We start from the raw sequence: 56612 nt of genomic DNA, 5'->3' as shown, positions 1-56612 counted from the left end.
TCGATCGGCAACTACCTCGCCGACATGGCGACCAAGCTGACCGCGGCGCGGCAGTTGACCTGGCATGCGGCCGAGCAGTACGACAGCGGTGATCGGTGCGACATGGAGGCCGGGATGGCGAAGCTGTATGCGTCGGAGGTGGCGATGGACATCGCCCTGAACGCGGTGCGCATCCACGGCGGTTACGGCTATTCCACCGAGTACGACGTCGAGCGGTACTTCCGGGACGCGCCGTTGATGATCGTCGGTGAGGGCACCAACGAGATCCAGCGCAACGTCATCGTCTCGCAACTCGTGTCGCGGGGCGGTCTGTAGTCCGGCAACCTGCACGTAGGATCGGTGCGCGATGAACGGTAGGGAACGGGAACGAGAGACGGAGCCGGCGTACCAGCTGGTGTCGAAGCAGCTCCGTGAGCACATAGCCGCGGGCAAGTACCGCGGCGGCCTCAAGCTCCCTACCGAATTCGAGCTCGCGGAACAGCACGGCGTGAGCCGGCAGACCGTGCGACGCGCATTCCAGGACCTGGTAGCCGAGGGCATCGTCTACCGGGTCCCGGGACGCGGGACGTTCGCAGCGGAGTCCGACGGCCGATACCTGCGTCAGCTGGGGTCGATCGAGGATCTGATGAATCTGTCCACGGACACCACCATGGAGGTGGTCTCTCCGCTGCGCCGCCGGGTCGACATCGAGGCCGCGAGCAGGCTCCGCCTCGACACGGACCTCGTCCACACGGTCGTGTTCCGGCGGCGCCACGACGACACCCCGTTCGTGCTGACCACCGTGTACCTTCCCGACGAGATCGCCCGGCTCGTCGTCGACGCGCCCGAGATGTCCGAGGGCGCCGTCAGCGCGTACACGATCATCGGTCTGCTGGAGCCGCACCTGCGCAGCCCCATCGTCGAGGCGGCGCAATCGATCACGGTCGCGCCCGCCCCCGCGGACGTGGCCCGCGAACTCGGCTGCCCCGAGGGCCATTCGATGCTGCGGGTGGACCGCCTCTATTCCGATTCGGAGGGGCGGACCGTCGAGTTGGCGGTCAGCTACTTCCTGCCCGAGCACTACACGTATCGCGTGACCCTGCGACGCGGCGGACGCTGACCGTCCGCGTCCTCGTCGTCTGCATCCGGCTATGCCGGCAGATTCTCGCGCGCCCAGGCCGTCAGGGCGTTCAGGGACGGCAGGAGTGCCCGGCCGGCCGGCGTGAGTTCGTACGCGACCGAGACCGGTGGGCCCTCCTCCACTGAGCGCAGGACGAGTCCGGCCGCGGCCAGTTCGGCGAGCCGGTCGGACAGCACCGAATCGCTGATACCGCCCACTCCGCGGCGTAGCTCGGAGAACGTGGACGGTCCCTCCATCAGCACGCCGAGGATCACACCGTTCCAGCGCTTGCCGAGGAACGTGAAGGCGCGGGCGAGTGCCGCGTCGCAGGCACGGGGTTCGTGCGTCACTTCGCCGTCGTCAGCCACGCCTCCACCCTATCAATGGTGCTAGCATCGGCCCTGCAACTAGTATTTTAGAAGTAACAAGCAGAAAGGGAGTCGATGAGACACGCAATCTCTACAGGTAGAGGACTCGACGAGGCGGCACGTGCGCTGCTCTACACGGAAGCGCGAACCGCGAACAGCTTCGCTCCGACGCCGGTGAGCGACGAGGAACTCGCGCAGATCTGGGAACTCGCGCGCTGGGCGCCCACGGCGGCCAACACGCAGCCGCTCCGGGTCCTGTTCGTGCGCACCGACGAGGGCCGCGCTCGACTGGTCGAGCACATGAACGAGGGAAACAAGGCGAAGACCGCCTCGGCGCCCGCCGTCGCCGTCCTCGCGGTCGACCCACGTTTCCACGACCACATCCCGGCACTGCTGCCGTTCCGTCCCGAACTCCGCGACGTGTTCGAGGCGAACGAACCGATGCGCAAGCAGACCGGGGACTTCAACGCCGCCCTCCAGGCCGGCTACTTCATCCTCGCCGTGCGCTCGCTGGGTCTGGTGGCCGGCCCGATGGCCGGATTCGACGCCGAGGGAATCGACAAGGAGTTCTTCCCCGACGGCCAGTGGCATTCGACCCTCGTGGTCAACATCGGTCACCCGAGCGAGAACCCCTGGTTCGACCGGCTGCCCAGGCTCGACCCCGAAGAATCCGTCTCCTGGGCCTGACGATCCACGACTACGTGTCGTCGGGGGCGGTGCCGGATCCCCAGCTCCCGAACTGGCCCACCACGTCCCTTGTCGGCGGGCGGAGACCATAGGTGCAGTCGGCGGGCCGGGGGTCGGGCACGAACGTCCACAGGAGCGGTTTGCCCAGTGCCGCAGCCTGTTCGAGGTGCCGGGCGAGGCCGTTCCACTGATCGGCGGGCAGCGGAACGCCGTCGGCGCCGTCGAAGAAATCACGCAGCACCTGTGCCGCGCCGGGCTCGCACGAGCGCGTCCAGTCCTGGAAGCTCGTCAGCGTGCGGGGAGCGCCGGGTGTCATCGTCGTCCAGCCGTCCACGTACCGCTGCCTGTCCTTGAACACTCCGTCCCCGCCGTGACCCGGGCCCCGGCGCCGGGGCTGCAGCCGACACGGAGCCACCTCCCAGCGTCGTCGGTGCGACGGTCGCGATCACCGCGGCGAGCGTCGTGATCCGCGGGACCGTGATGGACGAACAGTAGCGACCGGTCGGTACGAATGGAGGCCCGATCTGCACCCCGAGCGACCGTCCAGTCCCTCTGCCAGGGGATGACGCCTCGAACTTCACCCCCTCGACCCGATAGTGTGCACGGCGGGGGCAAGCGCACGTCATCACCGAGAATTCGCAGAGGTTTACATTGTCGAGTCCCGAAAACGACGCCGAGCTCGCAGGCCGCGTCCAGCGCCTGCTGCAGTTCCTGCGCGAGATCGTCAGGGCTCGCACGAAGCCGGTTCTCCGCGTCGACCAGCACGAACAGGTTGAATGGCTGCATCAGGACGGCCGGACGATCCAACTCGATTCCGACGCCGCGCAGGGCGACATCGTCCTGCGCGTGCCCCTCATCGGCGTCGAGGATCCGCCGGAACTGCCCACGGTCCTGGCCGGCTGGGTGGACGCTGCGGCCCGCTCCGACAGCTCGCGTTCCGATCTCGAACTGAACGCGTCCGACGCCTACGCCGAGGACTCCGACGAGGAATACGACGTGCGCCGCGCGTACGACGTCCGGCAGGCGTTCGACGCTTACGTGCCGCGCTGGCAGGCGTGGGCGAAGGCAGACCGTGAGCGTCGTCCGCACGCCGATCTGTACCAGTCGCTGCAGCGGATGCTGCAGGAGCTGAACGCCCGACCCGAGTCGATCGAACTCGTCGTCGCGTCCGGTCTGCTGACCCTGGCGGGCGCAGGCCCGGACGGCGTCCAGACCCACCTGGTCACCCAGTCGGCGAGCATCCACCGCGATCCCCGGACCGGCGACCTGCTGGTGCGGCTGATCGCGGGCTCCCAGCCCCGGCTCGAAGACTCCCAGCTGTTCACCGGACTCGACGTCTACGACAGCGCGCACGCGATGCCGCTGCAGAAGCAACTGCAGGACACCGCCGTGTCGCCGCTGAGCGACGGCGTTCGCGCCCTGCTCGCGGAGTGGGCGCCGAAGTCGCTGATGACGACTGTCACGATGCGGGACGGCCTCCGGCCACCCGACACCGACGCCGACGGCACCCTCACGCTGTCGCCCGCCCTGGTCCTGCGCAAGCGCAGTGCCTTCGCGCTGGTCGAGTACTACGAGCAGATGATCTCCCACCTCGAACGCGACGGCGCGACCGTTCCGCTCGGGCTCGCGCAGCTGGTCGAGGCGATCGAACCGGCAGACCGGCTGTCGTGGCTCGAGCGCACCGGCGCTGCCACCTCGTCGACGCTCGCCGAAGACCCGCTCTTCCCGCTCCCGGCCAACGCCGAGCAGTCGCAGATCATCGAGCGGCTCGGCGGGGACAGCGGAGTGGTGGTCGAAGGGCCGCCCGGCACGGGCAAGACCCACACCATCGCCAACCTGGTGTCGGCGCTGCTCGCGCGCGGCCAGCGGGTGCTCGTCACGAGCGAGAAGGCGCAGGCGCTCCGGGTGCTGAGGGACAAGCTCCCGCCCGAGATGCAGGAACTGTGCGTCTCCATCACCGATCTGTCCCGCGGCGGCTCCGACGAGCTCACCCGCAGCGTCGCGACGATCGCCGAACGGAAGTCGTCGTTCAACCCGCACAGCGAGGGCCAGAAGATCGCCGATCTCCGCGCCCAGCGGGACGAGGCCGTGCAGAAGCGGGCCGTCGTACTCGAGCAGGTGAAGGCGCTGCGCGAGTCCGAGACCTACCTCCACGACGCTGTCGCGGACGGCTACGAGGGCACCGCCGCCACCATCGTCCGCAAGGTCATGGGTCTGCAGGACGCCTTCGAGTGGCTTCCCGGTCCGCTGCTGAGCGAGCAGCCGCCCCTCACCGGCACCGAGGTCGAGACGCTGCGCCGGCTGTCGGTGACGGCGTCCCCCGAACGGGCGCAGCGGTCCCGTCAGACGCTTCCCGCGCTCGACTCGCTGCTGCCCAACCGGGCCGAACTCGAACGGCTCTGCTCGCGGGCCTCGACCAGCGTCCCCATCGACACCCCGCAGTCGGCGCATCTGCTCGAGGTCCTCGGGGGTGTCGACCCCGAGACGGCGTACACGGTTCGCCGGCACTGCAAGGAATTGCAGGCGCGGGCACACGACGTCCTCGACCTCGACGGCCAGTTCCAGGGCCTCGCCGACACCGTCCTCTCCGGCCGGGCGACGCACCTGTGGGGTCGTCTGGACGCCCTGCCCGCGATCGTCGAGGCGGCCGCGGCCGCCGACCGCTACATCGGTGCGCACGACGTCCAGTGCGCCGTCATGACCCGACCGGCGCTGCAGGCGATCGGTGCGCTCGCCGTCGCGATGGAATCCGGCGCCGTCGAGTGGAAGACGCGCTTCCGTCGCAGCGACGAGCAGAAGGCCGTCGAAGAACTCGGCCTCGACGCCACCGTCGACGGTGTACCCGCCACGACCGCCGCCACCGTGCGGCTCGTGACCGAGCACTTACGCGCCCACGACGCCGCGCAGACCGCCGCCACCCTGCTGGCGGACCTTCGGATTCCGGTGGACATGAACGGTTCCCGTGCCGTCCAGGTCGACAGCCTCAACATGATCGTCGGCCGGGTGGCCCGGGTGCGCGCCCTCCTCGTCGCGCGCGACGCGCTGGCCCGCGAACTGTTCGCGCTGTCCCCGAACGCGCCGCGGATCCGCACTCTTGCGGACGCCGTCGCGGTGGCCGGGGCCGCAGAAGCGATCACCACGCGCGCCGACGTGGACAGTGCCCGTGCGGAACTCGACGCCATCGTCTCGGCAGTCTCCACCGAGGTCGACGCGGGACCGTCGCCGGAAGGCACCGCCCTGGTGGCGGCACTCGATCAGGCCGACAACGAGGCCCTGTCGGATGCCCTCTCCCGGTACGCGATCGCCCGCGTCGAGCAGCAGGATCAGCGGCTGTTCGACGAACTGTCCGACAAACTCTCACCCGTCGCCCCGGCGCTGTACGAACTGGTGCGCAGGACGGCGGCGCTCACCGAGTGGGACGAGATGAGCTGGCAGATGTCGGAGGCCTGGGCGTGGCGCCGTGCCCGCCAATGGGTCACCGAGCAGCACCGTGCCGGTCGTGAGCAGGAGCTGGAAGCCGAACTCAACGCCGTCGACGCGGATCTCGCGCACCTGACGGCGCGGCTCGCGGCGGCCACCGCCTGGCGCGACTGCCTCGAACACCTGACGGCAGATCAGGTGCGGGCACTGCAGACGTACCGCGAGCACATCTCCAGCATCGGTGCCGGCGCCGGGAAGTACGCCGAGAAGTACCGCAGCGCAGCACGATCCGCGATGGGCGAGGCGCAGGGCGCGGTGCCCGCGTGGGTGATGCCGCTGCAGCAGGTGCTCGCGTCGATCCCGCCCGTGCCGGGCAGCTTCGACGTCGTCATCGTCGACGAGGCGAGCCAGGCCGACATCACCAACCTGTTCCTGCTGTGGCTGGCGCCGCGGGTGATCGTTGTCGGCGACGACAAGCAGTGCGCACCCGCCGACATCCCCACCACCGGCACCCTCGACGACGTGTTCACGCGGCTCGACGCCTACCTGCCGGACCTTCCGGAGTACGTCCAGGCCACGCTCACGCCGCGGTCGAGCCTGTTCTCGATCCTGCGCACCAGCTTCGGTCAGGTGGTCCGGCTCCGCGAGCACTTCCGCTCGATGCCCGAGATCATCAACTGGTCGAGCACCCAATTCTACGGCGAACTGCCGCTGGTCCCGGTGCGGCAGTTCGGCGCGGACCGGCTTCCGCCGCTGAAACATACGTACGTATCCGAGGCCACCGTGTCAGGCAAGGACGCGACACTCACCAACCACGTCGAGGCCGCCGCCCTCGTCGACCAGCTCATCGAATGCCTCGTCGACCCTCGCTACGACGGCAAGACGTTCGGAATCGTCGTGTTGCAGGGGCAGTCCCAGGTCGACGCCATCCGGACCGAACTCGTCAAACGCATCGGCATCGAACAGTGGGAACAGCGGCGACTCCGGGTCGGGACGCCGCCCGACTTCCAGGGCGACGAACGAAGCGTCGTCTTCCTGTCGATGGTCGTGGGACCCGAGCAGAACTTCGCACCGCTGACGGCGAACCAGTACAAGCGGCGGTTCAACGTCGCGGCGTCACGGGCGCAGGACCAGCTGTGGCTGTTCCACTCCGTGACCGTCGACGAACTGAAGCGGGCCGACCTGCGCAACTCCCTGCTCAGCTACATGATGTCGACGTCGCCGGCGCCGGCCGACCCCATGCCGCAGGACGTCGACCGCGACACCCGGATCCCGCCGTTCGACAATCTGCTCGAGCAGCGGGTGTTCAACGACATCGCCGAACGCGGCTACCACGTCAATTCGCAAGTCGAGGTGAACAATCGGCGCATCGACCTCGTCGTCACCGGCGGCACCATGAGACTCGCCGTCGAATGCGACGGCGACGCGTTCTCGACCACCCCGGAACAGCGGATCGCGGACCTCGAACGCGAGCAGGAACTCAAACGGTGCGGCTGGACGTTCTGGCGCGTCCGGGAGTCGGAGTACTACCTCGACCCGAAGGCTGCCCTGTCGAGTCTGTGGGAGACTCTGGACAACCTCGGCATCGCGCCGCACGCGGTGGATCACGCGATCGCCATCGAGGCGGCCGCCGCCGAGCGGGCAGCGCGCGACGCCGCCGCGTCCGAGCGCGGAAAGCACGCGGCCCCCATAGGCGCTTCGCGCCCGTGAGTACTTATTAACGTCCCGGGGGCTGTTTCAAATTTCCGGGTCGGGGTCTCCGCGTGCCGCGGCGCCCCGACCTGATGTTTCTTGGATAATGTGTTGGTGGCCAAGGGGTATCGACCGGTGAATCGTGATCAGCAGTTTTTGTTGCCACCGGACATGCGGGAGTGGGTGCCGCCCACGCATCCGGTGTGGACGGTGATCGAGATCGTCGACACCCATCTCGACACCAGCGCTTTTCACGGCTCTCGCCGCACCGGGGGTGCCGGGCGCGCCGGGTACGACCCGGACATGCTGGTGACCCTGCTGATCTGGGCGTGGTCGCGGGGGGTGCGGTCGTCGCGGCAGATCGAGCGGGCCTGCTCGGAGGTGGTGTCCTACCGGGTGATCTGCGCCGGCGACACCCCCGATCACGTGACGATCTCACGGTTCCGCAAGGACAACCACACCGCCTGCGAGGCCCTGTTCACGCAGGTCCTGATCCTGGCCGCACGGTTGGGTCTGGGCCGACTCGAGACGATCGCGTTGGACGGGGTGAAGATCGCCTCGAACGCATCGAAGGACGCCAACCGCACCGAGGACGGGCTGCGCCGGGCAGCCGAGGCCGAGGCCGCGCGGATCGCCGCCGCCGCGGTGGCCGCGCACGCCGCCACCGATGACGCCGATGACGACCTCTACGGCGAGGACGATCCGGGCCCGGGACAGGTGCCGGCGGAGTTGGCCGATCCCAGCACCCGCTCGGCCCGGATCGCCGAGGCATTGGCCCAGCTCGACGCGGAGAAGGACGCCGAACGGTGCGAGCGGGACCAGAAGGCGCAGGACTATCTGGCCCGGCTCGACGCGGGCCAGACGGTGATGGGCCGGGTGCCGGTCGGGGCCGAGGTCGCCGCCGCCGAGCGGCGTCTGGCCGAGGCGGTCGCCGCCCAGCACGCGGTGATCGAGCGGTTCCAGGGTGGCACCGAGGCCGGGGGCGGGGGCACCCGGTTCGCACCGAAACCGGTCGAGAAGCACCACCTGGTCCGGCGCCGGCGCACCGAACTCGACACCGCCCTCCGCAAACAGGGTGAGCGCACCGCCGCCGCCGGGCAGCGGCGCCGCAACACCACCGATCCCGATTCGCGGTTGCAGCCGCTGCGCGGCGGCGGCTGGGTGCAGGGCTACAACTGTCAGGCCTTCACCAGCGAGGACGGGTTGATCCTGGCCACCGGGGTCGGGACCGGCCCGGCGGACTACGACTATTTCCCCGAGATGGTCGACAAGGCCGGGGCGGCCGCGCACCTGATCGACACCACCCGACGTGGGAAGGAACCGACCGGCACGAGCCCGGAGGAGCTGATCGGGGTGATGCTCTTCGACGCCGGCTACTGCTCCCGCGAGAACCTCACCGCGCCGGGCCCGGACCGGTTGATCGCCACCGGCAAATCCCGTCACCTCGAGGCCGCCGCCACCGCTGATCCGGTCACCGGACCGCCACCGCCGCAAGCGGATCCGATCCAGGCCATGACCCACCGGCTGCGCACCGAGGCCGGTATCGCCACCTACCGCAAACGCTCACCCATCGCCGAAACCGTGTTCGGGCACGCCAAACACAACCTCGGATTCCGCCGCTTCACCAGCCGCGGCCTCGACCGCGCCCGCAGCGAATGGGCGTTCCACGCCGCCGTGCACAACCTCGGCAAGATCCTCACCCACCTGACCGGCGGCACCCCGCTCCCGGCCACCCCCTGACCCGGCGGGGGCCACCCCCGCACCGGCACCCACCTCGGCACGAGACACCCGCACCCGGACCGCCCTCACTCAATTCCGCAACAGCCCCCCCGCGGTTAACAAGTACTCACAGGTGCGGAGCGCATGAGAATCCAGGAGTTCGCCGTCTCCGACGAGAAGTCGGGGCCGTACGCGATCACGGCCGGGCCCGACCAGGCCTTGTGGGTGACGCTCGTCCACGCCGGTCGGATCGCGCGCCTCACCGTCGACGGTGAAGTCGCGACGTTTCCGCTCGACACCGCGGAGTGTGGGCCCACCATCATCACGCCGGGCCCGGACGAGGCCTTGTGGTTCACACGATTCCGCGACCACCGGATCGGGCGGATGACGTCGAACGGAGCGATCGATTCCTTCCCGATCCCGACCCCGGACAGCGGTCCGTTCGGGATCGTCGCCGGCCCGGACGGTGCCCTGTGGTTCACCGAGACGAATGCCGACCGGATCGGGCGGATCACCACTGACGGGCAGATCACCGAGTTTCCTCTGCCCACGGACGGCGGGTTCCCTTCGGCGATCACGCTGGGTCCGGACGACGCACTGTGGTTCACCCTCAACCAGGCGAACGCGATCGGCCGTATCGATCTCGACGGCAACGTCGCGGTGCATTCTCTGCCCACGCCCGCCGCCGGGCCGGTGGGGATCACCCGCGGGACCGACGACGCGCTGTGGTTCGTCGAGATCGGCGCCGGGCAGATCGGCCGGATCTCCGTCCACGGCCGGATCGACGAGTTCGCACTCCTGGACCGCTCGGCCCGACCTCACGCCGTCGTCGCCGACCCCGACGGCGGTTGCTGGTTCACCGAATGGGGCGCAAACCGCATCGGACACATCGGGCCGGACGGCGACATCACCGAATACGACCTGCCGACACCGTCTTCGGAGCCGCACGGGATCGCCGTGGGACCGGACGGTGCAGTCTGGGTCGCGCTGGAGATCGGACTTGTCGCGTGCCTGCGGCCCGTGAGTACTTATTAACGTCCCGTGGTTAACAAGTACTCACAGGTGCGGAGCGCACATGCTCACGGGCGCGGCTGCGCACGACTGTCGCCGCGGAACTCGGCGATGACGTCGTCGCCGCGCCGGACGGTGACGTCGTAGATGCCGTTGCGCCCGAATCGGGCCCGCTCCACGGCCTCGGCGACGAGGGTGTCGCCGAGGCGGGTGGCGGTCAGGAATCGGATGTCGGCGCGGGCGGCGACGGCGGGCGTGTCGTATCCGTTGCACGCCATCGCGAATGTGGTGTCGGCGAGGGTGAACACGAACCCGCCGTGGGTGATGCCGTGGCCGTTGACCATGGTCTCACCCACGACCATCGACGCGACTGCGTGACCGGGGCTGAGCTCGAGGATCTCGATGCCGAGCGCCTGGGACGCGTTGTCGGCTTCGAACATCTTCCGCGCGATGCGGCATTCCGCGGACGCGTCGACAGTCATGGTTCTCCTACTGGTTGTAGACGGATTCTTCTTCTTGGACGTACATGGTGACGCCGCCGGTGGCGAAGTTGCGGACGTCCTTGCCCGCCTGCTTCATCTCCTCGGACTGCAATCCGGACTTCATGGTGTCGGCGTCGGGGAAGACGAGGCTTGCGACCGCGTAGTACGGCGGCTTCCCGCCGTCGAGGGCGCTGCACTTGCCCCACGTGAAGTCGGTCAGGCCGGGGATCTTGCGGGCCAGCGGCATGTGGGTGTCGCGGTAGTAGGCGTCGAACGCCTCGGGATCATCGGGGTGGCCGTAACAGACGGCGACCTTGAAGCTCATGCGTTTTCTCCTTTGGCGACGAGGGTGAGTACGTCGTACGTTGCGACGGGATCGCCGTCCTGGTTGACGACGACTGCATCCCAACGGACTTCACCGTAGTCGGCGCTGCTGCGCGGGGTGATGAGCTTCGCGGTGAGCGTGACGGTGAGGCTGTCGTCGGCCTTGACGGGGGTGAGGAACCGGAGGTTGTCGACGCCGAAGTTGGCGAGGACGGGACCGGGATTCGGTTCGACGAACAGGCCGGCGGCGAGGGAGACGACGAGGTATCCGTGGGCGACGATGCCGCCGAACAGCGGGTTCGCGGCCGCGGCCTCGGGGTCGGTGTGGGCGTAGAAGGTGTCGCCGGTGAACTCGGCGAAGTGGTCGATGTCGGCGAGGGTGACCTGGCGGGGGCCGCCGACGATGGTGTCGCCGATCCGCAACTGAGCGAGGTTCTTCCGGAACGGGTGGATGCCGTCGTCGTTGCGCTGCGAACCGGTGACCCACTTGTTTCCGACCGCGGTCAGGATGTCGGGGGTGGCCTGGACCGCGGTGCGCTGCATGTGGTGCAGGATGCCGCGGATGCCGCCGAGTTCCTCACCGCCGCCTGCGCGTCCGGGGCCGCCGTGCACGAGGACGGGCAGGGGTGAGCCGTGGCCGGTGGATTCCTTGGCGTCGTCGCGGTTGAGGACGAGGACGCGGCCGTGGAACGGGGCGAGGCCCAGCACGATGTCGCGGGCGAGTGCGGAATCGCGGGTGACGAGGGAGGCGACGAGGCTGCCCTTGCCGCGGGCGGCGAGTTCGATGACCTCGTCGGTGCTGTCGTATCCGATGACGGTGCTGACCGGGCCGAAGGCCTCGATGTCGTGGGGTTCGGTGGCGTCCTTGTCGTCGGAGCGCAGGAGGATCGGCGGCAGGAACGCGCCCGTCGCCTTGTCGGCGCCGACGACGTCGAAGTTCTCCGGGTCGCCGACCACGATCTGCGCCGACTTGGTCAGTCCGCGGAGCGATTTCAGGACCTCGTCGCGCTGTTCCAGGCTGGCGAGCGCACCCATCGTGACGCCTTCGGCGTCGGGGGCGCCGACCACGACGCGCGACAGCCGGGCCTCGGCGGCGGCGATGACGTCGTCCATCAGTGCGGTCGGCACGAAGGCGCGCCGGATGGCGGTGCACTTCTGGCCGGCCTTCACTGTCATCTCGGTGACGAGTTGCTTGACGTAGAGGTCGAATTCCTCGCTGCCCGGTTCGACGTCGGAGCCGAGGATCGACGCGTTGAGCGAATCGGCCTCGGCGTTGAAGTGGACGCCGTCACCGACGACGTTCGGGTGCGCCCGCAGGGTGGCCGCGGTGTCGGCGGATCCGGTGAACGCCACGGAGTCCTGCCCGCCGAGGTGGTCGAGCAGCCCGCGGGCGCTCCCCGACAGCAACTGGACCGAACCCTCGGGCAGCAGCCCGGACTCGATGATGCGACGGAACACGAGCTCGGTGAGATAGGCCGACTGGCTCGCGGGCTTGACGATGGACGGGACGCCGGCGATGAACGCGGGGGCGAGCTTCTCGAGGAAGCCCCACACCGGGAAGTTGAACGCGTTGATCTGGACGGCCACGCCGCGGCGCGAGGTGTAGACGTGCTGGCCGAGGAAGGTGCCCTTCTTGCCCAGCTGCTCGAACGCGCCGTCGAGGTAGACGGTGTCGTTGGGCAGTTCCCGCCTGGCCTTGCTGGCGTAGCTGAGGAGGGTGCCGAAGCCGCCGTCGATGTCGACGCCGGAGTCGCGCTTGGTGGCGCCGGTCGAGGTGGAGAGGGCGTAGAACTCGTCCTTGCCCGCCATGAGGGTGAGGGCGAGCGCCTTGAGGGCGGCGGCGCGCTCGTGGAAGGTCAGTTTCGCGAGCGCCGGTCCGCCCACCTCGCGGGCGTAGGTCACCATCTCGCCGAGGTCGAGTCCGGTCGCGGAGATGCGCGCCACCTCGGAGCCGTCGACCGCGCTCAGCAGCGGGGTTCCCTCGTCCAGCGCGGTGTACCAGCGTCCGGCGGCGTAGCTTTCCAGTAACTTGCTCACGACAACTCCATTTCACCGTACGTTCGGTCGGTTAACAGAATCGTCGCTTCCGCCGCTGGTTGTCAAGGGAGCATCGCAACTTTTTGTGCGCTACCTCCCCTTGCGTACCGACCGAAGATTCGGTTATTAATAGACGGCACCCCCGTGAAGGAGAAGACTGTGGCCGAAGTGTTTCTGGTGGACGGAGCCCGTACCCCGCAGGGTCGATACGGCGGAGCGCTCGCAGGAGTGCGCCCCGACGACCTTGCCGGTCTCGTCGTGGCAGAGGCCGCCCGCCGGGCCGGAATCCCGGGCGACGCCGTCGACGAGGTGATCCTCGGTGCCGCCAACCAGGCCGGTGAGGACAACCGGGACGTCGCCCGCATGGCCGTGCTGCTCGCGGGCCTGCCCGACAGCGTTCCCGGCTACACGGTGAACCGCCTGTGCGCGAGCGGTCTGACCGCCGTCGCGTCCGCCGCGCACACCATCCGCAGCGGCGAGGCCGACATCGTGATCGCCGGCGGCGTCGAATCGATGACCCGCGCACCCTGGGTGATGGCCAAGCCCGGCACCCCGTGGGCGCGTCCGGGGGAGGTGGCCGACACCTCGCTCGGCTGGCGCTTCACGAACCCGCGGTTCACCGCGGCAGACCGTGACGTTCCGGCCGGGGCCGGACCGGACGTCCGCAAGGTGACGTTGTCGATGGGCGAGACGGCCGAGGAGGTCGCCGCGCTCGAGGGCATCACCCGCGCCGAGAGCGACGCCTTCGCGCTGCGCAGCCAGGAGCGGGCGATCGCGGCGGTGGACGCCGGCCGGTTCGCCCGTGAGATCGTGCCCGTGCCGGTGCGCGATGGTGAACTGACCGCCGACGAAACCCCCAGGCGGGGAACCACGCTGGAGAAGCTGGGTTCGCTGAAACCGGTGTTCCGCACCGGCGGCATCGTGACAGCCGGCTCGTCGTCGTCCCTCTCGGACGGCGCCGCGGCCCTGGTCGTCGCGAGCGAGGCTGCGGTGGAGAAGTACGGTCTGACCGTCCGCGGCCGCATCGCCACCAGCGCCAGCGCGGGCATCGCCCCCAACGTCATGGGTCTGGGCCCGGTCCCGGCCACCCGCAAGGCCCTCGCCCGCGCCAACTGGTCGATCTCCGACCTCGGCGCCGCCGAACTCAACGAGGCCTTCGCGGCGCAGTCGCTCGGGGTGATCCGGCAGCTGAAGCTGGACGAGTCGATCGTCAACGCGGACGGCGGCGCCATCGCACTCGGCCACCCGCTGGGCTGCTCGGGTGCGCGGATCCTGCTGACGCTGCTCGGCCGGATGGAACGCGAAGGCGCCCGCCGCGGGCTGGCCACGCTGTGCGTGGGCGTCGGCCAGGGCGTCGCGATGCTGATCGAGGCGCCGTGAACACACTGAAGATCGAGGACCGCGACGACCGCATGGTGGTCACGCTGTACCGTCCCGCGCAGCGCAACGCGATCAACGCGGAGATGATCGGCGAACTGCACCAGGTGTGCGCCGCGCTGGAGGCGACGCCGAAGCCGATGTTGCTGACCGGCGAGGGCGACCACTTCGCCGGTGGCGCCGACATCGCCGAACTGCGTGAACGTGGCCGCGACGAGGCGTTCGCCGGCATCAACCGCAATCTGTTCGACCGCATCGCGAAGCTGCCGCTGCCCACCGTCGCGGCGGTGAGCGGGTACGCGCTCGGCGGCGGCGCCGAACTGTCCTACGCGTGCGACATCCGCATCGCCACCGAGACCGCGGTCTTCGGGAACCCGGAGCCGGGGCTGGGGATCATGGCCGCGGCCGGGGCCAGTTACCGGTTGCCCGAGTTGGTCGGCACGTCCGTCGCCAAGCAGGTTCTGCTCGGCGGCCGGAACCTCGACGCGCGGGACGCGCTGCGCAGCGGACTCGTCATGAGTGTCGTCGCCCCCGGCGAGCACATCGATGCAGCGCACAAGGTCATCGACCGCATCACGCGGTCGGCGCCGCTGGCGCTCAAGCTCACGAAGATGATCGTCGACGCACCGGGCTCGCACCCGTTCGCCGACGACATCGCCCAGGCGGTGCTGTTCGAGAGCCGCGACAAACACGACCGCATGACTGCGTTTCTGGAGAAGAGAAAATGACGAGCACGGCACCGAAGAACGTCGGAGTGGTCGGCGGCGGCCGGATGGGCGCGGGTATCGCGCAGGTCTTCGCGACCCTCGGCTCCACCGTCACCATCGCCGAGAGCGGCGACCGGCAGGCGGCGCTGAGGCGGGTGTCCGACGGACTGGACCGCGCGCACGAACGCGGCAAGCTCGGCGACGTCGATCCCGCGACGATCCTCGGACGGGTGTCCACGGTGGCCGCCCCCGATGCGCTCCCGCCGGCCCTGGATCTGGTGGTCGAGGCGGTGCCGGAGTTGGTGGACCTCAAGCTGTCCGTGCTCTCGCTCGTCGAGAAGACGGTCGACCCGTCGACGGTGATCGCCAGCAACACCAGTTCGATCTCCATCGCCGGCCTCGGGGCGGCGCTGAATGACCCGGCGCGGCTGATCGGCATGCATTTCTTCAATCCGGTTCCGGCGTCGACGCTCGTCGAGATCGTCCGCGCGCCCGCCACCGACTCCGGTGTCGTCGAGAAGGTCCGGGAGTGGGTGGCCCAGCTCGGCAAGACCGAGGTGCTGGTGAACGATTCCCCGGGCTTCGCGACCAGCCGTCTGGGCGTGTGCCTCGGGCTCGAGGCGATCCGGATGCTCGAGGAAGGCGTCGCCGACGCCGAGTCCATCGACCGGGCCATGGAACTGGGCTACCGCCACCCGATGGGACCGCTGCGGTCCACCGATCTGGTCGGACTCGACGTCCGGCTCGCGATCGCCGAGCACCTCGCAAAGACGCTCGGCGACCGGTTCGCGCCGCCCGCGCTGCTGCGCGAGAAGGTCGCCAACGGCGAACTCGGCCGCAAGACCGGCCAGGGGTTCTTCACCTGGTCCTGACGGGCCACCCACACCACAACCAGCAGGAGGCACATTCTCATGAGCACTGACGACGTGGTCGGACTTTCCGTGGACGCGGGACTGGCCACCATCACCCTGCGCCGTGCGGGCGCGTCCAACGCCCTGGACCGCGCGGTGAAGGAACAGTTGCTGGCGGCGGTGGAGAAGGTCGCCGCCGACGACGGCGTGCGCGCCCTGCTGCTGCAGGCGGAGGGCAAGAACTTCTGCGTCGGCCAGGACCTGGCCGAGCACGTCGCCGGGCTGGAGGCGGACGCCGCGCACGCGATGGACACCGTCGCCGAGCACTACAACCCGCTGCTCCGGGCGCTGGCCGCGGTCCGCGTCCCGGTCGTCGTCGCGGTCGGCGGCGCCTGCGTGGGGGCGGGGCTGGGCATCGCCCTGGCCGCCGACATCCGGATTGCGGGGGAGGGCGCCAAGTTCGCCACGGCGTTCACGGGGATCGCGCTGGCCGGTGACTCCGGGCTGAGTCACACCCTGGTGCAGGCGCTCGGGCCGAGCCGGGCGACCGGGCTGATGATGCTCGGCGACCGGTTCACGGCGGCGCAGGCGCTGGACTGGGGGCTGGTGCACCGGGTGGTGCCCGACGCCGAACTCGGGGACGCGGCCGCCGCGCTGGCGCGGAAGCTGGCCGACGGTCCGACGGCGGCGTATGCGCAGGTCAAGACGCTGGTCTCGGCGGCGTCCACCGGGCTGGCGGAGGCGCTCGAACGGGAGCGTGAGGCCGCGGAGCAGCTCGGCCGGTCGAAGGACCACCGCAGCGCGGTCGACGCGTTCCTCGCGAAGCGTACGCCCGCCTTCGAAGGCCACTGACGTAATTCGGCTCCCGCCCTTGTGTGGGCGGGGGCTGACATGCATACTTGATACCAACCGATCATTCGGTAATAGAGGTAGGACATATGACCACGTCACACGGTTCCGATGAGCTGCAAGAGCTCTTCGATGACACCATCGCAGCCGACCAGAGGGTCGAGCCGAGGGACTGGATGCCCGACGGCTACCGCAAGACTCTGATCCGGCAGATCGCGCAGCACGCGCATTCGGAGATCATCGGCATGCAACCGGAGGGCAACTGGCTCACTCGCGCGCCGTCGCTGCGCCGCAAGGCGATCCTCATGGCGAAGGTTCAGGACGAGGCCGGGCACGGCCTGTACCTGTACTCGGCCGCCGAGACGCTCGGAGCCGATCGCGCCGACCTCACCGAGAAGCTGATCGAGGGCAAGCAGAAGTACTCCTCGATCTTCAACTACCCGACGCTGACCTACGCCGACGTCGGCGTCATCGGCTGGCTCGTCGACGGCGCCGCGATCTGCAACCAGGTTCCGTTGTGCCGCAGCTCCTTCGGGCCGTACGCGCGGGCGATGATCCGGGTGTGTAAGGAGGAGTCGTTCCACCAGCGGCAGGGCTTCGAATTGCTGATGACGATGATGCGCGGCACCGACGCCCAGCGCGAGATGGTGCAGGAGTCGGTGAACCGCTGGTGGTGGCCGGCGCTGATGATGTTCGGACCGCCGGACGACCAGTCGCCCAACTCCGAGCAGTCCATGAAGTGGCGCATCAAGCGGCACACCAACGACGAACTCCGTCAGCGGTTCGTCGACATGTCCATCCCGCAGGCCGAGGTGCTCGGCGTGACGTTCCCGGATCCGGACCTGAAGTGGAACGCCGAGCGCGGCGCTCACGACTTCGGTGAGCCCGACTGGAGCGAGTTCATGCAGGTGATCAAGGGCAACGGCGCATCGAGCGTCGAGCGCGTCGCCAACCGGCGGGCAGCACACGAGAACGGGGCGTGGGTGCGGGAGGCCGCGACGGCCTTCGCCCGCCGCGAGAGCAGCAAGGAGAACGCATGATCCCCGAGGACTACACGGCAGAGGGCGGCCACGGTGCCATCCCCACCGCTGACGTACCCACCGAACCGTCGTCGTCGAATGTCCGCGCCGACTGGCCGCTGTACGAGGTGTTCCTGCGCGGCAAGCGCGGACTCAACCACGTCCACGTCGGATCCCTGCACGCCGCCGACGACGAGATGGCCGTCCGGCACGCCCGGGACGTCTACACCCGCCGAAACGAGGGCGTGAGCATCTGGGTGGTGCGGTCCAATTCGATCGTGGCGTCCAGCCCGTCGGAGAAGGATCCCTACTTCGCGCCCAGCGGCGACAAGGTGTACCGGCACCCCACGTTCTACGAGATCCCCGACAACGTTCCCCACATGTGAGGCTGACGATGACCGACCACGACAATGCTTACGAAGGCCTCGTCGACGAAGACAGCCACGGTCAGTGGGCGTTCGGCACCAGCTTCGACGACCCCCTCGCGGGTGTCGACACCACGGTTCCGGAGGACGTCGACCTCTCCGCGCTGGCCGGCTACTGCCTGATGCTCGGTGACGATGCGCTGATCAGCTCACAGCGTCTCGCCGAGTGGAGCACGCGCGCACCGGAACTCGAGGAGGAGGTCGCGCTCGCGAACGTCGGGCTCGACCTGCTCGGTCAGGCGCGACTGCTGCTCGCCCGGGCGGCCGCGGCGGACGCGTCGGTGGTGCCGTATATCTCGGAGACGAGCCCGATTCCCGCGGAGGACGCGCTCGCGTTCTTCCGGGACGAGAATCGGTTCCGCAACACCCGGCTGGCCGAACTCGACAACGGCGACTTCGCTCAGTCGATCACGCGACTGCTGGTGTTCTCGACGTGGCGTCTCGCGCTGTTCGATCGTCTCCGCACGTCCCGGGACCCGGTCCTCGCGGCGGTCGCGGTGAAGGGCGTCAAGGAACTCACCTACCACCGCGACTACGCGGCCCGCTGGGTTGTGACGCTCGGCTGCGGCACGGAGGAGTCGAAGTCCAGGATGGAAGCGGCGCTAACCCACGTGTGGCCGTATGTCGAGGAACTGTTCGTCCCGACCACCGAGGAGCTCGCGCTCGCGGCGGTGGGGGTGGGCGTCGACCCGCGGGACGTGCGTGAGGAATTCGATTCCGTCCTCGAGCAGGTGCTGCATGCCGCCGAGCTCACCGCACCGACAGGCCGGACCGTCGGCACCGTCGGCGGCCGGGCAGGCCGGCAGGGATTGCACACCGAGTCGCTCGGACTGCTGCTCGCCGAGATGCAGAGCGTGGCCCGGGCGCACCCCGAAGGAGTGTGGTGACATGACCACCGCCGTGCGCAGCGACGCCCGTCGCCTCGCCGAATCCGTGCTCGACCCCGAGATGCCGATGCTCACGCTCGCCGATCTCGGTGTGCTGCGCGACGTCGAGGAATACGCCGACGGGTCGGTGGTCGTGACCATCACCCCCACCTATTCCGGTTGCCCCGCGATGGCCACCATGCGGGACGACATCGAGCACACCCTGCAGGACGCCGGGTTCGGCAGCGTCGAGGTCAGGACCGTCCTGTCGCCGCCGTGGAGCACGGACTGGATCAGCGAGAACGGGCTGCGCACGCTCCGCGAGAACGGCTACTCGACACCCGGTCCCGCGCCGCGGCGCACTTCGGGTCCGGTGCCGTTGACGCTCACCGTCAAGCCGCGACCCGTGGCATGCCCCAAGTGCCACTCGGCGAACACCCGGCTCGACTCGGAATTCGGGGCGACGCTGTGCAAGGCGCTCTACCGGTGCCTGGACTGCCTCGAGCCCTTCGATCACGTGAAGGAAATCTGACCATGACCACAGCGGTCTCCCCGACACCCGGCGCGGCGTTGCGCAACAGGGCGTTTCACACCCTCACCGTCGCCGACGTCGAATCCCTGTGCGACGACGCGGTCGCGGTCACGTTCGACGTGCCGGCCGAGCTCGCCGACGAGTTCGTGTTCGGTCCCGGACAGTCGCTCACGCTGCGGCGGACGATCGACGGCGTCGAACACCGCCGCTCGTACTCCATCTGCGCGCCTTCCGGTTCCGCGCCGCGGGTCGGTGTGCGCGAGGTGTCCGACGGTCTGTTCTCGACGTGGCTCGTGCACGACGTCCGCCCCGGCGACCGGATCGAGGTGCAGGGCCCGAGCGGAACGTTCGTCGCCGACCCCGCGGCCGGCGGTCGCCACGTGCTGATCGCCGCCGGATCGGGCATCACGCCGATGCTGTCGATCGCCGCATCGATGCTGGCGAACCCCGAGGCCGAAGTCGTTCTCCTGTACGGCAACCGGCGCACCCGCTCGGTGATGTTCGCCGAGGAGATCGCCGACCTCAAGGACACGTACGGGTCGCGCTTCGACATCATCCATGTTCTGTCCCGCGAGCCCCGCGAGGTCGAACTGTTCACCGGCCGTCTCGACGCCGACCGGCTCCGGGCCATCTTCGACGCCGTGGTCCCGGTGGCCGATATCGATCACTTCTGGCTGTGCGGCCCGTACGGCATGGTCACCGACGCCGAGACCGTTCTCGGCGACTTGCAGATCGACAAGAGCCGCGTGCATCACGAACTGTTCTTCGTCGACGACGTGCCCCCGCCGATGGAAACCCACCGCGAGCCCGGCGTCACCGGGCCGAGCAGTGAGGTGACGGTTGTCCTGGACGGTCGCTCGACCACCGCGACGCTGCCGCGGGACGAGTCGATCCTCGATGCCGCCGAGAAGTACCGCTCGGACCTTCCGTTCGCCTGCAAGGGCGGCGTCTGCGGAACGTGCCGCGCCAAGATCACGTGCGGTGACGTGGACATGCGCCGCAACTACGCGCTCGAGGACTACGAGGTCGACTCCGGCTTCGTGCTGACGTGCCAGACCTTCCCGGTCAGCGACAGCGTGACCGTCGATTTCGACGCCTGACCATACCCAGCCCGCACACCCCGGAGACTAGAATGACCAGTATCGCCGCCCCCTCGCAGGACATCGAGTTCGCCACGCGCGACCGGATCTCATCGCTGCAACTCGAACGCCTGCAGTGGTCACTTCTCCACGCGTACAGCAACGTTCCGCATTACCGGAAGGCGTTCGACGACGCCGGTGTGCACCCGAGTGACCTGAAGGACCTGTCCGATCTGGCGAAGTTCCCGTTCACGGCGAAGGCGGACCTGCGGGCGAACTATCCGTTCGGGATGTTCGCGGTGCCGCAGGAGAAGGTTTCGCGCATCCACGCGTCGTCCGGGACCACCGGGCGCCCGACGGTCGTCGGGTACACCACGGGCGACCTGAACAACTGGGCCGATCTGGTCGCGCGGAGCCTGCGGGCGGGTGGGGTGAAGCCGTCGGACAAGGTGCACGTCGCGTACGGGTACGGCCTGTTCACCGGTGGCCTCGGCGCGCACTACGGTGCCGAGCGGCTGGGCTGCACGGTGATCCCGATGTCCGGTGGCATGACGGACCGACAGATTCAGCTGATCGAGGACTTCGAACCCGACGCGATCATGGTGACCCCGTCGTACATGCTCACGATCGTCGACGCAATGATCAAGAAGGGCATCGATCCGGCGAAGACGTCGCTGCGGACCGGTGTGTTCGGGGCGGAGCCGTGGACCGAGGAGATGCGCACCGAACTCGAGAAGCAACTGAACATGGACGCCGTCGACATCTACGGACTGTCCGAGGTGATGGGCCCGGGTGTCGCGATGGAATGCGTCGACACCAAGGACGGCCTGCACATCTGGGAAGACCACTTCTACCCGGAGATCATCGACCCGGTCACCGGGGAGGTGCTGCCCGACGGTGAGGAGGGCGAACTCGTCTTCACGTCGCTGACCAAGGAGGCCATGCCGATCATCCGGTACCGCACCCGCGACCTCACCCGGCTGCTGCCGGGAACGGCGCGGTCGGTGCGGCGGATGCAGAAGGTCACCGGACGCACCGACGACATGATCATCCTGCGCGGGGTGAACCTCTTCCCCACCCAGATCGAGGAACTGATCCTTGCCGTGCCGGCGCTGGCACCCCAGTTCCAGTGCATCCTCGACCGCCCGGGCCGCATGGACGAGCTGACCGTGCGGGTGGAATCGCGTCCGGATGCCGTGACCGACGACCACGCGTGGGCCGCGGGTGAACTGCAGAAGCTGGTGAAGAATAGGATCGGCGTGAGCGTGAAGGTCGACGTCGTCGCTCCCGGCGACCTCGAACGCTCACTCGGTAAGGCACGTCGACTGATCGACAACCGCTCCGCTCAGTGAGGTGATCGAAGGTGCGTCTCGGTGGTGGGCCCGCGCGTGACGACGGGCAGTTCGAGCACTGGCGTCAGGCCGTCTCCACGGCATTCGTCCCGCTCGCCGTGGTGTCCACGGCGGAGGACGGACCGGGGCGCTTCACCGGGACCCTGCGCACCACCGCGCTCGGCGGGTTGCAGCTCAGCGAGGTCGGGGGACACGCGGTCGACGTCCGCCGGACCCGCACGTCGATCAAGCGGTCCGACCCCGGCCTGGTGAAGGTGGGCCTGCAACTGTCGGGCAGCGGCGTCATCGTCCAGGACGACCGCGAGGCCGTGCTCGGGCCCGGCGACTTCGCCGTCTACGACACCAGCAAGCCGTACGACCTGCACTTCGCGGGCGACTTCAGCATGTTCGTGCTGATGTTTCCCCGCGAACTACTGCGCATCGCCTCGCGGGAACTGGGCACCGTGTCGGCGCGCCGCATCCAGGGCAGCACCGGCATGGGCGCGCTCGTCTCTCCGTTCCTGACGAACCTCCACCACTCCGTCGTCACCGGCACCATGCCGACGACGCCCCTCGTCGAGGACGCGGTGCTCGACCTGCTCAGTGCCGCGGTGCAATCGGAGGCGCCCGCCGACGCCACCGCTCCCGGCGCGTCGTTGCTACTACGCGTGAGGTCATTCATCGACGCGCACCTGCACGACCCCACGCTCGACACCGCCACGGTAGCGTCCCACCACCACGTGTCGACCCGGCACCTGCAGAAGATGTTCGAGGCGGACGGACACACGGTGGCCGGGTGGATCCGTCACCGCAGGCTCGAGAAGTGCCGCCGCGATCTCAAGGACGTCCGATTCCGCGGCGACAGCATCGGAACCATCTGTGCCCGATACGGTCTCGTCAACTCGTCGCACTTCTCGCGGCTGTTCAAGGAGACGTACGGGGTCTCGCCGAGAGTCTTCCGCGAACAGGAACTGCTGTCGACCACCGCGTGACGGCGGCAGAAATTCGGTCGCGCCGCACGGCCCTCCGGGTCACACTGAATCGGTCGTCGCGACCTGAGGAGTGGGACCGCTGGAACTGCACGAGTACACCGGGCTCGACGCCGTCGGTCTGAGTGAGCTGATCCGGGCCGGTGAGGTGACGGCGACGGAGGTCGAAGCCGTTGCGCGCGTCGCGATCGCGCAGGCCGATGTGGACCTCGGCGCACTGACGGTGCCGATGTTCGATCCGGCCCTCGATCACCGCTCCGACGGTCCACTGGCGGGGGTGCCGTTCGTCATCAAGGACAGCGGCCCGTTCGCGAAGGGGGTGCCGTTCACGCTCGGTAGCCGCAGCATCCGCGGCGCGGTCGCCGGTGTGGATCACGAACTGATGTCCCGGTTCCGGTCGGCCGGACTGGTGGCGCTGGGGCAGACGACGGCGCCGGAGTTCGGACTGAACTTCGCGACGGAGCCGGTGCGGTACGGGCCGACGCGCAATCCGTGGGCGCTCGATCGGGGAACCGGCGGGTCGAGTGGCGGATCCGCCGCGCTCGTCGCCGCCGGGGCGGTTCCGCTGGCGCACGGCAACGACGGCGCCGGTTCGCTACGGGTGCCGGCGTCGTGCTGCGGGCTCGTCGGCCTGAAACCGAGCCGCGGCCGAATCCCCTGCGGCCCACTGGTCGGCGAGGCCGGGTTCGGGCACATCTACGAGTTCGCCCTCACCCGGACCATCCGCGACACGGCCCATCTGCTGGACGCCGTCGCCGCCCCGCCGGTCGGTGAAAAGTGCACCGCCCCGGCGCCGTCCGGTCGCTACGCCGACGCGATGCGCGCCGATCCCGGCCGTCTGCGGGTGGCCCTGACAACCGAACCGTGGGGCGGGAGTTCGGTCGAGACGCAGGTATCGGCGGCCACGGTCGCCGCCGGCACGATCCTCGAATGGATCGGCCACACCGTGACCGAGACGCGCCCGCACTTCGACGCGGAGGACGTCGTCGAGGCATCGACCCTCACTGCGATCGCCACGGGCGCGGCGATCCTGCGCGCTCCACGCAGGCCCGATCCCGCTCTGCTCGAAGCGGTCTCGCGGACAGTGCTGCAGGAGACCCAGGTGTTCACCGCGCTCGACGTCGCGGCAGCACTCGACGCGCAACACCGGGGCACCCGGTCGATCGGGCTGTTCTTCACCCGATTCGATCTGCTGGTGACCCCGACCGTCGCCTGGCTGCCGGTGCCGCACGGCACCCTCGACTACGACGACCCCCGGCACAGCGTGCGCTCGTGGCTACGCCGCATCTTCGAGTTCGGACCGTTCACGGCACCGTTCAACGTGTCCGGGAATCCCGCGATCAGCCTGCCGCTCGCGCTGAGCAGGGAGGGCCTCCCCATCGGCGTCCAGCTCGTCGCGGCCACCGGCAGAGAAGATCTGCTGCTGCAGGTGGCCGCGCAATTGGAGCAGGCTGCGCCGTGGAAGGATCGCCAACCGTCGATCTTCGTCGACTGACGATCTTCTGTCGTTGTCAGAGCACGGATTCCAGCCATGCGGCCGTTTCGAACAGGCGTTGCTCCGCGCCGGGACGTCCGATCAGCTGCAATCCGAGGGGAAGCCCTGCGCTGTCGCGCTTCCCTGGGATCGTGACCACCGGCAGACCCATGGCCTGCCACGGCCGACTGAGCACGGGCGTGCCCGTCGCGTCGTGCCCGGGTGGAGCGGCGCCGAGCGCCGCGGGCCCGAGGATGGCTTCGTCCTCGTCCAACGCCGCGAGCAGCAGCTGTCGGGTCTCGCTGATCCCGGCGCGGGCAGCGCGGTAGTCCGCGTCGGTGGTCGCTGCCCCCGCGGCGAACAGTTCGGCGAGAGCCGCGCTGATTCTGTCGGTCTGCGCGGCCTCGGCGGCGCGTTCTCTGGCCGCCTCGTACGCCATCACCGTGTGGTGGTGTTCCGTCAGCGCCACGATCGTTGCGGCGGCGTCCAACTCACGGCACCCGATCCCCGCCGACGCGGCGGAATCGGCGGTCGTCCTGAGCGCCGCCGTCATCCCTCGGGACACCTCGCCGAGCTCGAACCCACTCCACAGGCGAAGCCGGCTCGGCGCGGAAGGCACGAGGACGGGTGCCCGCGTGCCGTCGCGCAGCGCTGTCCACGCGAAGTGGAGATCGGGCACAGTTCGCGCCAGCAGCCCGACCGTGTCGAGACTGGGACTCAATCCGGTGATGCCCGCGGTCGGAAGTTCGCCGTGGGCGGTGACGAAACCTGCGACTCCGCAGAACGACGCCGGCCTCGTCAGCGACCCCGCGGTCTGCGTGCCGAACGCCAGCGGCACCATGCCTGCGGCCACCGCTGCCGCCGAGCCGCTCGACGACCCGCCGGGCGTGTGACCCAGGGCGCGGGGATTGCGGGTCGGGCCGGGCGTGAAATACCCGAACTCGGTGGTGACGGTCTTGCCGAACGGGAGCGCGCCGAGTGCGCGCGACCGCGCCACACAGTCGGCGTCCGTCGTCACCGGGTCCGTACTCCGCAGTTCACTGCCGCAGCGCGTCGGCATCCCGGCGACGTCGATGAGATCCTTGACGCCGACGGGCACGCCCCAGAGCGCGCCGTCCGGGCCGCCGTCCTGGATCCGGGCGGCCGCGGACCGCACCGCGTCGGCGTCGAGGTGGGCCCAGGCATGGATTTCCGGCTCGAGGTCCGCGATCCGTGCGAGTGCCGCCTCCGCCACGTCGATGGGCGTCGTCGCGCCCGTCGCCAGCTGCTCCGCCAGGTCCCGGAGTGGGCTCGGTGACCGTAGTTCCGTCTTCATTGCGTCGCCACCATCGTGTCGTCGTTCGTCGTCTCGGTCTGCCCGGTGAGCGCTCGGGTGCGCATCACCGAGAAGAGGCGATCTGCTTGCACTTTCGTCTCCCCGGACGGCGCCGACACCAGCGCGACGATGATGGACACCGCCAGCGAGAGGGGTGCCACGGCGAGTGCCGGGTTCGAGAATCCGAGAATGGAGTCCGGTCCCTGCACGACCGGGCTGAGCAGGATGACGGTGACCGACAGGACGAGCCCGACCACGATGCCGGAGATGACGGCACGCGCCGTCATGCGCTTCCAATACATGGTCAGAAGCAGTGCCGGCAGGTTCGCACATGCTGCGATGGACATGCCCAGTGACGCGAGGAATGCGACGTTCTGCTTCTGCGCCGCGAATGCGATGGCGACACCGATGACGCAGGTGGCCACCGTCGCGACACGGGCTGCGCGGTGCTGAGCCTTCGCCGACACCGATCCGTTCCTGATCACCTGCCCGTACAGGTCGTGTGCGATCGCACCGGAGGTGGCGATCACCAGGCCGGACAGTGCGGCCAGAATGGTCACGAACGCCACGGCCGCGACGAACGCCAGCAGGACTCCGCCGCCGACTGTCTCGGCGAGCTGCGCGACCGCGAGGTTACCGCCCCGATTCTCGGACTTGATCACCTCGACACCGACCAGCTTGGCGGCGCCGTAACCGAGCACGGGAACCAGCAGGTAGAAGGCGAAGAAGATCCAAATCGCCGTGTAGGCGGACGTTCTCGCCTGCTTCGCGTCCGGAACGGTGAGGAATCGGATCATCACGTGCGGCAGACCGAGCACGCCGAGGACGAGCCCGACGGTCTGCGACAACTGGTCGAACGAGGCGGCACCGGACGTACGCTGCGGCGCGACGAACGATTGCCCGAACTCGGCGAGCGCGGTGCTGAACGGGCCGAAGGGGTTGAAATCGAACCGCACCAGCACGAGAACGAACAGCACCACGGCGCAGACCATGAGAAGACCGGTCTTGATGATCTGGATCCAGCTGGTGGCGAGCATTCCACCCACCAACGTGTACGCGGTGGTGAGTGTTCCGATGATCAACACGGCCACGGCGTAGTCGAGGTCGAACAGCAACGACACCAGAAGCGCGGCACCGACCAGCTGCGACACGAGATAGACCACGCTGATCACCACCGTGCTGATCGCCATCATCGACCGCACGTCCTTGCCGGGGAACCGGGTGGCGAGGACATCCGCCAGCGTGAAGCGGCCGAGGTTGCGCAGGGGTTCCGCGATCAGCAGCATCGCGAGGACGAACGCGACGGGCACGAAGACCGCGAGGTAGAACCCGTTGAAACCGGTCAGGGCGATCGCACCGGTGACTCCGAGAAACGAGGCGGCAGAGATGAAGTCGCCGGCGATGGCGACACCGTTCTGCCTGCCGGTGAGGCTGCCGCCAGCAACGTAGTGATCGGCGGCGGACTTGTTCCTCTTGGAAGCCCACGCGGTGATCATCAGAGTGACGGCAACGAGGGCCGCGAAAAGCGATGCGGAGACGAGGTTCATGGCTGTTATCCTTTCGCCCGCGGGGCGGTCCGGGAGTCGAGTTCGGCTGCCCGCGCCATGTAGTACCGGGCCACGACGATGGCGACGACGAATTGCGCGACCGCGTAGAGCCACGCCACGGTGACACCGCTGAAGACGACGCCGTCGAGCAGCGAGGTGAACCCACCGAGGATCGGCAGGGGCAGGAACAGTGCGAGGACCAGGGCGCTGAGACGAAACGTCAAGGCGGCACGCGTGTCTGCGAGCGCCTGCAGGTCGGAATTCTGTGGGACTTCTCCGGGCGGGGACGAGGTGACCATGGTTATTTACCTCCGGCTGCGGCGGGAACGAGGGTGGGCGTCACGGTGATCGGATCGGACCATTCGTCGTAGAACAGCCAGTCGGGGGACTCGACCGGAACCGACAAACGGTGGAATTTGCGTTGGAAGTAGACGAGGCTGTCGCCGTGTTCGCGCGTCTGCACGCGGTCCAGTTCGATGAACATCACCGAATGTGATCCCACGGTCTTGCTGTCCGCGATCCGGCCGGCGAGCACCACGTGGGCGGCGCGCAGGATCGGAACACCGTCGTCGGTGTCTTCTTCCCAGATGTCCCACTCGAACCGGTCCGCCATCGCGACTTGTGTTGCGCCCGCGAAATGCATGGCCAGTTCTTCGTCGTCGCCGGAGAGCACGTTGATACCGACTCTGCCGTTGTTCTGGAACACGTTGTGCATGGCGCTGTTCTGATTCACGCACACGAGTGCGGTGGGCGGGGAGTCGGTGACCGAGCAGACGGCGGTCACCGTCATTCCGCAGCGCCCGGCAGGGCCGTCGGTCGTCACGATGTTGACCGCGGCCGGCAGATTCGCCATGGCGGTGCGGAAGCTCGATTGCATTGTTGTGAGTTCGGGCATTTCGTCTCCATGAGTTGGAACAGGAAGTCGTGTCACCACGTTGCGCCGGCGTTCCTGCAAGAAGGATATGACGCGCGTCGTGTGCTGGAACATTGGCGGCGACGCTACTTTCTCGCAGTAAGTCGCGTATCCGAGTAGGGGATTCCTTCAGTTGCCTACCGCTTCCGTTACGGTCGGTGTTGACTGGACGAGAAAGCAAGCCATCTGTGCGAGGCAGGATTCGATGGATCAGCAGGAAACACGGGTATACATCGTCGACGACGATCAGGAGTTGTGCGCATCGCTTGCGTGGCTACTCGATTCGGTCAACATCACGTCGGAGTACTACTTCTCGGTGCAGTCGTTCCTGGACGAGTACCGCCGCGACATCCCGGCCTGCCTCGTGCTGGATGTCCGGATGCCGGAAGTCGGGGGATTCCAGCTCCAGGAGGCACTCCTCGCCGACGAATCCCCGATCCCGATCATCTTCGTGTCGGCACACGGTGACATCAAGATGTCGGTGCGGGCACTGCAGCGGGGTGCGCTGACGTTCATCGAGAAGCCCTACGATCCGCAGCACATGCTCGACGTGATTCAGGATGCGCTCCGGGTCGCGCGTCAACGATTCGGCGAGCGACGCAACAGAACGGAACTGCAGGGCCGGATAGACACGCTGACGGTGCGCGAAAAGGAAATTCTCGCACTCGTCCTCGACGGATTGCCCAGCAAGAACATCGCCAAGGAGCTGGGTATCAGCGTGAAGACGGTCGACGTGCATCGCACCCGTATCAAGGAAAAGACCGGAGCAGAGAGCATCGCCGTTCTCGTCCGCGATATTCTGCAGGCCGGAATTGCCGTGACGTGAAATTATTCGGCAGTTTCAGGGAAGTTCGACGACGAGCCGCCCGGATTTCGCGCGCGACACACACGCGGCAATTCTGTCTCCCGCCTTTCTCTCACTCTTGGTCAGGCAATTGTCGCGGTGGTCGGGTTCGCCCTCCAATACGTCCAGGACGCACGTGCCGCAGATACCTTCCCTGCAGGACGTGTCGATCTCGATGTCGTTCTCTTCGAGTACGTCGGCGATGGATTTCCCGGCAGGCACCTCGAACACCTCGCCCGTGTCGAGTTCCACCTCGAACGCCGTGTCCGAACCGGTCGCTGTAGGTGTCGCCGCCTCGAAGTGTTCGAAATGGACCGCGTCCTCACCGACCGCCGGTTCCGCCAGTCCGCGCACCCGATCCATGAAACCTTCGGGGCCGCAGGTGTAGACGTGGGTGGCGGCCGACGCGTCCGCCAGGATCTTCTCGAGGGCCGACAACTGATCGTCCCTCGTCAGGCCGAAGTGCAGGTGCACGTCACGGCGGAAATCGGCACTCTCCAGCAGGTCGGCGAACGCGGCCTGCGCCCTCGTCCGCGCGAAGTAGTGCAGGTCGAACTGCTGTCCCCGCCGATGCAACGCGAACGCCAGACTCAGCATCGGGGTCAACCCGATCCCCGCCGCGACGAGGATGTGCCGATCCGCACCCTCGGCGAGCGCGAGCAAAGTGCGGGGCCGGCTGATCTGCAACTCGCTGCCGACCCTCACACGATCGTGTAGCGCGGCCGAGCCACCGCGCGGGCCGGTCTCGCGTTTGACGGCGACAACGTACGATTCGGACTCGTGCGGCGGGCTGCACAGTGAGTACTGGGTGAGGACCTCGGTGGGACCGAGGATGTCGATGTGGGCGCCCGCCGGGTACGGGTCGAACGGTGACCCGTCCGTCCGAACAAGCCGGAACGACTTGATATCCGGCGTTTCCTCGACAATGTCCGCGACAGTGACAGTGAACATGCTCATGGTGATTATTCCTCCGGTGCTGCGACCCGTCGCCCGCGGGCGGGGGTCAGCGCATGTACAGGCCGCCGTTGACGTCCCAGCAGGCACCCGTGACCGACGCGGCCGTCGGCGATGCGAGCAGGGCAACGGTCTCGGCAATGAAATCGGGCGAGCCCAGGGTGCCCACCGGAATCGTGGTGAGGATGGCGGCCAGCTTGTCCGCGGGCACCGTCTCGCGCACGACCGGCAGGTCCAGAGGCCCGGGGGAGACGGCGTTCACCGTGACCCCCGACGGGGCGAGTTCGCGTGCGAAGACCTTGGTCAGTGTGCCGACGCCGCCCTTGGCCGCGGCGTAGTGCGCGCCGGTCGCCGTGCCACCGTTCTGCCCCGCCAGCGACGCGATGTTGACGATTCTGCCGTATCGCTTCGCGGCGAAGTAGCTTCCGAACACCTGGCAGCCGAGAAAGGCGCCGTTGAGGTTGATCTCGACGATGTCGGAGAATTCCTCCGGCGCGATGTCCATCAGCGAGCCCGTCTGCGACCGGCCGGCGTTGTTGACGAGGACGTCGATGCCGCCCCACTCCTGGATCACCCGGTCACGGACGGCTTCGAAACTCTTCCGCTTCCGGACGTCCAACTCCACTCCGATGGCCGTCTCGCCGTCCGGATCCAGCTCCGCCGCGGTCTCTTTCGCGGCGCCGCTGTCGATATCCGCGACCGCGACGCGGTATCCGCGGTCGTGCAATTGCTGTGCGATCGCGGCACCGAGGCCGCGTCCGCCGCCGGTGACTACTGCGACAGAATCCACGTCGAGCTCCTGTTCGATCGATAAGGTTCGGAAAGGCTGGTCAGAGAAGGTAGCCGGAGGCGTTGACCGCTGCCTGGGAGTTGACGAGCCGGATGACCTTGAGGTCCAACCGCGGCCCGCTCTCGGTGTAGCGAATGCGGTGCGTGACGTCGGCGGCGAGGGTCTGCTGGTCGTCGCGCTTGAAGCCCACCAGGATCTGCGCGGACCTCACCGTGATCGAGTCCTCGGTCCGTTCCTCGACCGTGAACCGCGAGACGGTGCGGACCGTCCGGGCGGCGGCGAGCGCGGACATCGAGTAGCCGGAGGTCAGACGTTCGATACGCATGCGCCGCATGCGAGTGTCGTCGTTGACCATGTTCAGCGATCCGTCGAAGTCGTCGGTGTCCGGGTCGATGGGAATGACGTACCGGCCTTCGTCGGTCCAGAGGGCGTCCCACGCCTGGTAGTCCTTGGCGTCGAGGAGTGCCGCTTCGTGCCAGATGAGTTCTATCGCCTGCAGTACCCGGGTGTCGGCGAGTTGGACGGTCATCAGATCAGTGCTCATCGGTCATCATCCTCTTCCACATTGCGTAGGCCTCGCGCATTCCGGTTTCGTCGGTGACGTGCGAGGTGCGGTGTCCGTCGCTGTCGAGCGCTTCACGATTGAGACCGCGGTTCACCATGATCGGCATTCCGGGTGCGCCGCGGGATCCGCGTTGTACCCGGTCCCAGGCCTCGGAATCGTCGGGGCTGCCGAACCCGAACGGGCCCTGGAAATGTTCGTGGATGCGGAGGCGTTCGCGGTTGACGATCTCCGGTCCGCCGTCCATGCCGAGGGCGATGTGCCGGATCTCGGTCTCGTCGACGGAGATCGGGCGCAGCACCCGGAAGAACGACATCGACATCGCGACGTTGGGGAAGATGTTGAGGTTGAACCCGGCGCCGTGCATGGAGCGGACGACGCGACGGACCTTGTCGGCGGGCATCGTCTTCGACAGCTCTTCGACGATGTGGTCGAAACGCGCCTGAATCTTCTCGGTGCCGTCGTCGTGGTCCAGGTCGACGTGCTCCGGGACCATGATGGCGACGCTGTGGCCGTTTCCGAGAGCGTGGGTGACGGCGTTGTCGTCGGTCATGAAGGAGAGCATGTCGGCGGTCTCGGCGTCGACGGAGGACATCCAGGACCGGTGCACGATCGGGAAGTGGTATCCGTCGGTGGTGTTCTCCAACTGGATCTTCCAGTTTCCGCGGAAACGGAAGCAATGTTCGCCCTGCGTCTTGATGGGGAATCCGGCGCCCTGCTTCATGAACAGGTCCATCCACACCTTCGCGTCGCCGAGGAAATCGTCGAGGGGTTCGACGTCGGGGTTGAAGCTGGCGAAGATCATCCCGGCGTACGACTCCACCCGCAGGCTCTGGAGGGGGAGGTCCTTCTTGTCGAGGTTCTCGTCGTAACCGTCGGGGTACGGGATTCCGCGCAGTCGCCCGTCGAGGGCGTACGACCAGCTGTGATAGGGGCAGGTGAACCCGTTCGCCTTGCCCTTGGGGACCTCACAGACGCTGGCCCCGCGGTGGCGGCACCGGTTCAGCAGGACGTTGAAGTTCCCTTTGCGGTCGCGGTTGACGATCACCGGTTGCCGGCCGATGGTCGCCATCTTGTAGCTTCCGGCCTCGGGGATCTCGCTCTCGTGGGCAACCCATACCCAGGTGCGGTAAAAGATTCTCTCGAGTTCCGCCTCGAACATGTCGGGGTCGGTGTACAGCGATCCGTCCACGCGGTCGTCCGTGGCGAGGGCCGCGAAGTTGGTGTCTGTGGTGGTGGGATCCAGCGAAGTGGTCATCACGTTCTCTTTCCATTCGATTCGGGCAGTCGTGTCGCCTCGTCGAGGCGAGTGACGAACAGCTTCTCGGTCGTGAAGTGCTTGATTCGAGCGATACCGCCCCGAACTTCACACTCGGCGGTGATGCGTGCGACGAGCAGTTCGGCCGATCCGTCCTCGTATCGCGACAACTGCTGCATGATCCACCGCCCCTGCGCCTCGGAGCCGTCGACCTCGATCTGCTCATTGCCGAGCAGGTGCACATTTCCCCGGAAATGGGAGTTCGGTGGAAGATACGCGGTGAGCATTCCGACGATCTCCGGCTGGCCCTGATGCGTGCCGAACCTGTGCGCGTACTCGGCGCCGATGCCTTCCCACACCGCATCGGGCGTGAACAGCGAGGCGAGTTCCTCGACCGAAAACGCCACGGAGGGAACATCGCACAGTTCCATGTAACGGCACATCACGCGGTGCACGGCCGCACGGCTCTCGATGCCCTCGGCCGCGGTCACAGAGTGCATTCCGCTCACGCGCCGAGGTCGACGTCTTCGCGGACGGTGAGCGCACGGCCGATGCGGGCTTCGATCTTCGCGTATCGCCACAGCGTGTACTCGCCGACCGGGGTGGTGCGGAAGAGGTTGCAGACGGCCTTGACGGTCTCCTGGGTGTCGACGTCGGCGAGGATGTAGCAGGTCCACGGCCAGCCGTCCGACGGTCCGACCAGGTGGCTGTCGTCGTCGATGTCGCCGATCACCCGGACGCCGGGTGTGTCGGCCACCGCGTCCATCATCCCGGAGAACGCCTTCCACACCAGCCCGCCCTGGCCGGTCGGGAGGTCGAAGAAGTTCTGGTTGATGCCGATGCAGAACAGGACTCGCAGCGGTGTGGTCTTGGTGTCACTCACGAATGGTCTCCTCGATGGAACGGGGTGGTCAGATGAAGCCGGGGAACGGCGGGATGTCCATGAGCACCGCACCGGCGCTGTCGTAGATGCCGTCGCCGAGGAAGGCGTGCTGCGGCGGGACCAGGGCCTCGCGCATGTACCGCTGCATCGCGTTGCCGTCGTAGATTGCGCCGGTGCCCGACAACTGGAATGCGGTGTGCACTGCGGAAGCGCCCGCCTTGGCCACGTGCGTCGACGACAGGCGAAGAAGCGCCGCAAGCTTGTCCGGGACGGGGTCGCCGGCGACCACCGTGGCGTACGCCTCGTCGGTGACCTCGTAGAAGAAGGCACGGGCGGACCTCAGCGTCGCCTCCGCCTTGGCCAGGTCGATGCGGTAGTAGGCGCGATCGGCGAGCTTGGGCGCTCCGGTGATTCCTGTGCGTCCCGCACCGACTTTGATCGCGTAGTCGAGCGCGGCGCGGCCCACTCCGAGATTGACGACGGCCAGGACCTGGGCGGCGTAGGCGATGGAGGGGTAGCGGTAGAGGGGTTCGTCGACGGTGGGGGTTCCGCCCCGGATGAATGTCCAGTCCTCGGGTACGACGACGCCGTCGACCTTCAGTTCGTGGCTTCCGGTACCCGACAGGCCGACCACGTCCCAGTTCTCGACGATCTCGACGTCCGTCGGCCACAGCAGTGCGGTGCGAGGCTTCCCGGCTGTGGAGTCGCCGCCGCGGATTCCGACGCCGAGAATGTCGGCGCCCTTGCATCCGCTGGCGAACTTCCACTGCCCGGTGATCTTCAGACCACCCGGCACCTGTTCGGCGGGTTGCACCGGGAACAGTCCGCCGGCGAAGACGAGGTCGGGGCTGTCCTTGTACAACTCCGCCTGTGTCGCGAGCGGCAGTGCCGCCAGGTAGACGAGGGCGGAGCCGAAGCTGGCGACCCAGCCCGCCGACGCGTCCACCGCGGAGATGCGTTCGATCATCCGCAGAAACTCGCTCGGGGGCAGCGCGTCGCCGCCGAATTGGCGGGGTGTCGCCGCGCGGTAGATGCCGATCTGCTTGAACTCGTCGATCATGTCGCGAGGCACGAACTTCTGGCGAGCGAACTCTTCCCGCCGCAATGCGACGTGCTCGAGGACGTCCTCGAACGACAGCGTCCCGTTCGCGGCGGCGTCCGTCGTGTCGAGGGTCGGTGCGTTGGTCATCAAATACTCCGATCGACGCGAAGTAGAAGGGGTGTGGCGTTTTTCGTGTCGAATTCACGCTATTGCGGTGGCGGGCATCACTCAATCGGTGCTTCCTCCCGAGGACGTGCAGAGATGTCGCCTCGGAGTAAAGGATTTCCCTATCGCGTCCGCGGTCCGTCCGCTCAGTAGACTCGAGATGAGCCGAAGGAGGCCGCATTGTCCGATCTCGCGCCGTCCGACTACGAACGACTCGTCGAGTCCCTTCGCTACTGCGTCCTGGTCCATGATGCGGCCACCAAGGACATCCTTTGGGCGAACCGGGCGGCGTCCGAACTGCTCGAGTTCACGGTCGAAGAACTCAAACCGCTCAAAGCGCCCGATATGAGTTCCCCGGCGAAGCGGTACCGCAGGTCGGTGGGACGGCGGTGGCTGCAGGAGGCTGTCGACAACGGGGCGGCGGTCATCGAATGGACGTATCGCGCGAAGAGCGGGCGAGAAGTCCTGACGGAGGCGATCGCGATCCGGGTCGAGTTGAGTGCCCGGACCGTGGTGATGGTGCAGTTCCGCGACATCGAGCAGGAAACGTCGATGCGCCGCGACCTCACCCGCACCGAGGCCGACCTCACCCGTACCGAGGCCCGGCTGGCCGCGTTCCTGCGGAACATGGCCGAAGGAATCCTCGTCCTGGACGACGACAGTCGGATCACGTATGCGAGCGAGGCGGCGTCGGAGCTCCTGAAGGTTCCGGTGGCATCGCTTGTCGGCGAACGCTTCACGGAGTTCTGCCGGGCGGGTCAGTCACGGGAGAGCGTGCGACGCGCCCTGCAACTGACGACCGCCGACGGGGGTTCCCAGAGCCTGCGCTACGAGGTGGAACTGACACCCGAGGAGCGCCGGTGGCATGCGGGGAGCTGCCAGCACATCGGTATCGAGAACGATCTGAGCGGCCACCTCCTGCTCTTCCACGACGTCACCGAACACGTCCGCACCGAGCAGGAGCACGAACGGGACTCGCAGTACCTCAACTACCTGGCCCGCTACAACGCGATGGGCGACATGGCGATGGCCATTGCCCACGAGTTGGCCCAGCCGCTCGCGGCCGCCACCAATTTCATCGCCGGAACGCAGAGCCGCCTCGACGACGGCCGGAGCGGTCACGACGAGGTGAGCTGGGGCCTGCGGGAGGCGCGCAAGCAGATCGACCGGGCCAATCAGATCGTCCGGAGTCTGCGTGAATACGTGACACAACTCGAGGAGTCGCAGCAGATCGTCGATCTCAACGACATCGTCGACGAATGCGCATATTTCATCGACATCCGGGCGCGGCAGAAGGGAGTTCACGTCGAGTACCTCCGGGCGCACGACACGGTTGCCGTCGTGTGCGAACGGGTGCTCACCGGGCAGGTCATCCTGAACCTGTGTTTCAACGCCATCGACGAGATGGCGGAATGGCCGGCAGCCGACCGCATCGTGACGGTACGCACCGACATCACCGAGACGGAGGGCGTCGTGAGCGTCGAGGACCACGGCAAGGGGCTCTCGCACATCCCGGACGGCCGAATCTTCGACGGCGCGTTCACCTCGAAGTCCACGGGTCACGGAATCGGGCTCGCGCTGAGCCACCGCATCATCTCCCGCCAGGGCGGGACACTCAGTGCGCGCGAGAACGATCCGCACGGGGCCGTCTTCACGTTCACGTTGCCCGCCGATCCGAACCACTGAGCGGCCGACCCCCACGCGGGTAAAGGTTTCTTGGATTCCGTTGGGCACGATCCGGTTCTAGCGTGGTGACAAACACCACCGCGGCCCGGAGGTACCTCGTGGACTATTCGCATCATTACCGGACATTCCTGACCTGTTACGCCGACACCCATCGCTACGGGTGGCACCACGTCGACCTCTTCGTGCACGACGAGGACGGCAACGAAGTGAACTGGGTCCATTGGCAGACCCGGGAGGACGGACCGGACGGCGCCGACGCGGCCACCGCGCGCGTCGAACCGAACCTGCGACGGACCACCGACTGGCAACGCGGAATCAGCGCCGACGGGAGCGAGTACTGGATCGCCGAGGCGGCGTGGGCTCAGTGAACCGGCGGATCGGATAGACGCCGAACTGCCGGTTCGCCGACCGAGCGGCGAACCGGCAATTCTGACGTATCGGTACCGGGCTACGCGACGCTTTCGGCGACGCGCTGGAACACGACCTTCCCACCCAGCACGGTGGAGACGACCTGCATTGCCGGGATGTCGTGCGGGTCGATGGTCTCGAGGTCGCCGTCGAGGATGCACAGGTCGCCCACCTTGCCGACCTCGAGTGATCCCTTCCAGTCCTCGGCGAAGTCCTGCCAGGCCGCGTTGATCGTGTAGGTGCGGACGGCGTCGGCGAGGCCGATGCACTGGTCGGGCCCGCTCACCGCGCCGCTGGCCTTGCTCTCGCGCAGGATCATCGTGGAGATGCCCTGACGCCAATCGGGCGGTGTGACCGGTGCATCGGAACTGCTCATCAGGTGCACCCCGGATTCGACGGCACTGCGATACGGCCATTCGTAGGCGGCTCGTTCGGTCCCGACCACCCCGACCTCCAGGTCGGCGATCGTCCACTTGATCGTCGGATTCATGTTGACGCCGATGCCGTTCTCGGCCAGTCGCTTCAGGGTGGCTTCGCTGATGAAGTCGCCGTGGATCAGGTAGTGCCGGGCATCCTCGCGGGGGTGCGCATTCTGCGCGGCGATGATCGCGTCGGCGACGGTGTCGATGGCACGGTCACCGGTGACGTGCACACCGATCTGGTAGCCGGCCTCGTGGCCGATGCGGACCATCTCGGTCACCTCGTACACCTGACGTTCGTCGGTGTCGCCGCCGACGCACAGGGAGCCGCAGCCGCCGCCGACGTATTCCTCGTGCATCCACGCGGTCTTGCTCGGCGGGATGCCGTCGGCGAACACCTTCACCCCGAGAACCCGGAACATCCTCGGGTCCACCGAGTCCGGAACGTCGATGTTCGCGAGGTTCTGTCCGAAATCCTCGGCCGATCCGGACATTCCGGTGGGCAGGAGGAGAAGGTTGACGCGGGCGCCCAGTTCGCCGCGGCGGGCGAGATCGGCATACACCGCGAGACCCTCGGCACCCATCGCGCCGCCGGCGAGGGCCTCGCCGCCGGGGCCGATCGCGGGATCGGTGAAGCTGGTGATGCCCTCGCTCTGCAGGATCGAGATCGCCGAGCGGAGTGCCTCCTCCCGGCGCTCCCGGGTGAGGGCGGGAAGAACACGCTGCACGAGGGCCTGCGCACCCTCCATGACGATGCCGGTCAGCAGGCCGTCCTCGCCGACCGGCATGAGGCTGCCCGGCGGGAGCGGGGTGGTTTCGTCCACCCCGGCGAGCGCGAGCGCCGCGCTGTTCACCCACGACGTGTGCCGCGAGAAGTCCTGCAGGAACACGGGATTGTTCGGGGACACCTCGTCGAGGTCCCAGCGGGTCGGCGTCCGTCCGGCCTCGGCGAGACACTCGTCGAGATACCCGTCGTCCCAGCCGGTTCCGATGATCCACTCGCCGTCCTCGGCCGCCGCGGCGGCCTCCCGCACGAGTTCACGGACGTCCGCGATCGACCGGACGGCCGGGAACGACACGTCCAGCGACAGCGGCGGAGTGTCGAGCCCGTAGGCGATGGCATGCAGGTGCGAGTCGTTGATTCCCGGGAGGATCGTCTTCCCACCGAGGTCCGTGACCACGGTGTCCGGTCCGATCAGGGTTTCGATCTCCGCATCGCTGCCCACCGCGTGGACGAGTCCGTCACGCACCGCGAGGGCGGTGGCGATCGTGAAGTTCGCGTCGACGGTGAAAACCTTGCCGTGGGTGTAGACGGCATCGGCGTAACTCATCGGTTCCTCCAGGTTGCAGTCGTGGGAGAGCTGTCAGACGGCCATGGGGGCCATGCCCAGGATCATCAGTGCGGATCCTGCCGCCGCGGCCCTGACGCCGGAGCGGCGCTCGCGGCGCGGGGTGGAGCGAAAGAGATGCAGTGTCAACAGTGCCCAGCACACGAGCACGAGGAGTGGCAGCCAGCCAGTCGAGATTCCAGCGCCACCGTGGTGGTGGCCCGACGACGCCGACGCGGCCGGGGCGGGGGCGGACGTCGGGGCCAGGAGTAGCAGCACCCCCATGGCGGTGAGGTCCACCGCACAGGGCACGGCGGTCCGGCGGTGCATGGTCTCACCGGTGACGAACACGGCGAGGGCGATGAGGACGGCACCCTCCAGCAGGTGAATCCCCGCCGGCAGGCCGGGGATCATCATCGCGACCATCGACACCGACATCGCGCCGTGCGCGATCCGCACCCGGCAGTCCGTGCCGTGTGCCCGCCACATCGGCACCATCGCCCCGACGGCTCCGACGAGCATCGCCGCGTGCACGGCAGGGATCTCGAACATCGCCGGGCTCAGATCGTGGGGGTGAGTTCGCGACGCTGCCCGACATCCGCCCGGCTCTGCCGGGTGACCCGGGCGACGACCAGACCGGCGACGAAGAACAGCGCGATCACGGCCAGCAGGATGTCCGCGAGCAGTTCCGATCCGCCGATCAGCGTGGTGAAGTTGTCGAGCACCAACCCGGTGACGGCCACCAGGCCCACGCATCCGAGCACCGGAGCGATGCGGGTGTGCCAGAGCCGGGTATCCAGCCGGGTGCGGGCGAAGAACGCGATGATCGCGACGCTGGTGAGCACCATCAGCACCAGGATGCTCACGGTGGCCAGACCCGCCATCCAGGTGAACAATTCCAGCACCGGGTCCGCGCCGACGAGGGCGAACACCCCCACGACCACCGTCGCGGAGATCGTCTGGGCGACCGAGCCGATATGCGGGGAACCGTGCTTGGTGTGGGTGCGGGACAGTGCGCGCGGCGCCGCCCCCTTGCGGGCGAGGGCGAACACGTACCGGGAGATGGCGTTGTGGAAGGCGAGGAGTGCGGCGAACAGGCTGGTGACGAGCATGATCGCCATGACGTCGGCCGCGGGTCCGCCCAGGAAGTGCGCGGCGGCGGCGAACGTCAGACCGGCAGGGTCGGCGGCGGCCGCGGCGGAGACGTTGTCGCTGCCGAACGCGAGCACCACGGCCCAGCTCGCCAGCGCATATACAAGCCCGATGACGATCACGGCGGCGTACGTCGCGATCGGAATCGTGCGCCGGGGGTTGCGGGCCTCCTCGCCGTAGATCGCGGTCGCCTCGAAGCCGATGAACGACGCGATCGCGAACATCAATGCGACACCGGGGGATCCGCTGAAGAACGACGTCGGGGTGAACGATGCGAAGTCGATACCCGCGGCCCCGCCCCGCACCAGCACGCCGAACGACAGCGCCAGGATGATGCCGATCTCGAGCACGAGGAGCACCCCGAGGACCTTGGCGCCGAGGTCGATGCTGCGGTATCCGAGCACGGCCACGAGTGCGATGAGTACCAGCGCCCACATCCACCACGGCAGGTCGGGTCCGCCGTACTGGACCACGAGGCCCTGAATCGTCGCGGCCGCCAGACCGTACACGGCGGCCTGAATGGCGGTGTAGGTCAGCAGAGCGAGGCCGGCTGCGCCGAGCCCGCAGGACTCGCCCAGTCCCTTGGCGACGTAGGCGTAGAAGGCACCGGTGTCGACCATGTGGCTGCTCATGGCCGCGTATCCGACGCTGAAGACGAGCAGGACCAGTGCGGCAATGAGATAGGCGGTTGGGGCGCCCGCGCCGTTGCCGATCGCGATCATGACGGGCAGAGCGCCGCCGATCGCGGTCAGCGGCGCGGCGGCAGCGATGACGAGGAAGACGATCCCGACGACGCCGATGGATCCGCGTAACTTGCCGGCACCCGAACCCGTGGTGGTGTCAGACATCTGTTCCCCCGTCCGAGTGGCAGCTGCCGCCTCCGGTCGCGCAGTGCTTCGACGTCGTGCGGGGAACGTCGAGGGCGGGGTTGCGGTCGAAGAAGCCGTTGGGCTTCAACGTGAACCCGGTGTAGTCGACGGGCATGATCGGCCAGTCCTCCGGTCGCGGGAAGTGCGTGAGGCCGAACGTGTGCCAGACGACGACGTCTTCGTTCTCCAGATCGCGATCACCGGCGACGAAGCTGGGCAGTCCGGCGCCACCCGCGTGCTGGTTCACGAAATCCCCTGCCGCGTAACGCTCCTTCTCATCGAACTGGGTGACCCACAGGTGCTTGGTGGCGAACGTCGCCCGCGCCGCGATCGAGGAGTCGTCGTCGGCCAGCAGGATCGGCTGACCCTCCGGGTGGAGTGCGTACGCCACCGGCTTGCCCAGACGATTCAGCTTGTTCGGGTTGCTGATGTGCCACACGCGTCCGACGCTGTTGTCCGCGAGGCGCTGCGCCTCGGATTCCTTCGTCAGCGGCGTGCGCTCGAGGGTGAACGCGTTACCGTGCAGGTTCCCGGGGCCCATCTTCACCCGCTTGGTCTGCACCTCCTCGACGGAGTTGCGGGCGCCGTCGATCATCATGTCGAGGCGGGCGCTGAACAGGTGCTGGTGGTACGGGGCGCCGAGGCCGGGGGCGATCTCCGAGGCGTACGGGTAGTCGCCGCCCGGGTGACCCGACGTGAAGACGATGCCGGTGGCCTTGACCTCGAATTCGATGGTGCCGTCGAGGTAGAGGTACCAGAAGAAGCCGTAGTCGTAGTTGCCGATGGTGGTGAAGAAGGAGATGACGAGACGGCGCTGGCGGCGGGTCTCGGCGGAGCCGGCCCACAGGTCGGTGTGCTTCCACAGCACGCCGAAGTCCTCCTCGTGCATGCACACGGCGTTCTTCAGCGTCTTGGGGGTGCCGAACTCATCGGCGATGACGGCGTCGAAGTAGGTGATGTCGCCGACGCAGTCGCAGCCGAGTTCGAGGGCGTTCGCGTAGCGGCCCACCATGTACTCGCCGGTGTCGAAGTAGTTCTGCCACGACCGGACCGGCGAGGGGTCGCCGTAGGGCACCACCATCTCGGCGATGGACGCGCGGTGGATGATGGGGCGCACCCGGTCGCCGTCGGCGAACCCGAGCTGGTGGAGGACGAGACCCTCGCGGGCGTCGAAGCCGACGCGGAACGACCACTTCTCCCAGTCGACGCGGTTGCCGTCGACGACGAAGCTGGGGCCCTCGGGCTGGGTGATCTCGATGGGCTTCTGGGTGGTGCGCAGGGGGCCGGTGACGGTGAGGTCGTCGAAGTTGCCCGACTCCTCGGGGACCGGGACGGCGCCGAGGTCGAGAACGTCGGTGACGGTCCGGTTCATGACGTCGACGAATCCGACGAGCCCGTCGATCGGGTGCGCCCAGGCGTGGTCCTTCGGGTGGTCCTGGCGGAACGCGAGCCCCCGGAGGATCCGCGTGCCCGTCTCGCCGGGGTAGTCGAAGACACCGGCCGAGAGGGGAGCGACCCGGACGTCGGCGACGTCGAGTCCGCGGGCGGCGAGCGCGGCGAGCCAGCGTTCGTCGGCGGCCAGCACCTGTTCGACGAGTTCGAACTCCTCGTCCAGGACGGGCATCTGACCGTCACGGGCGGCGTCGAGGGTCACCGAGCTGATCACCGACCGCTGGGTCACGGACACGACGACGTCCACCGCGTTGGGTGACGAGATGTCGTGCAGCAGAACGCGGAATCGGCGATCGGTCTCGGGGGCCTCCGCCGTGTACAGCGTCGACTTGTCCGGTTCCTCGAGGCCGACGTAGACGAATCTCGTCTGCTCGGTCAGCGCGTCGGCGGCCTCGAGGATCTCGCGGAGGGAGGCGATTTCTTCGACGGTCGGCAGCGACAGCGGGTGGTCGATACGCGCAGGGGAAAGGGTGGGCATGTCGCGATCCTTTGGTTCTACGGGTGTTGAATAAAAAGCTTAGTGACGTACGTTACAGCCGAGGTGCCCTCGTGTAAACAGTGAGTTTCGCGCCCGAACAAACTGACCGTTCGGTCAAAAATGGTTCTCTATCGGATTCCGCAGCAACGGTTTTGGCTGAGCGACGGAAGGCTCAGAGTGCGGCGACGAACTGCTCGAGCATCTCCAGCTGACGCTCCGACGACGTTTCGCCCGGCGTGAGGACACCCAGAATCTGCATGCCCATCATCATGTTGAGCAGTTGCTCGACCACGATGCTGACGTCGATGTCGCCGACGGAGCCCTCCTCGCGCGCCTGCTCGAGGAAGATCGCCATCTGCTCACGCCAGTGGTCCATGGTGCGGCGGTTGGTCGCGGCCATCTGCTCGTCGTACATGGCCCGCGGCCACAGCGAGGCGGCTATCCGGGCTTCGAGGAGTTGCTCTTCGTTGATCGGCATCACTTCGCGGCAGAGGATGCGCAGTGCGTCGAGTCCGGTCGCGTCGCCGAGCGCCTCGGTGATCCGGCGGTCGGTGGCTTCGGAGATGTGCTCGTACGAGGTACGGAGGATCTCGTCCTTGCCGGCGAAGTAATGACTCAGGGCGCCGTTGGTGTACCCGGCCTCGGTGGCGATGTCGCGCATGTTGGCAGCATCGATACCGCGGGCGGCGATCAACCGCCAGGCGGCGGCGGTGATGCTGCGCCGACGCTCGTCGTGATCCACGACCTTAGGCACGACGCGTACCTGCCCCACGAGCGATCATGCGACCACGGTATCAATGAGCTCCGCCGAGATTGAGAACGACCACTCCCGAGACGACGAGACCGGCGGCGATCGCGGCAATCAGGAACACGTACGGCATGGGACAGGGAACCATGCCGGGAGCGGAGAGGCGTGCAGCGCCCCACCGCTCCCGACTGTGCAGATCTACGAGTACATGATGACGCCGCGGACGTTCTCGGCCTTCCGCATCGCCTCGTAGCCGTCGTTGATCTGATCGAGTGTGTATGTCCTCGTGATCATCTCGTCGAGCTTCAGCTGACCCTCCATGTACAGCCGCAGCAGATGAGGGATGTCGAACCGGATGTTCGCGTTGCCGAACCACGCCCCCTTGAGGGTCTTGCGCATCGCCGTCAGATCGAACAGGTTCAGATCGACGTCGTTCTGCGTGACGTCGCCGACCGACACGTGGACGCAGGTGCCGCCCTTGGCCACCAGGCTCATCGCCGGGGCGATGATGCGGCCACTCGCATTCGCGATGGTGATGAGCACCTTGTCGGCGAGCTGGCCCCACGTCAGATCCTGGAGGAGGGGGAGCGCCTCGTCGATGCTCGCCGCGGTGTGGGTCGCACCGAAGATCTTGGCCTGCTCCCGCTTGAACTCCGACGGGTCGACGACCACGACGTGCCGGGCCCCGGCGAGCGCTGCGCCCTGGACCGCCCCGCACCCGACGCCGCCCATGCCGATCACGACGACGGTCTCACCGGCCTGGACGCCGGCCGCGTACACCGACGACCCCCAGCCCGTCGTGACACCGCAGCCGACCAGCGCCGCCTTGTCGAGGGGAATGTCCTTCGTGATCTTGACGCACGACGCCTCGTTGACCACCGTGTACGGCGAGAACGTTCCGATCAGGCACTGGATGGCGGCGTCCTTGCCGCGAACGTGATGCCGCGCCGTGCCGTCCGAGATCTGCCAGCCTTCGAGCAGGTGGGCTCCCAGGTCGCAGATGCTGGACTGGCCGGTCGCGCACTGCCTGCATCGGCCGCACGCGGGGATGAATCCGAGGGCGACGTGATCGCCCTTCTCGACGCTGGTGACACCGGGCCCGACCTCGAGGACGATGCCGGCGCCCTCGTGGCCACCGATGAACGGGTAGTACTCGAGCGGCAGGCTGCCGTCCCGGACGTGTTCGTCCGAGTGGCACATCCCCGACGCCGCCAGCTGCAGAAGCACTTCTCCGTGCTTCGGGGGGTCGAGTTCCAGTTCTTCGATCTGCCACGGCTGACCGGGCTCCCACAACACTGCGGCCTGGGTTTTCATAAGTCCTGCTCCTGTCCGACGACGTCGATGCTGGGGGCGATCAGAGGATGATCGTGACGACCTTCTCCTCGGTGTTGGCTTCGATTCCGGCCCAGCCGAGTTCGCGGCCGGTGCCGCTGGTCTTCATGCCGCCCCAGGGCAGGGCGGGGTCGATGGGTGCCCAGCCGTTGACCGCGACCGCTCCGGCGCGGACCTTGCCTGCGAGGGTGTGGGCGTGGGACACGTCGCGCGTCCAGATCGAGGCGGCGAGCCCGTAATCGGTGGCGTTGGCGATCGCGATCGCCTCGTCGGTGGTGTCGAACGCGATGACGGTGCCGACGGGTCCGAAGATTTCCTCCCGCGCGATCTTCATGTCGTTGTTCGCGTCGGCGAAGATGGTCGGCTGGACGAAGAACCCGTCCCCGTCCGGGCGGCCACCGCCGGCGGCGACCCGGGCGCCCTCGCTGCGTCCGGCCTCGATGTAGCCGAGGACGGTGTCACGCTGCTTCGCGTTCACCAGGGCGCCCATCGTGGTCGCCGGATCGAACGGGTCGCCGAGGACCTGCGCGGACGCGGCGGCGGCGAGACCGTCGACCACCTGCGAGTACAGCGAGCGGTGCACCAGGATGCGGGTGCCCGCGGCGCAGACCTCGCCCTGATTGAAGAACAGTCCCATCGCGGTCCCGTTGATGGCGGCCTCGAGGTCGGCGTCGGGGAGGATGATCTGCGGGGACTTGCCGCCGAGTTCGAGGGTGGTGCGCTTGAACGTGTCGGCGGCGCGCTTGGCGATGATCCGGCCGACGCGGGGGCTGCCGGTGAAGCTGATCTTGTCGACGCCGGGGTGGCCGGCGAGTGCGTCGCCCGCGACCTCGCCGAGCCCGGGCACGATGTTGACGGTGCCTGCGGGCAGTCCGGCCTCCTCCAGCAGCGTCGCGAGGTGAAGGATCGACAGCGGTGCGTCCTCCGGCGGCTTGACCACCAGCGTGTTCCCGGCGGCGAGGGCCGGGGCGATCTTCCATGCCGAGATCATCAGCGGGGTGTTCCACGGAACGATCGCGCCGATCACGCCGACCGGTTCGCGGACGGTGTACGAGTGGGTGGGCTGGCCGAAGTAGCCGGCGGTCGGGATGGACTGACCGGTGATCTTGTCGGCCCAGCCGGCGAAGTGCCGGAACGTGCCGGCGGCCATCGGGATGTCGAGCATGGTGGGCTGGCCGACGGGCTTCCCGACGTCGAGGGCCTCGAGCCGGGCCAGGATCTCGCCGTCGCGTTCGATGAGATCGGCGACCTTGTTCAGGATCCGTCCGCGGGCGGCGCCGGGCAGCGAACCCCATTCACCGTTCAGCTGCGTGCGGGCGGCCCGGACCGCGTCGTCGATGTCCTGGGCGGTGCCGGACGCGATCTGGGCGAGGGGGCGAGCGGTGGCCGGGTTCAGATCCGTGAACGTCCCGCCGTCCGACGCCGCGCGCCACTGCCCGCCGATGAACAACTCGGTCGCGGTTCCATCAGGAAGTCCTGTGGCACTGACGTTCTCGTGTACTGCGGTCATGGCGTCAACTCTCCCGATGGTGTTGTGATGGCTGTCACAAGCATGCGGGCGGAGGCGCGGCGTCGTCTTGCACGCATGCGCATAGTTATTGCTCGTATGCGCACCGATTCGCCGTCCGGCGTAGTGAGTCGCGGTTTCCTGACAGTAAACGGCGCTGCTACGATGCGGACGTGACCACTCGACCCGAGACCGAGGTCCACCGCGACACGGGAGACCCAGCGCCCGTCGAGCGTGAGGTGCCGTCCGATACGCCGACCGGGCCCGATCTCGAGAAGGTGATCGCCAGGCAGGTCCGGTCGCTCCGCAAAGCCAGTGGACTCTCAGTGGGGGACATGGCGGCCAAAGTCGGAATCTCGAAGGCCATGCTGTCCAAGATCGAGAACTCGCAGACCTCGTGCAGTTTGTCGACGCTGGCGCGTCTGGCAGCCGGGCTCGACGTGCCCGTGACCTCTCTGTTCCGGGGCGCCGACACCGCCCGCGACGCCGTGTACGTCGAGGCGGGCCGCGGTGCGGTCATCGTCGGGCGAGGCACCCGGGTGGGACACCACTACGAACTTCTCGGCGCACTGCGCGGCCAGCACAAGCGACTCGAGCCGGTGCTGGTCACGCTCACCGACTCCAGTGAGACGTTTCCGCTGTTCCAGCACGCCGGCACCGAATTGCTCTACATGCTCGAGGGCGTCATGGTCTACGGGCACGGCGAGGCCGAGTACACGCTGCGGCCGGGGGATTCGCTGCTCCTCGACGGTGAAGGTCTGCACGGGCCCAACGATCTCGTGCGGTTGCCCATCCGCTTTCTTGCCGTCACCGCATACCCCGACCACCACGAGGACTGACGGCCGTAATCGGAATTTCGACCTTCCTCCGCCTCCGCGCCGGGCGTAGAGTGGCGGTTGGTTCGAAAGGTCGTGGTTACGGTGATAGCGACAGTTCAGATAGCGTCCGACGGCCAGTCCGCGCTGCCCTTCGACCGCCTCGAGCCGGTTCACCTGGCCACCGCGGGCACGATCGGTGTCTACTATTTCGACTACGGCACCGATGCGCGGATGAACTCGGATGATCTCGGCGACTTCTACGTCGTTCAGATCCCGCTGTCGGGTACGGCCCGAATTACTTCTGGCGCCGAGGAGTTCGATTCGACCATGTCGATCGCGTCGATTCTGCAGCCGGGACGCTCCGCCACCATGCAGTGGCACGAAGGGCAATCTCAGCTGATCATCCGACTGGCGCGCCGAAGTCTCGAGGAGCACTTGCAGGAAATTCTCGGGAGGCCACTCAGTGAACCGCTGAGATTCGAGCCGCAGATGGAACTCGGACGACCCGCGATCCGAGGGTGGCGGGAGGCGGTCGAACTTCTGGAGCACGAAGTGGCGAATCATACCGCGATTACTGCAGATTCGGCCGCCATGGAGGAATTCGAACTGATCGTGCTGAGTCAGTTCCTGTCCGCTCAGCCGAACAATTACAGTGCAAGGCTTCGGGGTCTGGCTCAGAGCCTGACCTAGCTGGGCACACCAGTGGCCCTGCCCCGCGGAGTGTTGGGGGCAGGACCACTGTCTGTCTCGGGACCGGGATCAGGCCTTGGCGGGGTCCGCAGCCCTGGTCGTGATTGCTTCTGCGCCGAGAACCGCGTCGGTGCCATGCTTCGAGGCGCCGGTGAGGCCGACGGCATCGAGTACGTAGGCCGTTTCGCCGTGGACGGACACGTCGAGGCCGTCGTACTCGCTTTCCTGGTCGGCGCGAATGCCCATGAACTTCTTCAGTGCCAGTGCGATCACCAGTGTGACGACGAAGCAGTAGGCGAGAACGGCTGCCACGGCGACACATTGACGCCACAGCACGTCGACGCCGCCGCCGTAGAAGAGCCCCGCGGCGCCGTTGGGAGCGGCCGGATCCGCGAGGAAACCGATCAGAACGGTGCCGAGGATGCCGCCCACCAGGTGCACGCCGACGACGTCGAGCGCGTCGTCGTAGCCGAGCCGGTACTTCCAGGAGACCGCGAAGCAGCAGACCGCGCCGGCGGCGCCTCCGACGACCAGAGCGCCGAGCGGTGAGACGGCGCCGCAGGCAGGTGTGATGGCGACCAGTGCTGCGATCAGACCCGACGCGGCGCCCAACGAGGTGGCGTGGCCTTCACGCAGTTTCTCGACTGCCAGCCAGGCGCAGATACCCGCGCACGCCGCGGCGACGGTGTTGAGGATGACGACGGACGCGCTGTTCCCGGCGGACAGCGCCGAGCCGCCGTTGAATCCGAACCAGCCGAAGAGAAGGATGCCGGCGCCGAGCATGGTCAGGGGAAGGCTGTGCGGGCGGGGCGAGACTGGGAACGTCTTGCGGGCCCCGAGAACCAGGACGACGGCGAGGGCGGCGATGCCGGCGTTGATGTGCACGGCCGTGCCGCCGGCGAAGTCGATGGCGCCGAGGCTGTTGGCGATCCACCCGCCGATCACCGACCCGTCCGCGGAGTCGAACGCGAACACCCAGTGGGCGACGGGGAAGTAGACGAACGTGGCCCACAGTCCGGCGAACAGCATCCAGGCGCCGAACTTCATCCGGTCGGCCAGCGCGCCGGAGATCAGTGCCACGGTGATGCCCGCGAACAACAGCTGGAATCCCGAGACCAGCGCGGGCGGCAGTCCGGGTTCGGCGGGGGCCTCCAGTAATGAACTGGAGCCGAAGAACTCGAGGGGGTCGCCCAGAATGCCGAGACCGCCGAGGGAGTTACCCAGCACGGCGGAGTAGCCGAACACGATCCACAGCACCCCGACGACGGCGAACGCGCCGAACGTCATCATGGCCATGTTGAGCGTGTTGCGCACGCTGACCATTCCGCCGTAGAACATGGCCAGGCCCGGCACCATGAGGCTCACTGCCGTGAAGGCCGCGAGAATCCAGGCGGTGTCGGCCGCAGCGACTGCTTCGTTCATAGTCGTCCACCTTGATCGAGGATGGCGTGACACTTGTCGCGTCCGCCTTTGGGAATCAATGTCTAGTGTCAGTGAACCAAAGCGGAGATTGCGGAAACAGTTCGCTGAGTGACAACTGCGTAACGGAATTCGGCGTGCGCCTGCGTGCCGATGCGCGAAACAAAGTATCTTGACAGTGGACTTTCTAGGTAAGGAGAAGGAGTGACCACAGTTCGCGAGGCCCGCATCGCCCGGCGCTCGGATCGGCGGACCACCCCGTGGGCCAACGGCGCGGGCACCACAGCGGAGATCGCTGCCGGTGTCGCGTCCCGGTGGCGCTTCAGCGTCGCGACGCTCGATGCGGGTTCGACGTTCTCGCCGTTCCCCGAGGTGGACCGCATCTTCACGGTGATCGGCGACCATCCCGTGTCACTCGACTTCGGCGGCGGCCCCACCGTGATTCCGCGCCTGAGTCCGACGGCCTTCGCCGGTGAACGCAGCCCCGACTGTGTGGCGGAAGGGCTGACCGAGGCGTTCAACGTCATGGTCCACAGGTCCACCACAGCGGCGTCCGTGGACGTCGTCGACATCGGAGCGGCGCAGGACGTCACCGCTGACGGGCGGCTTGCCGTCCTCGTCCTGGTTCTCGATGGGCGGCTGGCGACGGACCTCGGTCCCGTCCAACCGGGCGACTGTCTCCTCGTCGAGCAAGGGTCGGTGCGGCTGTCCGGGCAGGCGTCGGTCGTGGTGGCGGAGGTCCTCGCCCGCACGTGAGCGGCAATGCGTGCCAGGGCACACTTTGCCACTCACGTGCAGGGACTACCTCGCGGTCGACAGAATCCGGCGTAGTCGCCCGATCGCGCGCTCGGTCGCGGGACGATCCTTCGCGATCAGCTGGTGCATGATGAATCCTTCGATCGCCGAGTACACCAGCAGGGTCAGGTCTTCGTCGGCGGTGATGCCCAGCCGGGTCAGTGCCTGCGACGTCGCCTCGATATACGTCGCGTACAGCAGTTTCACGTGCGGGTCGAGGCGCGGGGTTCGCCGGGACTCGAGCATCAGCTCGTACTGGAAGACCTGGAGGTCGGGGTCGCGGGCGACGAGGTCGGTGAGGTGCTCGACGAAGTGGTCGAGCGACGAGCCGGCGGCGATGTCGGCGAAGACGCTCGCACTCTTGTCGAGCGCGTACCGGAGCGCGGCGTCGAGGAGGGCGTCCGTCGACCCGGCGCTGCGCAGGACGGCCTCGTCCGAGACGCCGGCCTCCCGGGCGACGGCCCCGGTCGTCAGACCGCGCAGGCCGTCGCGGGCGATCACGGAGACCGTCGCGAGAACGAGGTCGAGAGCCTGATCGGTCTGGGGTGCCGGCCTCCGAAGCCGCCCGTCGGCCAGCGTCACGGTGCGACGTTCCCGTGGTTCAGCAGCCATCTCATGCCGGGTTCCCGGGTGCGACTGATGCCCTTGTATTCGGCCATGTCCACCGGAAGGTCCTCGAGCACCCGGTACAGCCGATCGCCCCATCCCGGAACGGTCGCGATATCGCGGAACGGAAGCAGATACGTCCGGATCAGGAACATGACGGCACCGGAGTGGGCGAGCCGGATGAGGTGCTGCACTTCGGTTCTCAGGAACAGGCGGTCCCCGACCTCGTCCAGCGGGCCGTCGGCGAGGGTGCGCCGGTCCTTCCCCCACTCGGGGTAGGTCTCGGTCGACGTGTCGAGTTTGCCGTCGACGGTCAGCGTCCAGTTGGTGCGTCGGTAGCTCTGGCCGGGCTCGAGCCGCATCAGGAAGTTGTGTGCGCGGGTGATGATCTTCTCGCTGTGGACGCGCGGGACGGGGCCGTGGATCTCGAGGAAGCTCATGCCCACGTCGAATCCGAAGGACCAGTCCGCCGCGAACGTCACCAGACCTGCGTCACCCCACAGTTCGCCCTCACGCTGATCGAGCAGCACGACGTCCTCCTGGATCTGGCCGCAGATGTACACCAGCGGCGGCGCCGGCAACGTGTCGAGATCCCCGAACGCGAAGTTGTGCTCGATCCCGAGGAGGTCGTTCTTCCACAACCACCCGTCTTCGCGCCGCGCGAGGGTCATGGTGTCGGGGTATTCGTCGGCAAGCATGCGCATCAGCGTGAGCATCGCGTCCCAGGCGGCGGGGACCATGTGGGGCAGGCACTGGTGCCGCGACGGATCCTCGGCCAGGATGCGCTCGCGTTCGGCGAGTTCGCGGTGGTAGTCGGCGTCGATGGCGATGCGGGTGTCTCCCCAGCTTCCGGTGGCGGTGTCGGTGGGGTTTCCGGCCGGTTCGACGTTGGTGCTGTAGCGGTACCGATCGCGCGGAAAGGGGAAGGGAAAGCGCGCGATGTGGTCGGCACGCGAGTCGGTCGATGTCACAGATCCAGCTCCAATCGGTCTCCTGCGGAACGTGATACGCACGGCATGATCGAATCTCCGGAGGCCTTCTCCTCGCCGGTGAGGAACAGGTCGCGGTGTTCGATCGCGCCGCCGCGGACCGACAGCCGGCATTCGCCGCACACACCCTGCCGGCAGAGGTTCGGGACGTTGATTCCCTTGTCCAGCAACGCCTCGAGGAGGCTGGTGCCCGAGGGCACGGGAACGATCATTCCGGTGCGCCCGAGCGTGGCGGCAAACGGCGCCCCCTCGGGCAACGGGCCCGCCCCGAACGCCTCCGAGTGCACGCGCCCCGGCGGCCAGCCGCAGTCGCGGGCCCACTCGGCCACCGCCGCGATCATCGGCGCGGGACCGCACGTGTAGACGTGGGTACCGAGTGGCTGGTCCGCCAGCTTCGGGACGAGGCGGTCCGCGAGTTCTCCGGGCGTGGAGACCGTGATCATCCGGTCACCGCACAGCGCCGCCAACTCGTCGGCGTGAGCTCCCGACTGGTCGCGGAAAGAGTAGATCACTTCGAACGAACGACCCCACTCGAGCGCGGCCCGGACGTGCGACAGGATCGGCGTGACGCCGATTCCACCCGCGACCAGCAGGTGGTGCCGAGCATTGAGCACGGGCGCGAACGCACTCCGCGGAAGGCTCACACGGATGCGCTGATCCGGCTGGAGGTCGTGGACCCAGCGCGAACCCCCGTGGCCGTTTTCGTCGAGCCGGACCGAGATCGCGTAGTGGTCCGGCTCGATCGAGGGGCCGGTGAGCGAGTAGGAATTCTGCCGACCCTCGGCCCAGGTGACGGCGATGTGGCTGCCCGGGGTGAACGACGGCAGGGTGCGGCCCGCCGGGTCCGCGAGCACGACGTGCCGGATGCCCGGGCACAGCAGCCGTGCCTCGCGCACTGTCAGAGTGAGCCCTCCGGTGACGCTCTCGCCCGCAACTGTTTCGAGGGCCGTGGTCATGGCAGTTCCTCCGAGTCGGCTCGATATCCCAGGTAGGCGCTGTGACGCCGGGAGTAGTGGTAGTAGACGGTGAGTTCGGCGGAACAACCGCCGCACGGTGTCCGGCCGCCGATGGAGACCGGCACCGAGGACGACGTCGCGTGGCAGTGCGCGCAGAACACATCGCGCACCGGGACGTCGGGGTCGATGATCGCGGCGATCTCGGCGGGCACCGCGCCCGCGGAGATCAGCCGAGCACGCACCGCCCCCACCATGTGCTCGGGTCCCGCGACGACGAACCGCCAGCCGATGCGCGCCTCGGACAACAGCTCGTCGAGCCCGCCGAACCCGGATCCGGCCCCGTCGTCGACGATCACCGTGCGAGTGGGAACGGGCGCCACGCGCTCGGACAGCGCGCGGAGGACCTGCGCGCCGACCGTGCGGTCCGAGACCAATACGTAGCGGGTGACGAGAGCGCCCGCTGCGAGGTCGTCGACGGCCGAGTAATCGGATCGCCACCGGGGGACGCTGGTCGACCTCATCGAAACCGCCATCGCGGATCAGGGAGCGAAGGAACGGTGGCCGACGAAGTAGGCTAACGCGCGGTCGGGGGTGGTGAAGCGGATGCGCGAGCCCTTGGGGAAGAAGATCGCGTCCTTCGCCTTCGCCACCTCGACCTGGCCGGTGTCGAGGTTCTCGAGGGTGAACTCCCCTTCGAGGACGACCTTCATCTCGTCGTAGGCGTAGTAGTAGTCGAGCGGGGCGTCGGTGCGCTGGAGTTCGAAGTAGCCGGCCGACATCTCCGAGCCGTCCGGGTTGGCGAAGACGTCGTCGATGTATCCCTTGGTGCCCGGGTACTCCGAGACCGGCATCTGAGGCAGGTTCTCGTGGAATCCAGCGGTGACGCGGAACGGGACGGCGGTGGGCTTGTCGGTCGTGGTCATGGGTTCTCCCTGAAGGTGTGGTGAGTTGGGTCCGCGACTCCTCTGTATGAAACGAGGAGTAGCAACAGGAAACCACAAGACATATTTCGATGACGTAAATCAATCCGGCGAGGCCGGAAACATGCAGATGAGAGCGAAGATAGTTTTTGAAAAAGCTTTTGAGCGCCGTGATTTGGTGATGCACCGACAACGTTGCCGTAACACGATCGACATAGTAGAACTGTTTCATAGTGAACAACAGCGATTCATGAGGTGAAACGAACCGCTACCCAAGCCGACAGCGCCCGATCATCCGGCCGAATGAAGGAAGCAACGTGACACAGACAGCAAAGTTCGTGATCGTCGGTGGGGGACTCGAAGGTCTCGCCATCGCGTGGTCGCTCGCGGACCGCGGCGAGACCGATGTCCTGGTCCTCGAGCGTGACACCCTGTGCTCGGGCATGACCGGCAAGTCCAGTGGCGTGGTCCGGTGCCACTACGGGACGCCGTCGCTGGCGGCGATGTCGTGGTACGGCGTCGACATCTTCACCAGGGCCACCGAGATCTTCGGCGACGACATGGCATTCCGCCAGTGCGGATACGTGGTCGGCGTCGGTGAGAACAACATCGACCCGCTGAAGGCGAACGTCGCGATGATGCAGGGCCTCGGTATCGACGTCGACTACATCGGACACGACAAGATGGCCGAACTGTGGCCGGGGCTGCATCTCGACGACTTCGCCGCCTTCGCGTACGAGCCCCTCGGTGGCCGCGGGGAGGCGTACATGGCCGGCATGGCGTTCGGTGCCTCGGCCCGCAAGCTGGGCGTCAAAATCCGCCAGAGCACGCCGGTGGCGTCGCTGCTGCAGAACGCGGACGGCCGCGTCTACGGGGTGACGCTCACGAACGGCGACGAAGTGCATGCCGAGCAGGTGATCCTCGCGACCGGTCCGTGGGCCCCTGAACTCGGCGCCGGTGTCGGCGTCGACATCCCGGTGAAAGCCCAACGGGCACAGCTCGTCCTGATCGACCAGGGTGTTCCGACTCCGGAGGTGCCGGTGCTGTCGGACCTGGCCGGACTGCAGTACATCTGCCGTGAGCCGAACGGTGAACTGCTCGTCGGCAACAGCGACCACGCCGCGCCCGAATACATCGACCCCGACAAGTACAGCAACCGCGCGGACGACAGCACTATCGAGAAGAACATCGGCAAGCTCGGGAACCGTCTGCCCGATATGCCCGATCCGCGGATCACCTCGAGCTACGTCGGCGCGTACGACGTCACTCCCGACTACAACCCGATCATCGGCCCTGCACCGGTCGACGGACTGTTCCTGGCCACCGGGTTCTCCGGTCACGGTTTCAAGATCTCGCCCGCGGTCGGTCGCCTCGTCGCCGACATGCTGCTCGACGACGGCAAGACCGGCCTCCCGAACGTCGAGCCGTCCGACTTCCGCTACTCACGCTTCGAGGAGGGCGACCTCCTGTTCAGCCTGCATCCCTACGACGGCGCCGGCGAGATGCGCTGACCCACAGACCCCTCACCCGTAGACCACCAGTTCAGGAGCTACCCATGGCTGTCGACACTGCTGACGCGTTCACCGCGCAGAACATCGTGACAACCCCACCGCAGACCTTGTCCGAGGTGGCCCGGGCCACCGGAACCACCTTCATCCTCGCCCTGTTCGTGACGCTGTCCGGCAAGCCGTGCGCCAAACTGGTCCCGATCGAGGCCGTCGAACAGCTTCAGGACGACGGCGTGGGCTTCGCCGGCTACGCGGCGGGGCACATGGGGCAGGAGCCCAAGGATTCCGATCTCGTTGCCGTACCGGATGTCTCGTCGTTCACGCCGATCCCGTTCGTGAAGCCCGGACTGGCGATCGTGCACTGCGACCCGCACGTGGAGGGAAAGGCCTGGCCGTATGCGCCGCGGGTGATCCTGAAGGAGACGCTGAAGAAGGCGTCCGATCTCGGCCTGTCCGTCAACGTCGGCGCGGAGATCGAGTACTTCCTCGTCCACCGCGTCGGAGACGGCGCCCTCACCACCGCGGACACGGCCGACGTCAGTCGTCAGCCGTGTTACGACGCCCGCGACGTCACCCGGATGTACGACCATTTGACCGAGGTGTCCGCGGCCATGAACGCGCTCGGGTGGGGCAACTACGCCAATGACCACGAGGACGGCAACGGGCAGTTCGAGCAGAACTTCGACTACGCCGACGCCATGACCACCGCCGACCGGGTGATCACCGCAAGGTACCTGCTGTCGGTGATCGCCGAGAAGCGGGGCATGAAAGCCACGTTCATGCCCAAACCTTTCTCCGACCGCACCGGTTCCGGGATGCACCTACACCTGTCGCTGTGGAACGACGCCGGTTCGGTGTTCCCGGACGGGGACGATCCGAAGGGGCTGGGACTGTCGAGGACGGCGTACGCGTTCATCGCGGGGATCCTCGAGCACGCGTGCGCACTGCAGGGTGTGATCGCGCCGACCGTCAACTCGTACAAGCGGACCGGCGCCACGTCGACGAGCAGTGGTGCCACCTGGTCGCCTCGCTACGCCACGTACGGCGGCAACGACCGCACCCACTACCTCCGGGTTCCGGACAGGAACCGGGTGGAACTGCGCGGCGGCGACGGCTCGGCCAATCCCTACCTCGCCGCGGCCACCGCCATCGCCGCCGGCCTGGACGGCATCGAACGGGATCTCGACCCCGGCACCCCAGGCTCCGGCGACAGTCCCAGCGACATGCTGCCGATGACGCTGCTGCACGCGATGGACGCACTGGAATCGGATCCGGTGGTGACGGGCGCCCTGGACGTCGCGGGCCCCGGGGTCGCCGAGTACTTCGCGACACTCAAGCGCGAGGAGTTCTTCGCCTGGCATAACACCGTCTCCCCCTGGGAACTCGACCACTACCTGACAGCGTTCTGACAGACCTCCCGAAAGGAGACATCCATGTGTGGAATCGTCGGACTTCACCTGCGTGAGCCGTCCCTCTACCCACAACTCGGCGCCCTGCTCACCGACATGCTCGGTCAGATGTGCGACCGCGGACCCGATTCCGCAGGCATGGCGATTTACGGGGACCAGGCCTGGTCACCGGTCGGGGAGTCCACGGTCTCGCTGCTCGACTGCCCCATCCCCGCAACGGAACTCGCCGCAACGCTGTCGGCGTCACTCGACACCACCGTCACCGGAATCGACCTGTCCCCGACGACGATCCTGCACGGCGTGATCGTCGCCGAGGATCTCGCGGCGGCAGTGCGCAGCGTGGTGCCGTCGGCGCGGGTCATCGGCTTCGGCGACGACCTGACCGTCCTCAAGGGCGTCGGAAACCCCATCGACCTGGCGAACCTGTTCGGGCTGCCGTCGGCGAGCGGCTGGCAGGGTGTCGCGCACACCCGCATGGCCACCGAATCCGCGGTGACCGCCGAGGGTTCGCA

General features: G+C 67.6%; 56 protein-coding genes (2 of these 56 only partly in view). 27 read left to right on the top strand and 29 right to left on the bottom strand.

The genetic code is table 11. The features are described from left to right. Together ACLIVD_RS32985 and ACLIVD_RS32980 are read left to right on the top strand one after the other, a co-directional pair. Positions 1 to 315, top strand: the end of a protein-coding gene (locus tag ACLIVD_RS32985) for an acyl-CoA dehydrogenase family protein (RefSeq protein WP_491931357.1). The gene continues 837 nt to the left of window position 1, outside the view; only the last 315 of its 1152 coding nucleotides appear in the window; the start codon falls outside the window, past its left edge; the stop codon is at positions 313 to 315. A 31-nt stretch (positions 316 to 346) separates the two neighbouring features. After that, positions 347 to 1099, top strand: coding sequence for a GntR family transcriptional regulator (locus ACLIVD_RS32980; protein ID WP_007301678.1), 753 nt, complete (start codon positions 347 to 349; stop codon positions 1097 to 1099). A gap of 29 nt (positions 1100 to 1128) precedes the next feature. Here ACLIVD_RS32980 and ACLIVD_RS32975 read toward each other — a convergent pair whose 3' ends face one another. Continuing rightward, positions 1129 to 1467, bottom strand: coding sequence for a winged helix-turn-helix transcriptional regulator (locus ACLIVD_RS32975; protein WP_009475646.1), 339 nt, complete (start codon positions 1465 to 1467; stop codon positions 1129 to 1131). Between the two features lie 75 nt (positions 1468 to 1542). Between ACLIVD_RS32975 and ACLIVD_RS32970 the strand changes: the two genes are divergently transcribed. Next, positions 1543 to 2154 (top strand): malonic semialdehyde reductase, encoded by a 612-nt coding sequence (locus ACLIVD_RS32970; RefSeq protein ID WP_491931356.1) that lies wholly within the window; start codon positions 1543 to 1545, stop codon positions 2152 to 2154. 10 nt (positions 2155 to 2164) lie between these two features. On the opposite strand, the gene ACLIVD_RS32965 is transcribed toward ACLIVD_RS32970, so the two are convergent. Next, positions 2165 to 2512 (bottom strand): hypothetical protein, encoded by a 348-nt coding sequence (locus tag ACLIVD_RS32965; protein WP_491931355.1) that lies wholly within the window; start codon positions 2510 to 2512, stop codon positions 2165 to 2167. Between the two features lie 293 nt (positions 2513 to 2805). Between ACLIVD_RS32965 and ACLIVD_RS32960 the strand changes: the two genes are divergently transcribed. The 3 genes from ACLIVD_RS32960 (at position 2806) to ACLIVD_RS32950 (ending at position 10020) form a co-directional block, all read left to right on the top strand. Beyond that, positions 2806 to 7284: an AAA domain-containing protein gene (locus ACLIVD_RS32960; RefSeq protein ID WP_491931354.1), complete on the top strand. Its 4479-nt coding sequence runs from the start codon at positions 2806 to 2808 to the stop codon at positions 7282 to 7284. Positions 7285 to 7374: 90 nt separating this feature from the next. Continuing rightward, complete coding sequence (locus ACLIVD_RS32955; RefSeq protein WP_491932876.1) at positions 7375 to 9006, top strand: transposase; 1632 nt, start codon at positions 7375 to 7377, stop codon at positions 9004 to 9006. A 123-nt stretch (positions 9007 to 9129) separates the two neighbouring features. Then, positions 9130 to 10020: a Vgb family protein gene (locus tag ACLIVD_RS32950; RefSeq protein WP_283332161.1), complete on the top strand. Its 891-nt coding sequence runs from the start codon at positions 9130 to 9132 to the stop codon at positions 10018 to 10020. A 44-nt stretch (positions 10021 to 10064) separates the two neighbouring features. Here ACLIVD_RS32950 and paaI read toward each other — a convergent pair whose 3' ends face one another. The 3 genes from paaI to paaZ are packed head-to-tail and all read right to left on the bottom strand — an operon-like array spanning position 10065 to position 12839. Beyond that, positions 10065 to 10478 carry a hydroxyphenylacetyl-CoA thioesterase PaaI gene (paaI, locus tag ACLIVD_RS32945; protein ID WP_283332160.1) on the bottom strand — a complete coding sequence of 138 codons (414 nt, stop codon included), beginning with the start codon at positions 10476 to 10478 and terminating at the stop codon, positions 10065 to 10067. A gap of 7 nt (positions 10479 to 10485) precedes the next feature. Next, positions 10486 to 10803 carry an EthD family reductase gene (locus ACLIVD_RS32940; RefSeq protein ID WP_283332159.1) on the bottom strand — a complete coding sequence of 106 codons (318 nt, stop codon included), beginning with the start codon at positions 10801 to 10803 and terminating at the stop codon, positions 10486 to 10488. Then, positions 10800 to 12839: a phenylacetic acid degradation bifunctional protein PaaZ gene (gene paaZ, locus ACLIVD_RS32935; RefSeq protein WP_491931353.1), complete on the bottom strand. Its 2040-nt coding sequence runs from the start codon at positions 12837 to 12839 to the stop codon at positions 10800 to 10802. Before paaZ ends, ACLIVD_RS32940 begins: the two co-directional genes overlap by 4 nt. A 159-nt stretch (positions 12840 to 12998) precedes the next feature. On the opposite strand from paaZ, the gene ACLIVD_RS32930 reads away from it, so the two are divergent. The 12 genes from ACLIVD_RS32930 (at position 12999) to ACLIVD_RS32875 (ending at position 24359) form a co-directional block, all read left to right on the top strand. Then, positions 12999 to 14219, top strand: a complete 1221-nt coding sequence (locus tag ACLIVD_RS32930) for a thiolase family protein (RefSeq protein WP_491931352.1) — start codon at positions 12999 to 13001, stop codon at positions 14217 to 14219. Then, a complete protein-coding gene (locus ACLIVD_RS32925; RefSeq protein ID WP_491931351.1) occupies positions 14216 to 14944 on the top strand; it encodes an enoyl-CoA hydratase/isomerase family protein in 729 nt (242 codons plus the stop codon). The genes ACLIVD_RS32930 and ACLIVD_RS32925 overlap by 4 nt, the downstream gene beginning before the upstream one ends. Further along, positions 14941 to 15795 (top strand): 3-hydroxyacyl-CoA dehydrogenase family protein, encoded by an 855-nt coding sequence (locus tag ACLIVD_RS32920; RefSeq protein WP_491931350.1) that lies wholly within the window; start codon positions 14941 to 14943, stop codon positions 15793 to 15795. The genes ACLIVD_RS32925 and ACLIVD_RS32920 overlap by 4 nt, the downstream gene beginning before the upstream one ends. Before the next feature lie 39 nt (positions 15796 to 15834). Then, entirely contained in the window at positions 15835 to 16626 is a 792-nt protein-coding gene (locus ACLIVD_RS32915; RefSeq protein ID WP_317569156.1) for an enoyl-CoA hydratase-related protein, read from the top strand. An 86-nt stretch (positions 16627 to 16712) separates the two neighbouring features. Continuing rightward, entirely contained in the window at positions 16713 to 17663 is a 951-nt protein-coding gene (paaA, locus tag ACLIVD_RS32910) for a 1,2-phenylacetyl-CoA epoxidase subunit PaaA (RefSeq protein ID WP_491931349.1), read from the top strand. After that, a complete protein-coding gene (paaB, locus tag ACLIVD_RS32905) occupies positions 17660 to 18028 on the top strand; it encodes a 1,2-phenylacetyl-CoA epoxidase subunit PaaB (RefSeq protein WP_491931348.1) in 369 nt (122 codons plus the stop codon). The genes paaA and paaB overlap by 4 nt, the downstream gene beginning before the upstream one ends. A gap of 8 nt (positions 18029 to 18036) precedes the next feature. Further along, positions 18037 to 18954, top strand: a complete 918-nt coding sequence (gene paaC / locus ACLIVD_RS32900) for a 1,2-phenylacetyl-CoA epoxidase subunit PaaC (RefSeq protein ID WP_491931347.1) — start codon at positions 18037 to 18039, stop codon at positions 18952 to 18954. A 1-nt stretch (position 18955) separates the two neighbouring features. Continuing rightward, positions 18956 to 19465, top strand: coding sequence for a 1,2-phenylacetyl-CoA epoxidase subunit PaaD (gene paaD / locus ACLIVD_RS32895; RefSeq protein WP_283351335.1), 510 nt, complete (start codon positions 18956 to 18958; stop codon positions 19463 to 19465). A 2-nt stretch (positions 19466 to 19467) separates the two neighbouring features. After that, positions 19468 to 20565, top strand: coding sequence for a 1,2-phenylacetyl-CoA epoxidase subunit PaaE (gene paaE, locus ACLIVD_RS32890; protein WP_317569154.1), 1098 nt, complete (start codon positions 19468 to 19470; stop codon positions 20563 to 20565). Between the two features lie 32 nt (positions 20566 to 20597). After that, complete coding sequence (gene paaK, locus ACLIVD_RS32885) at positions 20598 to 21896, top strand: phenylacetate--CoA ligase PaaK (RefSeq protein ID WP_491931346.1); 1299 nt, start codon at positions 20598 to 20600, stop codon at positions 21894 to 21896. Positions 21897 to 21907: 11 nt separating this feature from the next. Further along, entirely contained in the window at positions 21908 to 22867 is a 960-nt protein-coding gene (locus tag ACLIVD_RS32880; protein WP_491931345.1) for an AraC-like ligand-binding domain-containing protein, read from the top strand. A gap of 70 nt (positions 22868 to 22937) precedes the next feature. Further along, the gene (locus tag ACLIVD_RS32875) at positions 22938 to 24359 is read left to right on the top strand and encodes an amidase (protein ID WP_491931344.1); all 1422 of its coding nucleotides are present in this window, start codon (positions 22938 to 22940) and stop codon (positions 24357 to 24359) included. Positions 24360 to 24375: 16 nt separating this feature from the next. Here ACLIVD_RS32875 and ACLIVD_RS32870 read toward each other — a convergent pair whose 3' ends face one another. The 4 genes from ACLIVD_RS32870 to hpaC are packed head-to-tail and all read right to left on the bottom strand — an operon-like array spanning position 24376 to position 28095. Then, positions 24376 to 25653 (bottom strand): amidase, encoded by a 1278-nt coding sequence (locus tag ACLIVD_RS32870; protein ID WP_491931343.1) that lies wholly within the window; start codon positions 25651 to 25653, stop codon positions 24376 to 24378. Then, positions 25650 to 27200 (bottom strand): solute symporter family protein, encoded by a 1551-nt coding sequence (locus tag ACLIVD_RS32865; protein WP_491931342.1) that lies wholly within the window; start codon positions 27198 to 27200, stop codon positions 25650 to 25652. The genes ACLIVD_RS32870 and ACLIVD_RS32865 overlap by 4 nt, the downstream gene beginning before the upstream one ends. A 5-nt stretch (positions 27201 to 27205) precedes the next feature. After that, the gene (locus ACLIVD_RS32860) at positions 27206 to 27499 is read right to left on the bottom strand and encodes a DUF485 domain-containing protein (protein WP_491931341.1); all 294 of its coding nucleotides are present in this window, start codon (positions 27497 to 27499) and stop codon (positions 27206 to 27208) included. 2 nt (positions 27500 to 27501) lie between these two features. After that, entirely contained in the window at positions 27502 to 28095 is a 594-nt protein-coding gene (gene hpaC / locus ACLIVD_RS32855) for a 4-hydroxyphenylacetate 3-monooxygenase, reductase component (protein ID WP_164063966.1), read from the bottom strand. A gap of 223 nt (positions 28096 to 28318) precedes the next feature. Between hpaC and ACLIVD_RS32850 the strand changes: the two genes are divergently transcribed. Further along, complete coding sequence (locus tag ACLIVD_RS32850) at positions 28319 to 28939, top strand: response regulator transcription factor (protein ID WP_007301658.1); 621 nt, start codon at positions 28319 to 28321, stop codon at positions 28937 to 28939. A gap of 15 nt (positions 28940 to 28954) precedes the next feature. Here ACLIVD_RS32850 and ACLIVD_RS32845 read toward each other — a convergent pair whose 3' ends face one another. Genes ACLIVD_RS32845 through ACLIVD_RS32815 form a run of 7 tightly spaced genes read right to left on the bottom strand, consistent with a single transcriptional unit; the run spans position 28955 to position 34593 of the window. Then, positions 28955 to 29914 (bottom strand): PDR/VanB family oxidoreductase, encoded by a 960-nt coding sequence (locus ACLIVD_RS32845; protein WP_271212130.1) that lies wholly within the window; start codon positions 29912 to 29914, stop codon positions 28955 to 28957. A 46-nt stretch (positions 29915 to 29960) separates the two neighbouring features. Then, positions 29961 to 30701: an SDR family NAD(P)-dependent oxidoreductase gene (locus tag ACLIVD_RS32840; RefSeq protein WP_164063970.1), complete on the bottom strand. Its 741-nt coding sequence runs from the start codon at positions 30699 to 30701 to the stop codon at positions 29961 to 29963. Between the two features lie 40 nt (positions 30702 to 30741). Further along, a complete protein-coding gene (locus ACLIVD_RS32835; protein ID WP_491931340.1) occupies positions 30742 to 31245 on the bottom strand; it encodes an aromatic-ring-hydroxylating dioxygenase subunit beta in 504 nt (167 codons plus the stop codon). Then, complete coding sequence (locus ACLIVD_RS32830; RefSeq protein ID WP_491931339.1) at positions 31235 to 32521, bottom strand: aromatic ring-hydroxylating oxygenase subunit alpha; 1287 nt, start codon at positions 32519 to 32521, stop codon at positions 31235 to 31237. Before ACLIVD_RS32830 ends, ACLIVD_RS32835 begins: the two co-directional genes overlap by 11 nt. Continuing rightward, positions 32521 to 33021, bottom strand: coding sequence for a nuclear transport factor 2 family protein (locus tag ACLIVD_RS32825; RefSeq protein WP_317569147.1), 501 nt, complete (start codon positions 33019 to 33021; stop codon positions 32521 to 32523). Before ACLIVD_RS32825 ends, ACLIVD_RS32830 begins: the two co-directional genes overlap by 1 nt. Positions 33022 to 33026: 5 nt before the next feature. After that, positions 33027 to 33404, bottom strand: coding sequence for a hypothetical protein (locus tag ACLIVD_RS32820; RefSeq protein ID WP_491931338.1), 378 nt, complete (start codon positions 33402 to 33404; stop codon positions 33027 to 33029). Positions 33405 to 33432: 28 nt separating this feature from the next. After that, positions 33433 to 34593: an acyl-CoA dehydrogenase family protein gene (locus ACLIVD_RS32815; RefSeq protein WP_283351349.1), complete on the bottom strand. Its 1161-nt coding sequence runs from the start codon at positions 34591 to 34593 to the stop codon at positions 33433 to 33435. 198 nt (positions 34594 to 34791) lie between these two features. Between ACLIVD_RS32815 and ACLIVD_RS32810 the strand changes: the two genes are divergently transcribed. Further along, positions 34792 to 36297: an ATP-binding protein gene (locus ACLIVD_RS32810; protein WP_491931337.1), complete on the top strand. Its 1506-nt coding sequence runs from the start codon at positions 34792 to 34794 to the stop codon at positions 36295 to 36297. Positions 36298 to 36395: 98 nt separating this feature from the next. Then, positions 36396 to 36665 (top strand): hypothetical protein, encoded by a 270-nt coding sequence (locus tag ACLIVD_RS32805; protein WP_280781189.1) that lies wholly within the window; start codon positions 36396 to 36398, stop codon positions 36663 to 36665. An 80-nt stretch (positions 36666 to 36745) separates the two neighbouring features. Here ACLIVD_RS32805 and ACLIVD_RS32800 read toward each other — a convergent pair whose 3' ends face one another. The 7 genes from ACLIVD_RS32800 to styD form a co-directional block, all read right to left on the bottom strand. Beyond that, positions 36746 to 38455 carry an amidohydrolase gene (locus ACLIVD_RS32800; RefSeq protein ID WP_491931336.1) on the bottom strand — a complete coding sequence of 570 codons (1710 nt, stop codon included), beginning with the start codon at positions 38453 to 38455 and terminating at the stop codon, positions 36746 to 36748. 33 nt (positions 38456 to 38488) lie between these two features. Next, the gene (locus tag ACLIVD_RS32795; protein ID WP_491931335.1) at positions 38489 to 39004 is read right to left on the bottom strand and encodes a DUF5134 domain-containing protein; all 516 of its coding nucleotides are present in this window, start codon (positions 39002 to 39004) and stop codon (positions 38489 to 38491) included. 8 nt (positions 39005 to 39012) lie between these two features. Continuing rightward, entirely contained in the window at positions 39013 to 40452 is a 1440-nt protein-coding gene (locus ACLIVD_RS32790) for an APC family permease (RefSeq protein WP_283351352.1), read from the bottom strand. Next, positions 40445 to 42403, bottom strand: a complete 1959-nt coding sequence (locus ACLIVD_RS32785; RefSeq protein WP_491931334.1) for a primary-amine oxidase — start codon at positions 42401 to 42403, stop codon at positions 40445 to 40447. The genes ACLIVD_RS32790 and ACLIVD_RS32785 overlap by 8 nt, the downstream gene beginning before the upstream one ends. Positions 42404 to 42575: 172 nt before the next feature. Continuing rightward, complete coding sequence (locus ACLIVD_RS32780; protein WP_317569169.1) at positions 42576 to 43145, bottom strand: TetR/AcrR family transcriptional regulator; 570 nt, start codon at positions 43143 to 43145, stop codon at positions 42576 to 42578. 204 nt (positions 43146 to 43349) lie between these two features. Beyond that, the gene (locus tag ACLIVD_RS32775; RefSeq protein WP_283332132.1) at positions 43350 to 44465 is read right to left on the bottom strand and encodes an NDMA-dependent alcohol dehydrogenase; all 1116 of its coding nucleotides are present in this window, start codon (positions 44463 to 44465) and stop codon (positions 43350 to 43352) included. 40 nt (positions 44466 to 44505) lie between these two features. Next, positions 44506 to 45993: a phenylacetaldehyde dehydrogenase StyD gene (gene styD / locus ACLIVD_RS32770; RefSeq protein WP_491931333.1), complete on the bottom strand. Its 1488-nt coding sequence runs from the start codon at positions 45991 to 45993 to the stop codon at positions 44506 to 44508. A gap of 170 nt (positions 45994 to 46163) precedes the next feature. Here styD and ACLIVD_RS32765 point away from each other — a divergent pair, with 170 nt between their 5' ends. Together ACLIVD_RS32765 and ACLIVD_RS32760 are read left to right on the top strand one after the other, a co-directional pair. Further along, complete coding sequence (locus tag ACLIVD_RS32765) at positions 46164 to 46829, top strand: helix-turn-helix domain-containing protein (protein ID WP_280781195.1); 666 nt, start codon at positions 46164 to 46166, stop codon at positions 46827 to 46829. A gap of 72 nt (positions 46830 to 46901) precedes the next feature. Further along, positions 46902 to 47498 carry a cupin domain-containing protein gene (locus ACLIVD_RS32760; RefSeq protein ID WP_491931332.1) on the top strand — a complete coding sequence of 199 codons (597 nt, stop codon included), beginning with the start codon at positions 46902 to 46904 and terminating at the stop codon, positions 47496 to 47498. Between the two features lie 69 nt (positions 47499 to 47567). Here ACLIVD_RS32760 and ACLIVD_RS32755 read toward each other — a convergent pair whose 3' ends face one another. Continuing rightward, positions 47568 to 48920, bottom strand: coding sequence for an ammonium transporter (locus ACLIVD_RS32755; RefSeq protein WP_491931331.1), 1353 nt, complete (start codon positions 48918 to 48920; stop codon positions 47568 to 47570). A gap of 201 nt (positions 48921 to 49121) precedes the next feature. On the opposite strand from ACLIVD_RS32755, the gene ACLIVD_RS32750 reads away from it, so the two are divergent. After that, positions 49122 to 49673, top strand: a complete 552-nt coding sequence (locus ACLIVD_RS32750) for a HutD/Ves family protein (protein WP_491931330.1) — start codon at positions 49122 to 49124, stop codon at positions 49671 to 49673. A gap of 45 nt (positions 49674 to 49718) precedes the next feature. Here the strand turns inward: ACLIVD_RS32750 and ACLIVD_RS32745 are convergent, their stop codons facing one another. The 5 genes from ACLIVD_RS32745 to ACLIVD_RS32725 are packed head-to-tail and all read right to left on the bottom strand — an operon-like array spanning position 49719 to position 53186. After that, positions 49719 to 50294 carry a TetR/AcrR family transcriptional regulator gene (locus tag ACLIVD_RS32745; RefSeq protein WP_491932948.1) on the bottom strand — a complete coding sequence of 192 codons (576 nt, stop codon included), beginning with the start codon at positions 50292 to 50294 and terminating at the stop codon, positions 49719 to 49721. Continuing rightward, positions 50291 to 51289: a heme-dependent oxidative N-demethylase family protein gene (locus ACLIVD_RS32740; protein ID WP_491931329.1), complete on the bottom strand. Its 999-nt coding sequence runs from the start codon at positions 51287 to 51289 to the stop codon at positions 50291 to 50293. The genes ACLIVD_RS32745 and ACLIVD_RS32740 overlap by 4 nt, the downstream gene beginning before the upstream one ends. Then, positions 51286 to 52263 carry a PDR/VanB family oxidoreductase gene (locus ACLIVD_RS32735; RefSeq protein ID WP_491931328.1) on the bottom strand — a complete coding sequence of 326 codons (978 nt, stop codon included), beginning with the start codon at positions 52261 to 52263 and terminating at the stop codon, positions 51286 to 51288. Before ACLIVD_RS32735 ends, ACLIVD_RS32740 begins: the two co-directional genes overlap by 4 nt. Continuing rightward, positions 52260 to 52796 (bottom strand): dimethylamine monooxygenase subunit DmmA family protein, encoded by a 537-nt coding sequence (locus ACLIVD_RS32730; protein WP_491931327.1) that lies wholly within the window; start codon positions 52794 to 52796, stop codon positions 52260 to 52262. The genes ACLIVD_RS32735 and ACLIVD_RS32730 overlap by 4 nt, the downstream gene beginning before the upstream one ends. Before the next feature lie 6 nt (positions 52797 to 52802). Further along, entirely contained in the window at positions 52803 to 53186 is a 384-nt protein-coding gene (locus ACLIVD_RS32725; protein WP_009475598.1) for a cupin domain-containing protein, read from the bottom strand. 314 nt (positions 53187 to 53500) lie between these two features. On the opposite strand from ACLIVD_RS32725, the gene ACLIVD_RS32720 reads away from it, so the two are divergent. The 3 genes in view from ACLIVD_RS32720 to ACLIVD_RS32710 are tightly spaced (at most 44 nt apart) and all read left to right on the top strand, a layout consistent with a single transcriptional unit that may run on beyond the window. Further along, on the top strand, positions 53501 to 54694 hold the full coding sequence (locus tag ACLIVD_RS32720; protein ID WP_491931326.1) for an NAD(P)/FAD-dependent oxidoreductase: 1194 nt from the start codon (positions 53501 to 53503) through the stop codon (positions 54692 to 54694). A 44-nt stretch (positions 54695 to 54738) separates the two neighbouring features. After that, positions 54739 to 56100: a type III glutamate--ammonia ligase gene (gene glnT, locus ACLIVD_RS32715; RefSeq protein WP_491931325.1), complete on the top strand. Its 1362-nt coding sequence runs from the start codon at positions 54739 to 54741 to the stop codon at positions 56098 to 56100. A 24-nt stretch (positions 56101 to 56124) separates the two neighbouring features. Next, positions 56125 to 56612: the 5' portion of a class II glutamine amidotransferase gene (locus tag ACLIVD_RS32710; RefSeq protein WP_491931324.1), read on the top strand. Its footprint extends 409 nt past the window's final position; 488 of the gene's 897 nt are visible here — the first part of the coding sequence; it begins with the start codon at positions 56125 to 56127; its stop codon lies off the right edge, out of view.

Source organism: Rhodococcus sp. G6(2025) (assembly GCF_058628105.1).
The sequence above is the reverse complement of the archived record's forward strand: the minus strand, read 5'-3'. Positions and strand labels throughout refer to the sequence as shown.

Excerpts from the sequence above, each read along its gene's own strand:
- ACLIVD_RS32980 (WP_007301678.1), top strand. The coding sequence starts at position 347 with ATGAACGGTAGGGAACGGGAACGAGAGACGGAGCCGGCGTACCAGCTG.
- ACLIVD_RS32970 (WP_491931356.1), top strand. The coding sequence starts at position 1,543 with ATGAGACACGCAATCTCTACAGGTAGAGGACTCGACGAGGCGGCACGT.
- ACLIVD_RS32950 (WP_283332161.1), top strand. The coding sequence starts at position 9,130 with ATGAGAATCCAGGAGTTCGCCGTCTCCGACGAGAAGTCGGGGCCGTAC.
- paaI (WP_283332160.1), bottom strand. The coding sequence starts at position 10,478 with ATGACTGTCGACGCGTCCGCGGAATGCCGCATCGCGCGGAAGATGTTC.
- ACLIVD_RS32940 (WP_283332159.1), bottom strand. The coding sequence starts at position 10,803 with ATGAGCTTCAAGGTCGCCGTCTGTTACGGCCACCCCGATGATCCCGAG.
- ACLIVD_RS32920 (WP_491931350.1), top strand. The coding sequence starts at position 14,941 with ATGACGAGCACGGCACCGAAGAACGTCGGAGTGGTCGGCGGCGGCCGG.
- ACLIVD_RS32915 (WP_317569156.1), top strand. The coding sequence starts at position 15,835 with ATGAGCACTGACGACGTGGTCGGACTTTCCGTGGACGCGGGACTGGCC.
- paaA (WP_491931349.1), top strand. The coding sequence starts at position 16,713 with ATGACCACGTCACACGGTTCCGATGAGCTGCAAGAGCTCTTCGATGAC.
- paaB (WP_491931348.1), top strand. The coding sequence starts at position 17,660 with ATGATCCCCGAGGACTACACGGCAGAGGGCGGCCACGGTGCCATCCCC.
- paaC (WP_491931347.1), top strand. The coding sequence starts at position 18,037 with ATGACCGACCACGACAATGCTTACGAAGGCCTCGTCGACGAAGACAGC.
- paaD (WP_283351335.1), top strand. The coding sequence starts at position 18,956 with ATGACCACCGCCGTGCGCAGCGACGCCCGTCGCCTCGCCGAATCCGTG.
- paaE (WP_317569154.1), top strand. The coding sequence starts at position 19,468 with ATGACCACAGCGGTCTCCCCGACACCCGGCGCGGCGTTGCGCAACAGG.
- paaK (WP_491931346.1), top strand. The coding sequence starts at position 20,598 with ATGACCAGTATCGCCGCCCCCTCGCAGGACATCGAGTTCGCCACGCGC.
- ACLIVD_RS32870 (WP_491931343.1), bottom strand. The coding sequence starts at position 25,653 with ATGAAGACGGAACTACGGTCACCGAGCCCACTCCGGGACCTGGCGGAG.
- ACLIVD_RS32865 (WP_491931342.1), bottom strand. The coding sequence starts at position 27,200 with ATGAACCTCGTCTCCGCATCGCTTTTCGCGGCCCTCGTTGCCGTCACT.
- ACLIVD_RS32860 (WP_491931341.1), bottom strand. The coding sequence starts at position 27,499 with ATGGTCACCTCGTCCCCGCCCGGAGAAGTCCCACAGAATTCCGACCTG.
- hpaC (WP_164063966.1), bottom strand. The coding sequence starts at position 28,095 with ATGCCCGAACTCACAACAATGCAATCGAGCTTCCGCACCGCCATGGCG.
- ACLIVD_RS32850 (WP_007301658.1), top strand. The coding sequence starts at position 28,319 with ATGGATCAGCAGGAAACACGGGTATACATCGTCGACGACGATCAGGAG.
- ACLIVD_RS32845 (WP_271212130.1), bottom strand. The coding sequence starts at position 29,914 with ATGAGCATGTTCACTGTCACTGTCGCGGACATTGTCGAGGAAACGCCG.
- ACLIVD_RS32835 (WP_491931340.1), bottom strand. The coding sequence starts at position 31,245 with ATGAGCACTGATCTGATGACCGTCCAACTCGCCGACACCCGGGTACTG.
- ACLIVD_RS32830 (WP_491931339.1), bottom strand. The coding sequence starts at position 32,521 with ATGACCACTTCGCTGGATCCCACCACCACAGACACCAACTTCGCGGCC.
- ACLIVD_RS32825 (WP_317569147.1), bottom strand. The coding sequence starts at position 33,021 with ATGCACTCTGTGACCGCGGCCGAGGGCATCGAGAGCCGTGCGGCCGTG.
- ACLIVD_RS32815 (WP_283351349.1), bottom strand. The coding sequence starts at position 34,593 with ATGACCAACGCACCGACCCTCGACACGACGGACGCCGCCGCGAACGGG.
- ACLIVD_RS32800 (WP_491931336.1), bottom strand. The coding sequence starts at position 38,455 with ATGAGTTACGCCGATGCCGTCTACACCCACGGCAAGGTTTTCACCGTC.
- ACLIVD_RS32795 (WP_491931335.1), bottom strand. The coding sequence starts at position 39,004 with ATGTTCGAGATCCCTGCCGTGCACGCGGCGATGCTCGTCGGAGCCGTC.
- ACLIVD_RS32790 (WP_283351352.1), bottom strand. The coding sequence starts at position 40,452 with ATGTCTGACACCACCACGGGTTCGGGTGCCGGCAAGTTACGCGGATCC.
- ACLIVD_RS32785 (WP_491931334.1), bottom strand. The coding sequence starts at position 42,403 with ATGCCCACCCTTTCCCCTGCGCGTATCGACCACCCGCTGTCGCTGCCG.
- ACLIVD_RS32775 (WP_283332132.1), bottom strand. The coding sequence starts at position 44,465 with ATGAAAACCCAGGCCGCAGTGTTGTGGGAGCCCGGTCAGCCGTGGCAG.
- styD (WP_491931333.1), bottom strand. The coding sequence starts at position 45,993 with ATGACCGCAGTACACGAGAACGTCAGTGCCACAGGACTTCCTGATGGA.
- ACLIVD_RS32755 (WP_491931331.1), bottom strand. The coding sequence starts at position 48,920 with ATGAACGAAGCAGTCGCTGCGGCCGACACCGCCTGGATTCTCGCGGCC.
- ACLIVD_RS32735 (WP_491931328.1), bottom strand. The coding sequence starts at position 52,263 with ATGACCACGGCCCTCGAAACAGTTGCGGGCGAGAGCGTCACCGGAGGG.
- ACLIVD_RS32730 (WP_491931327.1), bottom strand. The coding sequence starts at position 52,796 with ATGGCGGTTTCGATGAGGTCGACCAGCGTCCCCCGGTGGCGATCCGAT.
- ACLIVD_RS32725 (WP_009475598.1), bottom strand. The coding sequence starts at position 53,186 with ATGACCACGACCGACAAGCCCACCGCCGTCCCGTTCCGCGTCACCGCT.
- glnT (WP_491931325.1), top strand. The coding sequence starts at position 54,739 with ATGGCTGTCGACACTGCTGACGCGTTCACCGCGCAGAACATCGTGACA.